The sequence below is a fragment of the Arsukibacterium sp. UBA3155 genome, assembly GCA_002364615.1.
GTDB lineage: Bacteria > Pseudomonadota > Gammaproteobacteria > Enterobacterales > Alteromonadaceae > Alishewanella.
In genome coordinates this window covers 57,672-115,342 of record DEYP01000026.1, presented here as the reverse complement: position 1 = coordinate 115,342, position 57,671 = coordinate 57,672, and the positions used below count along the sequence as shown (strand labels likewise).

At 49.2% G+C, this 57,671-nt stretch carries 40 protein-coding genes (2 of these 40 cut by a window edge); 18 read left to right on the top strand and 22 right to left on the bottom strand.

Annotated features, from left to right (window positions below; translation table 11 throughout):
* The 4 genes from lpdA to pdhR all read right to left on the bottom strand — a co-directional run.
* A protein-coding gene (gene lpdA / locus B2X65_RS14360) for a dihydrolipoyl dehydrogenase (RefSeq protein WP_290613703.1) crosses the window boundary here: on the bottom strand, positions 1-545 show its 5' end (the start). 868 nt of this gene lie to the left of the window's left edge; the window shows 545 of its 1,413 coding nt (coding positions 1-545); its start codon is at positions 543-545; its stop codon lies off the left edge, out of view.
* Positions 546-839: 294 nt separating this feature from the next.
* Positions 840-2,564, bottom strand: coding sequence for a dihydrolipoyllysine-residue acetyltransferase (gene aceF / locus B2X65_RS14355; RefSeq protein WP_290613701.1), 1,725 nt, complete (start codon positions 2,562-2,564; stop codon positions 840-842).
* 11 nt (positions 2,565-2,575) lie between these two features.
* Positions 2,576-5,242, bottom strand: a complete 2,667-nt coding sequence (gene aceE / locus B2X65_RS14350; RefSeq protein WP_290613699.1) for a pyruvate dehydrogenase (acetyl-transferring), homodimeric type — start codon at positions 5,240-5,242, stop codon at positions 2,576-2,578.
* 52 nt (positions 5,243-5,294) lie between these two features.
* Positions 5,295-6,053: a pyruvate dehydrogenase complex transcriptional repressor PdhR gene (pdhR, locus tag B2X65_RS14345; protein ID WP_290613697.1), complete on the bottom strand. Its 759-nt coding sequence runs from the start codon at positions 6,051-6,053 to the stop codon at positions 5,295-5,297.
* 305 nt (positions 6,054-6,358) lie between these two features.
* Here pdhR and recQ point away from each other — a divergent pair, with 305 nt between their 5' ends.
* The 3 genes from recQ to B2X65_RS14330 all read left to right on the top strand — a co-directional run bounded on the left by recQ (position 6,359) and on the right by B2X65_RS14330 (position 11,113).
* The gene (gene recQ / locus B2X65_RS14340; protein WP_290613695.1) at positions 6,359-8,155 is read left to right on the top strand and encodes a DNA helicase RecQ; all 1,797 of its coding nucleotides are present in this window, start codon (positions 6,359-6,361) and stop codon (positions 8,153-8,155) included.
* Between the two features lie 123 nt (positions 8,156-8,278).
* Complete coding sequence (locus B2X65_RS14335) at positions 8,279-10,378, top strand: sensor domain-containing diguanylate cyclase (RefSeq protein ID WP_290613693.1); 2,100 nt, start codon at positions 8,279-8,281, stop codon at positions 10,376-10,378.
* Between the two features lie 129 nt (positions 10,379-10,507).
* Positions 10,508-11,113 carry a YkgJ family cysteine cluster protein gene (locus tag B2X65_RS14330; protein WP_290613690.1) on the top strand — a complete coding sequence of 202 codons (606 nt, stop codon included), beginning with the start codon at positions 10,508-10,510 and terminating at the stop codon, positions 11,111-11,113.
* Positions 11,114-11,136: 23 nt separating this feature from the next.
* On the opposite strand, the gene B2X65_RS14325 is transcribed toward B2X65_RS14330, so the two are convergent.
* On the bottom strand, positions 11,137-12,156 hold the full coding sequence (locus B2X65_RS14325; protein ID WP_290613688.1) for a zinc-binding alcohol dehydrogenase family protein: 1,020 nt from the start codon (positions 12,154-12,156) through the stop codon (positions 11,137-11,139).
* 194 nt (positions 12,157-12,350) lie between these two features.
* Here B2X65_RS14325 and B2X65_RS14320 point away from each other — a divergent pair, with 194 nt between their 5' ends.
* From B2X65_RS14320 to B2X65_RS14310, 3 genes are all read left to right on the top strand, one after another.
* A complete protein-coding gene (locus B2X65_RS14320; RefSeq protein ID WP_290613686.1) occupies positions 12,351-12,884 on the top strand; it encodes a YgjV family protein in 534 nt (177 codons plus the stop codon).
* A gap of 164 nt (positions 12,885-13,048) precedes the next feature.
* On the top strand, positions 13,049-13,363 hold the full coding sequence (locus B2X65_RS14315; protein ID WP_290613684.1) for a hypothetical protein: 315 nt from the start codon (positions 13,049-13,051) through the stop codon (positions 13,361-13,363).
* Positions 13,364-13,458: 95 nt separating this feature from the next.
* Positions 13,459-14,019 carry a CBS domain-containing protein gene (locus B2X65_RS14310; RefSeq protein ID WP_290613682.1) on the top strand — a complete coding sequence of 187 codons (561 nt, stop codon included), beginning with the start codon at positions 13,459-13,461 and terminating at the stop codon, positions 14,017-14,019.
* A 20-nt stretch (positions 14,020-14,039) separates the two neighbouring features.
* Here B2X65_RS14310 and B2X65_RS14305 read toward each other — a convergent pair whose 3' ends face one another.
* Positions 14,040-16,157, bottom strand: coding sequence for a GGDEF/EAL domain-containing response regulator (locus B2X65_RS14305; RefSeq protein WP_290613680.1), 2,118 nt, complete (start codon positions 16,155-16,157; stop codon positions 14,040-14,042).
* A gap of 226 nt (positions 16,158-16,383) precedes the next feature.
* Between B2X65_RS14305 and B2X65_RS14300 the strand changes: the two genes are divergently transcribed.
* The 4 genes from B2X65_RS14300 (at position 16,384) to B2X65_RS14285 (ending at position 23,809) form a co-directional block, all read left to right on the top strand.
* Complete coding sequence (locus tag B2X65_RS14300; protein ID WP_290613678.1) at positions 16,384-16,887, top strand: Hpt domain-containing protein; 504 nt, start codon at positions 16,384-16,386, stop codon at positions 16,885-16,887.
* A complete protein-coding gene (locus B2X65_RS14295; RefSeq protein WP_290613676.1) occupies positions 16,888-20,685 on the top strand; it encodes a CHASE domain-containing protein in 3,798 nt (1,265 codons plus the stop codon). It begins immediately after the preceding gene.
* 3 nt (positions 20,686-20,688) lie between these two features.
* The gene (locus B2X65_RS14290; RefSeq protein WP_290613674.1) at positions 20,689-21,627 is read left to right on the top strand and encodes a diguanylate cyclase; all 939 of its coding nucleotides are present in this window, start codon (positions 20,689-20,691) and stop codon (positions 21,625-21,627) included.
* Between the two features lie 109 nt (positions 21,628-21,736).
* Positions 21,737-23,809, top strand: a complete 2,073-nt coding sequence (locus B2X65_RS14285) for a S9 family peptidase (RefSeq protein ID WP_290613672.1) — start codon at positions 21,737-21,739, stop codon at positions 23,807-23,809.
* Between the two features lie 53 nt (positions 23,810-23,862).
* Here B2X65_RS14285 and B2X65_RS14280 read toward each other — a convergent pair whose 3' ends face one another.
* Complete coding sequence (locus B2X65_RS14280; protein WP_290613670.1) at positions 23,863-24,837, bottom strand: DUF4862 family protein; 975 nt, start codon at positions 24,835-24,837, stop codon at positions 23,863-23,865.
* A 59-nt stretch (positions 24,838-24,896) separates the two neighbouring features.
* A complete protein-coding gene (locus tag B2X65_RS14275; RefSeq protein WP_290613668.1) occupies positions 24,897-25,205 on the bottom strand; it encodes a hypothetical protein in 309 nt (102 codons plus the stop codon).
* A gap of 250 nt (positions 25,206-25,455) precedes the next feature.
* On the opposite strand from B2X65_RS14275, the gene B2X65_RS14270 reads away from it, so the two are divergent.
* Positions 25,456-28,200: an AsmA family protein gene (locus B2X65_RS14270; protein ID WP_290613666.1), complete on the top strand. Its 2,745-nt coding sequence runs from the start codon at positions 25,456-25,458 to the stop codon at positions 28,198-28,200.
* Between the two features lie 186 nt (positions 28,201-28,386).
* Here B2X65_RS14270 and B2X65_RS14265 read toward each other — a convergent pair whose 3' ends face one another.
* On the bottom strand, positions 28,387-29,304 hold the full coding sequence (locus tag B2X65_RS14265; protein WP_290613664.1) for a hypothetical protein: 918 nt from the start codon (positions 29,302-29,304) through the stop codon (positions 28,387-28,389).
* 147 nt (positions 29,305-29,451) lie between these two features.
* On the bottom strand, positions 29,452-30,633 hold the full coding sequence (locus B2X65_RS14260) for an NAD(P)/FAD-dependent oxidoreductase (RefSeq protein ID WP_290613663.1): 1,182 nt from the start codon (positions 30,631-30,633) through the stop codon (positions 29,452-29,454).
* Positions 30,634-31,097: 464 nt separating this feature from the next.
* Here B2X65_RS14260 and B2X65_RS14255 point away from each other — a divergent pair, with 464 nt between their 5' ends.
* Positions 31,098-33,353: a S8 family serine peptidase gene (locus B2X65_RS14255; RefSeq protein WP_290613661.1), complete on the top strand. Its 2,256-nt coding sequence runs from the start codon at positions 31,098-31,100 to the stop codon at positions 33,351-33,353.
* A gap of 465 nt (positions 33,354-33,818) precedes the next feature.
* On the top strand, positions 33,819-35,444 hold the full coding sequence (locus B2X65_RS14250; protein WP_290613659.1) for a S8 family peptidase: 1,626 nt from the start codon (positions 33,819-33,821) through the stop codon (positions 35,442-35,444).
* 98 nt (positions 35,445-35,542) lie between these two features.
* Here B2X65_RS14250 and B2X65_RS14245 read toward each other — a convergent pair whose 3' ends face one another.
* Positions 35,543-37,780 (bottom strand): SEL1-like repeat protein, encoded by a 2,238-nt coding sequence (locus B2X65_RS14245; protein WP_290613657.1) that lies wholly within the window; start codon positions 37,778-37,780, stop codon positions 35,543-35,545.
* A 115-nt stretch (positions 37,781-37,895) separates the two neighbouring features.
* Positions 37,896-39,923 carry a lipid IV(A) 3-deoxy-D-manno-octulosonic acid transferase gene (waaA, locus tag B2X65_RS14240; RefSeq protein ID WP_290613655.1) on the bottom strand — a complete coding sequence of 676 codons (2,028 nt, stop codon included), beginning with the start codon at positions 39,921-39,923 and terminating at the stop codon, positions 37,896-37,898.
* A 167-nt stretch (positions 39,924-40,090) separates the two neighbouring features.
* Here waaA and B2X65_RS14235 point away from each other — a divergent pair, with 167 nt between their 5' ends.
* Both B2X65_RS14235 and B2X65_RS14230 read left to right on the top strand, forming a co-directional pair.
* Positions 40,091-41,017 (top strand): glycosyltransferase family 2 protein, encoded by a 927-nt coding sequence (locus B2X65_RS14235; RefSeq protein WP_290613653.1) that lies wholly within the window; start codon positions 40,091-40,093, stop codon positions 41,015-41,017.
* A 9-nt stretch (positions 41,018-41,026) separates the two neighbouring features.
* Positions 41,027-42,157, top strand: a complete 1,131-nt coding sequence (locus B2X65_RS14230; RefSeq protein ID WP_290613651.1) for a glycosyltransferase — start codon at positions 41,027-41,029, stop codon at positions 42,155-42,157.
* A gap of 67 nt (positions 42,158-42,224) precedes the next feature.
* Here the strand turns inward: B2X65_RS14230 and B2X65_RS17865 are convergent, their stop codons facing one another.
* The gene (locus tag B2X65_RS17865; protein WP_290613650.1) at positions 42,225-42,365 is read right to left on the bottom strand and encodes a hypothetical protein; all 141 of its coding nucleotides are present in this window, start codon (positions 42,363-42,365) and stop codon (positions 42,225-42,227) included.
* A 528-nt stretch (positions 42,366-42,893) separates the two neighbouring features.
* On the opposite strand from B2X65_RS17865, the gene B2X65_RS14220 reads away from it, so the two are divergent.
* A complete protein-coding gene (locus B2X65_RS14220) occupies positions 42,894-43,175 on the top strand; it encodes a hypothetical protein (protein ID WP_290613648.1) in 282 nt (93 codons plus the stop codon).
* A 61-nt stretch (positions 43,176-43,236) separates the two neighbouring features.
* Here B2X65_RS14220 and B2X65_RS14215 read toward each other — a convergent pair whose 3' ends face one another.
* The 5 genes from B2X65_RS14215 to prlC form a co-directional block, all read right to left on the bottom strand.
* Positions 43,237-43,710, bottom strand: a complete 474-nt coding sequence (locus B2X65_RS14215) for a peroxiredoxin (RefSeq protein WP_290613646.1) — start codon at positions 43,708-43,710, stop codon at positions 43,237-43,239.
* A gap of 45 nt (positions 43,711-43,755) precedes the next feature.
* A complete protein-coding gene (locus B2X65_RS14210) occupies positions 43,756-44,508 on the bottom strand; it encodes a class I SAM-dependent methyltransferase (protein ID WP_290613644.1) in 753 nt (250 codons plus the stop codon).
* On the bottom strand, positions 44,508-45,212 hold the full coding sequence (locus B2X65_RS14205) for a DNA-3-methyladenine glycosylase I (protein ID WP_290613642.1): 705 nt from the start codon (positions 45,210-45,212) through the stop codon (positions 44,508-44,510). The genes B2X65_RS14210 and B2X65_RS14205 overlap by 1 nt, the downstream gene beginning before the upstream one ends.
* Positions 45,213-45,236: 24 nt before the next feature.
* The gene (locus B2X65_RS14200) at positions 45,237-45,719 is read right to left on the bottom strand and encodes a hypothetical protein (protein ID WP_290613640.1); all 483 of its coding nucleotides are present in this window, start codon (positions 45,717-45,719) and stop codon (positions 45,237-45,239) included.
* 69 nt (positions 45,720-45,788) lie between these two features.
* Positions 45,789-47,879, bottom strand: a complete 2,091-nt coding sequence (gene prlC / locus B2X65_RS14195; protein WP_290613638.1) for an oligopeptidase A — start codon at positions 47,877-47,879, stop codon at positions 45,789-45,791.
* A gap of 177 nt (positions 47,880-48,056) precedes the next feature.
* Here prlC and gorA point away from each other — a divergent pair, with 177 nt between their 5' ends.
* Positions 48,057-49,412 carry a glutathione-disulfide reductase gene (gene gorA, locus B2X65_RS14190; protein ID WP_290613845.1) on the top strand — a complete coding sequence of 452 codons (1,356 nt, stop codon included), beginning with the start codon at positions 48,057-48,059 and terminating at the stop codon, positions 49,410-49,412.
* 196 nt (positions 49,413-49,608) lie between these two features.
* Entirely contained in the window at positions 49,609-51,834 is a 2,226-nt protein-coding gene (gene katG, locus B2X65_RS14185; RefSeq protein WP_290613636.1) for a catalase/peroxidase HPI, read from the top strand.
* Positions 51,835-51,938: 104 nt separating this feature from the next.
* Here the strand turns inward: katG and B2X65_RS14180 are convergent, their stop codons facing one another.
* The 4 genes from B2X65_RS14180 to B2X65_RS14165 all read right to left on the bottom strand — a co-directional run.
* Entirely contained in the window at positions 51,939-54,398 is a 2,460-nt protein-coding gene (locus tag B2X65_RS14180) for a TonB-dependent receptor (protein ID WP_290613634.1), read from the bottom strand.
* 237 nt (positions 54,399-54,635) lie between these two features.
* The gene (locus tag B2X65_RS14175; RefSeq protein ID WP_290613632.1) at positions 54,636-55,724 is read right to left on the bottom strand and encodes a hypothetical protein; all 1,089 of its coding nucleotides are present in this window, start codon (positions 55,722-55,724) and stop codon (positions 54,636-54,638) included.
* A gap of 17 nt (positions 55,725-55,741) precedes the next feature.
* Positions 55,742-56,809, bottom strand: coding sequence for a hypothetical protein (locus B2X65_RS14170; RefSeq protein WP_290613630.1), 1,068 nt, complete (start codon positions 56,807-56,809; stop codon positions 55,742-55,744).
* A gap of 345 nt (positions 56,810-57,154) precedes the next feature.
* Positions 57,155-57,671: the 3' end of an insulinase family protein gene (locus tag B2X65_RS14165; protein WP_290613628.1), read on the bottom strand. The gene runs 2,360 nt beyond the window's last position; only the last 517 of its 2,877 coding nucleotides appear in the window; its start codon lies off the right edge, out of view; the stop codon is at positions 57,155-57,157.

Here is a 57,671-nt window from a genome sequence, read left to right as displayed (position 1 = left end):
ATAATACCGCCACCTAACACCAGCATTTCACCCGGAATGTCTTTTAATTCCAGCGCGCCGGTAGAGTCGATAACCCGGTCGTCATCTTTTGGAATAAACGGTAGTGATACCGGCTCTGAACCTGCAGCAATAATGGCGTGTTCAAAGGTAATTTTGGTGTCGCCAACCTGTAAGGTGTTAGCACCGGTAAATTTACCGAAACCGTTAACTACCTTAACTTTGCGCATTTTCGCCATGCCGCCCAGGCCATTGGTTAACTGGCCGACAACTTTGTCTTTCCAGTCACGGATTTTGTCTAAATCAATTTTTGGCTCACCAAAGGTAACGCCGTGCGACGCCATATCATGGGCATCGTCAATAACCTTGGCAACGTGTAACAAGGCTTTAGATGGAATACAGCCAACGTTTAAGCATACGCCACCTAAGGTGCTGCGCGCTTCAACCAGGGTAACCTCTAAACCTAAATCTGCTGCACGAAAGGCTGCAGAATAACCGCCAGGGCCTGCGCCCACGACTACTAACTGAGTTTTAATATCGTTGCTCATCGTATTACCTTCATAATTGTCCGGTTTTCCCGGTGTTCTGACAGCATTATTATCCATCGTATTTCAAATTGCACGGGTGTTGGCTGCACCGCTCACCCCAATCACTTAGCTAACCTAAGCTCATGGGGACTCGCTTGCTTGCCGCCTACGTGCACTTCGAAATCCATAGAATAATGGATTGAGGCTATCAGGCGAAAAAAGTGGCGGAATTTTAACATCAGAGCCGCCGCTCTGTAACCATTGATTGTGCTATCAATCGAAAATTACGCCAGTTTTTGCTGGCGTAATCCGGTTTTACATAATAATTTGCCGGATATCGGCCAGATAGCTGGCTAACGTAGCAGTAAAGCGTGCTGCTAAGGCGCCATCTATTACCCGGTGATCATAAGATACCGACAACGGCACCATTAACTTCGGCTCAAACTCTTTACCGTTCCATTTTGGTTTAATCTCTGATTTAGAGACACCTAAAATGGCCACTTCCGGGGCATTAACGATGGGCGTAAACGCCGTACCGCCAATACCACCCAGGCTGGAGATGGTAAAACAGCCGCCCTGCATATCGGCAGAACTTAACTTGCCTTCCCGCGCCTTAGAGGATATTTCCATCAGTTCGCGCGACAGTTCAATAATGCCTTTTTTGTTGACGTCTTTTACCACCGGCACTACCAGGCCATTTGGTGTATCAACTGCGATACCTAAATGGATGTACTTTTTCATTATTAAGCTCTGGCCATCTTCAGACAGCGAACTGCAGAACGTCGGATAGTCTTCCAGTGCCTTGGCCACCGCTTTCATAATAAACACCAGCGGGGTGTATTTAACGCCCATTTTTTTCTTCTCGGCCAGGCTATTTTGCTCTTTGCGGAAGTCTTCCAGGCCGGTAATGTCGGCTTCATCAAACTGGGTAACATGCGGAATACGCACCCAGTTACGATGCAGGTTATTACCCGACAGCTTTTGAATACGCGATAACGGCTTGCTTTCCACTTCACCAAACTTAGCAAAGTCGACTTTTGGCCAGGCAATTAAATCAAAGCCAACACTATTTCCGGAGCCAGTGTTGCCTGCACCGGAAGACGATGCGCCGCTTTCAGCCTGTTTTACCAACTGCTTCACATAGTTTTGCACATCTTCTTTCACCACCCGGCCTTTACGGCCCGTGCCTTTAACTTTGGCTAAGTTAATGCCAAATTCACGGGCTAAGCGACGGATAACCGGCGATGCATGCGCATAAGCTTTGTTTTCAACAAAACCGTCGCCTTTGTCTGCCGTGTCTGCGTTGGCTTCTTTGCTGTCAGCTTTGGCCGTACTCTGCTCACTGGCTTTAGCATCGCTTTTGCTGTCGTCTTTCTTGTCGTCCTTGCTGGCGCTATTATCACTGTCGTCACTTTGCTCAGTATCAGCGTCGTCAGCAGCAGTTTCAAACACCATAATCAGGCTGCCGGTTTCCACTTTGTCGCCGACACTAACTTTAATTTCTTTTACCTTACCCTCGAACGGTGCCGGCACTTCCATACTGGCTTTGTCGCCTTCGACGCTAAGCAGTGACTGATCGGCTTTCACGCTGTCACCCACTTTTACCAGTATTTCGGTTACTTCAACCGGGTCGCCACCAATGTCTGGCACTTCAACGTCTTTGCTGGCGCTGCCACCAGACTTTTTCTCAGCGGGCTTGCTGTCTGCTGATTTTTGCTTATCTGACGTTTTATCATCTGACTTTTTATCGTCAGCTTGCTTAGCGTTTTGCTGGTCTTTGTCGTCGCTGTCTTTCGAAGCTTCGTCAGCGCCGCCTTCAAAAATCATAATAAGGCTACCGGTTGCGATTTTATCCCCGGTGCTCACTTTGATTTCTTTAACCACGCCGCCTTCGGGAGATGGAATATCCATCGCCGCTTTATCGCCTTCAACGCTGAGTAAAGACTGCTCGGGTTTAATTTTGTCGCCAACCTTAACCAGTATTTCGGTTACTTCAACCTCATCTGCGCCAATGTCGGGTACTTTAATTTCATTCGTCATCAGTTATCCCCTTACGCGTACAACGGGTTGGTTTTGGTTGCATCAATGCCAAACTTCTTAATGGCCTCGCTAATCACCGCTTTTTTCAGCTCGCCCTGTTTTACCAGTTCAGACAGCGCAGCAACCACAATATACCCAGCGTTTACTTCAAAATGACGACGCAGATTCTCGCGACTGTCTGAGCGGCCGTAGCCGTCAGTGCCCAGCACCTTGTAAGATACCGCCGGGATAAAGCCACGAATTTGCTCAGCGTAGTTTTTCATATAATCGGTAGCAGCAATCGCCGGTGCTGTACCTAATACCGTCGCCACAAACGGTGTTTTCTCTTTCGCGTCCGGGTTTAGCATATTGAAGCGTTCTGCGTCCTGGCCATCACGGGCCAGCTCGTTAAACGAGGTAACCGAGAACACGTCTGAGGCAACGCTGTAGTCTTTGCTCAGAATTTCAGCAGCCTTACGCACTTCGTTAAAGATGGTGCCTGAGCCTAACAGCTGTACCTTACCGCGATCGCCGTTATACGATTCCAGCTTGTAAATACCGCGACGTATACCTTCTTCGGCGCCTTTTGGCATAGCCGGGTGATGGTAGTTTTCATTCATTACCGTAATGTAGTAATAAATATTTTCCTGATCCGGGCCATACATGCGGCGGATGCCGTCTTGCATAATCACTGCCAGCTCGTAAACGTACGTGGGGTCGTACGAAATACAGTTAGGGACGGTGCTGGCCAGCACATGGCTATGGCCATCTTCATGCTGTAAGCCTTCACCATTTAACGTGGTGCGTCCGGCGGTAGCGCCTAACAGGAAGCCGCGCGCCTGCTGATCACCGGCCATCCAGGCCATATCACCTACCCGCTGGAAACCAAACATCGAGTAATAAATATAGAACGGGATCATCGGTAAATCGTTGGTGCTGTAAGAGGTGGCAGCTGCCACCCAGGACGACATCGCGCCTAGTTCGTTAATGCCTTCCTGTAATACCTGACCACCCACATCTTCTTTGTAGTACGACACTACTGAACGGTCTTCCGGGGTATAGGTCTGGCCGCCCGGGTTATAGATACCAATTTGCCGGAACAGGCCTTCCATACCGAAAGTACGGGCTTCATCGGCAATAATAGGCACGATTTGCTTACCAATATGTTCGTCTTTTAACAACACATTCAGAATACGGGTGTAACCCATGGTGGTGGAGATTTCACGTTTTTGCTCGGTTAATAACGAGTCAAATGCGTCCAGCTCGGGCAGGGTTAACGGCTTGGTAAAATTAGGCAACCTAACCGGGGTATAGCCATGCAGCGCGTTACGCCGATCGTGCAGATACTGTAATTCTGGTGAGTCTTTTGGCAGTTCGATATAGGGCAGATCGTCAACCGCTTCTTCACTGATATAGTCTTCCAGGCCCAGGCGCTTGCGCAATTGCAATACGTGGGTCATGTCCATTTTCTTCACCTGATGGGCAATGTTTTTGCCTTCGGCAGCATCACCCATGCCGTACCCTTTAACGGTTTTGGCTAGAATAACTGTCGGTTTGTCGGTGCAGTTTTGCGCGGCTTTAAAGGCAGCAAATAACTTAGAAGGCTCATGACCGCCGCGCTTTAAGGCGAAAATCTCTTCGTCTGTCATATCGGCAACCAGGGCGGCGGTTTCCGGATAACGGCCAAAGAAATGCTTACGAACAAAAGCACCGTCGTTGGCTTTATAGGTCTGGTAATCGCCATCAACGGTTTCATTCATTAACTGTAGCAATTTACCGGTGGTGTCCTTGGCCAGTAATTTATCCCAGCCGCGGCCCCAGACCACTTTAATTACGTTCCAACCGGCGCCACGGAACAAACCTTCCAGTTCCTGAATAATTTTACCGTTACCCATTACCGGGCCGTCTAAGCGCTGCAGGTTACAGTTAACCAGGAAACACAGGTTATTCAGTTTTTCGCGCGCAGCAAAGCTTATGGCACCACGTGATTCCGGCTCGTCCATCTCGCCGTCGCCCAAAAAGGCGTATACCCGTTGTTCGCTGGTATCTTTTAACTCGCGGCCATTTAAGTATTTTAAAAAGCGTGCCTGGTAAATAGCGGCTATCGGGCCTAAGCCCATTGATACCGTGGGGAACTGCCAGAACTCAGGCATTAATTTCGGGTGTGGGTAGCTCGATAAGCCGTTGCCATCCACTTCCTGGCGAAAGCCATCCAGCTGCGCTGCCGTTAAGCGGCCTTCCACAAAGGCGCGGGCATAAATACCCGGTGAAATATGGCCCTGGTAATAAACTAAATCACCGCCATCTTTTTCATTCGGCGCGCGGAAAAAGTGGTTAAAACAGGTTTCATAAAATGCTGCAGACGACTGGTAAGAGGCCATATGGCCACCTAGCTCCAACTCTTTTTTCGAGCCGCGCAGCACAATCATAATGGCGTTCCAGCGAATAACCGAGCGGATACGTCTTTCCAGATTCACATCGCCAGGGTAAGCGGGCTCTTGTTGTGGTGGAATGGTATTAATGTAGTTAGTGGTCACACCGGTTGGCATGGCCACGCCCTCTAGGCGGGCCTGTTCTAATACCTGCTCAAGCAGAAACTGCGCCCGCTCCACACCTTCGGTGCGAACCACTGACTCCAGTGCTTCCAGCCACTCTTTTGTTTCCAGAGCGTCGATGTCATTCTTACTGACTTCAGACATATCGAGGTTTCCTATGGTTATTCACGCCTACGCGTTTAAAATTATCAGGTTATCAGCCTTGCTGGGAACGACGCAACGAGCGCTCAATTCGCGAGCGCTCTTTGTTTACTTCCAACAACGCTTCTTCAATAAAAGCTAAGTGGCCATTACTGGCCTGGCGGGCTTTTTCCGGCTCGCCATTAATTACCGCCTGCATTAAATGCTGACGATGGGCATTAAGTTGTTCAGCACTACCCTCGCGCGCCGCCAGCGCCACCAGGTTTAAGCGCACGTTTTGTTCTACCAGCGGAGTCAAACCACGCACTAAATGCAGCAGCACCACATTATGCGACGCTTCCGCTACCGCCAGATAAAACTGGCCAACGGCTTTGGCCTCGGCATCAACGTCCTGTTGCTGCTGACTTAAACAAATGCTGTTGTATAAATCTTTAATTTGCTGATGATCGGCAGCCGTGCCGCGTAGTGCAGCGTAATAGGCGCAAATACCCTCTAACGCATGCCTAAATTCCAGCAAATCGAACTGTGACTCCGGGTGGCGACCAATTAACGCAAACAAAGGGTCGGTTAAGCCCACCGCCAAATTATCACAGACATAAGTACCGCCGCCCTGACGCCGGCTTAGCAAGCCTTTGGCTTCCAGCTTCTGAATAGCCTCACGCAAGGAGGGGCGTGACACATCGAACCGCTCAGCCAGTTCACGCTCTGCCGGCAAACGCTGGCCCGGGGCAAAGCTACCCTCCAGCAACATGTTTTCCAGCTGCTCTACGATACGGTCTGAGAGTTTAGCGGGTTTAATTTTATAATCTGCCATGCCGGGTTAGCTTCACTTGTGCTGGGTTGCCTTTCGACAAGTTGTAAATTGGTATTACCAATATTAAAAAGAGGCGCTACGGTATCAGTTTTTCTATAACAAGTAAATAAAGCAGACAATAGCCGCAAAGGCAAAACAGAAAATATTTAGAGTTAAAACTCCAATAACACCAGGCAATTCTAGCTATAATCAAATTGGTCTGACCAGCAACGTACTTCGATGGCAGATTCAATTGCGGCAAAGCTGTAAATCAGCGGGCGTAACGCATACAATAGCCGCTGATTTTTTCAGGGTAGCAACGGCGCGTGTCAGAACACTTATTAGCCACTTTAAAACAAGCCTTTGGCTACAGCGCCTTTCGCGATGGCCAGGCTGAAATTATTGATGCGGCATTACAAGGTCGCGACAGCTTTGTGCTGCTGCCAACCGGTGGCGGAAAATCGCTGTGCTATCAGCTGCCCGCCTTGCATTTGCCCCAGGTAACGATTGTGGTCTCGCCGTTAATGTCGCTGATGAAAGATCAGGTTGACGCCCTGCAGGCCAATGGTATTGCCGCTGAATTCGTTAACAGCAGTTTAAGCCGGGAAGCGGTACTCGAGGTGTTTGCAAGGCTGCGCCGTGGCGAATTAAAACTATTGTATGTCGCTCCCGAGCGGTTATTGCAACCGGCATTTTTAGATCGGTTAACTGATGTTGGCGTCAGTTTATTTGCCATTGACGAAGCCCATTGTATTTCGCAGTGGGGCCATGATTTTCGGCCCGACTATATGGCACTGGCGTTATTAAAGCAGCGCTTCCCTGCCGTTCCGGTAATGGCGCTGACGGCTACCGCCGATATTGCGACCCGCCAGGACATTGTGCAGCAGTTAACCTTGCAAAACCCCTGCATTTACACCGGCAGCTTCGATAGGCCCAATATCCGCTATACGGTACAGGAAAAATTCCGGCCACTGGAGCAAGTGGTCAGCTACTTAAAGCAGCAGGACAGCAGTGCCGGCATTATTTACTGCAGCTCACGGCGCAAAGTCGATGAGCTGAGTGGTCAGCTGGCTGAGCGTGGCTTTAAAGTGGCGGCCTACCATGCCGGCCATGACAGCGAGCAACGTGGCCAGGTGCAGGATGATTTTAAGCGCGATGACATTCAAATCATCGTCGCCACCGTGGCCTTTGGCATGGGCGTAAACAAATCTAATATCCGCTTTGTTATTCATTTTGAATTGCCGCGCACCATTGAAGCCTATTATCAGGAAACCGGCCGCGCCGGTCGTGATGGCGTGCCGGCAGAAGCGCTGATGCTGTTTGACCCGGCAGATATTACCCGGATGAAACGCTGGCTGGAAGCTGAAGAAAATCCGGCACGGGCTGAGGTAGCCTGGCAACGGTTTCAGGCGATGGCCGCTTTTGCTGAAGCACAAACCTGCCGCCGCCTGGTATTACTCAATTACTTTGGCGAAGCCCGGCAACAACGCTGCGGTAACTGTGATATTTGTTTAAACCCGCCGCAGCAGTTTGATGCCACTGAGCTGGCGCGCAAAGCGTTGTCATGTGTATACCGGGTAGAGCAAAGTTATGGTATGGCCCATGTCATTGAGGTGCTGCGCGGCAGCCAGAACCAGAAAATCCGCGAGCAGGCGCATGATAAGCTAAGTACCTGGGGCCTGGGCAAAGATCATAGCCATGACTACTGGTTAAGCGTATTGCGCCAGCTGGTGCACTTTGGATATTTGCAACAGGATATTACCCGTAACTCGGTGTTGCAGTTATTACCTGCAGCCCGGCCACTATTACGGGGTGAAACCAACCTGCAACTGGCGGTACCGCGCTTGCAAAGCAGCCAGAAAGTGCCCGCCAAGCTTGGCAACCAAAAGTACGACAGGGCGTTATTTGCCCGGCTTCGGACCTTGCGTAAACAATTGGCAGAGCGGGATGACGTACCGCCGTTTGTGGTATTCAGTGACGCAACCTTAATCGACATGTGTCAGCGCTTACCCACCGACAATAGCAGCATGCTGGCCGTGTCTGGCGTGGGCAATACTAAACTTAGCCGCTATGGCAGTGAATTTATTGCTGAAATAGGTGACTATCTGGCCGCTAGCGGCTAATGTTATTTTTGTATAGCTAAAACGTAAGTAATTAAGCTAAGCTACTGTTAAAATTGCAGCGGGGCAGCTGGCTTCTGTTAACCCCCTTATTGTACATATGTTGCCTGCCGACGGAGAGCGCTAGTGGTACCAGCAAAACCCTGGATATATGCCTTGCTGTTATGGCTTTGTAGCTGGCCTCTGGCCGCGCAAACCGACAGCAACCGGCTTGACCCCGATGCTACCGCCAAAACCGGTATTCAATATCTGTATTATCTAAGCTCACCCCGTGACATTACCCTTGATGATATTCTGGCTGATCCGGCCTACCTTCACAGTTTTCAGTCGGTCGCCGTTGATAAACGCATTCTGGTTAGTGATGACAAACCCATTTGGTTCAAAGCCCGGCTGCGCAGTACCAGCAAACAACCGGTAACCTGGTTGCTGGAATATAACTTTCCGATGGTAGATAAGCTTGAGGTGTATCGGGTTGATCGGGCCAGCAAAGACATCGAACTGCTTAACCGCACCGGCAACGATTACCCGTTCAATGTCCGGGCACTACCCTATCGCAGCTACGTAACCGCGCTGAACTTTGGTCCCGAGCAGGATTTTGACGTTTATCTGCGGGTAGTAGATGCGGCCATTATTCCCAGTGATATTACCCTGTGGCAACCGCAAGCCTTTATTAGTGTGCAGCAGGGCAATGCCATTTTCGACGGGGTGCTTAGTGGCATTTTGCTGATGCTGGCCTTGCACAGTTTTTTACTGTTCAACCAGCTGCGCCAGCGCCATCGTTTGTATCAGGGCGTGTTTTTTACCGGTTTTGCTATGGTTCTGGCAATATTAAACGGACTGGCGTTTCCGTTAATGTGGCCTGACAACCCGGCAATTAATCTGGCAATTCTGTACATTTTTTCCGGGATCTCATTGTTATGCCTAAACTTGTTTATCCGGGCCAGGCTGGAACAACCGTTATCGTTTATCTGGCACAAGGTACATGTCTTTAATAACCTGCTGGCGCTGTGTTTATTGTTCAGCCCGCTACTTGTCGCTGGCGAATGGCGCTTCTGGTTATTACTTGGCAGTATAACGGTGTTACTTAGCAGCAATATTTTGCTTACCCTGCATTATGCCGTTGCCGGCCAGAAAAGCGCCCGCTCGCTGGCCTTAGCCTGTTTCTTTTTGCTACTGAGTGCCGCCATTCTGACCATGGCGCAACTGGGCTACTTTAAACAGTTACTGGAATGGCATTATTTAACGCTGCTGCTTATTTTGTTGTGTATGTCGGTTATTCATTTCAGTCTTGACCATATTCATGCAGAACAAACCACCGATCATGCAGCGCTTAACGAATTGCGTAAATATAAAACGCTGTTTCATCAGGCCAGCGAAGGCCTTTTTGTCGGTAATGCTGAAGGACAGTTAGTCGATGCCAATCTGGCATTACTGCAGATCCTGGGTTATCAGCAAATCAGTGAGTTACGTCAGGACGTCGGCGTCAATGGCATGGCCCGGTTTTATGCGAACCCGAATGATCGACTGGATTTTACTAGTCAACTGCATAAGTTTGGTCAACAACAAGCTGAGATCCGTGGCTTACGGGCCGATCGCAGTCCATTCTGGGCACTGCTATCAGCCAGGCTGGTGCCAGCTACGGCCACCGAACCCGCCTTTATTCATGGTTCTGTTATCGATATCAGCAAACAGAAACTGGCCTATGAACAGCTAAGTTATCAGGCCAACCATGATGCGGTAACCGGCTTGTATAATCGTCATTATCTATTGCAGCAGCTAACCCGCACCTTGTATCAGACAGGCAGACGGAAAAGTAGTCTGTTATTTATCGATGTGGCCGAGTTTAATGATATAAACAGCCGGTTTGGCCATACTGCCGGTGATGATTTACTGAAGCAGCTGGGCCAGCAGCTGGCGCAAAATCTGGCCCCGGCTGATATGCTGGCCCGGCTGGAGAAAGATCAGTTTGCTCTGCTGTCGCCCGGTAAAAATGCCAATGAAGCGCTGGTGGTAGCATATCGTCTAATCGATTTGGTTAAAGCATTTAACTTTAGCTGGCAGCAGCAACAGTTTGCTATCAGCATTAATATTGGCATCCGGGTTATTGATAACAGCCGCCAGGACAGTGACAGCTTTTTAGTTCAGGCTGCCGCTGCGGCCATTAGCGCAAAAGATAAAGGTCAGAATCGGATCCATCTTTATACCGAGCCGATGGTAACCAGTTGATGTTTTAGCCACTGACTATATTTACAACGCCCTCTTGCTGAGTTTATCCGGCTAAGCGTAGAATGGCGGCGCGACAATCCGTCGTTTCTTTATTAAGCAAACCCTTTATGTATTTCGTTCGGAGTCTGTATGTTACGGCTGCGTGAATTATCGCGTCGTGTTGAGGCTGTGTATGGCGAAATAGCGGAAACTTTCAGTGATTATCAACAGCGCCAGGGCTTACAATGCCGTAGCGGTTGTGGTGAGTGCTGTCTGGCACCGACTATCGAGGCAACCGTGCTGGAAATGCTGCCACTGGCACTGCACTTGTTTGACCAAGGCAAAGCCGAACAAACCCTGAGTGATCTTGGGCAGTTAACACAGCAGCAAAGTTGTGTGTTTTATCAGAAACTGTCTTTTGATGGCAAACAGGGCCAGTGCAGTATTTATCAGCACCGCCCGAGTATTTGCCGGATGTTTGGTGCCGCGGGTTATCGCGACAAAACCGGGCAAACCTCATTATCGGTGTGTAAAACCATTAAGAGCGATCACCCGGCTAAGTATCAGCAAAGTGTCATTATGCTACAAAGCTCTCCGCCACCACTGATGATGCAAAGCAAAGAGCAGGTAAATGAACTGGATTACCAGCTTGGTAACCGCCACTACCCAATTAACACAGCGCTGCAACTGGCGCTGGAACAGGTCTTGTTTAAAGCCAGCTATAGCTTCGATCAACCGGATCAGCAAATAGCCTGATGTGTCACACCACTTGCTGCCGGTTAAAAACCGGCCAGCACTATCTTGCCCATGGCTTTACCACTTTCCAGTAACGCATGCGCCCGGCGCAGATTCGCCGCATTAATGCTGCCCATCGTTTGCTGTAAGGTGGTTTTTATCTGGCCTTGCTCTATTAAGCGACTTAAATCGGTTAATAACTGATGCTGCAAATGCATATCAGCGGTGGCAAATAAGGAGCGGGTAAACATAAACTCCCAGTGCAACGAAATACTTTTTTGTTTCAGCGGCATAATATCAATGCCACCTACAGGGTCATCAATCAGCGCCAGTTTACCTTGCGGTGCCAACAATTTTACCAGCTCAGGATAGTGCTGTTCGGTATGGGTTAAACTGGCAACATGGCTGACAGCATCAATACCCAGCTCAGCAAGTTGTGGTTGCAGCGGCTTACTGTGATCAATAACGTAATGTGCGCCGAGCGCTTTGACCCAGGCCTGAGTTTCAGGCCTGGAAGCCGTTGCGACAATACAAACACTGGTCAATTGCCGGGCCAGTTGCACCAGCACCGAGCCGACACCACCCGCGGCACCGGTAATTAACAGTATCGGCCGCGGATATTTCAGGCTGGATTGATCTAACTCAAGCCGGTCAAACAGCAACTCCCAGGCCGTTATTGCGGTCAATGGCAACGCAGCAGCCTGTTCATAGGTTAAATTAACTGGCATTAGCGCGACTAAGCGCTCATCGACCAGCTGATACTCCGCATTAGATCCGCTGCGATCAAGCGCCCCGGCATAGTAAACCTTATCGCCTGGTTTAAACATGCTTACCGCGTCGCCACAAGCAACCACTTCGCCGGCTGCATCCCAACCAAGCACTTTATACTCGCCTGCAGCTGGCGCCACCTTGCTACGAATTTTGGTATCAACCGGATTTACTGACAACGCCGCCACTTTTACCAGCACATCGCGGCCGCTGGCTTCTGGCTGAGGCAGTTCGATATCAATTAATGACTCGGGGTCATTAATTGCCAGAGTATGTTGGTAGCCCACAGCTTTCATGCTGATCCCTTAATGAATGTCGTTATAGCAAGCCTACCAGAAAATTATTCTCCAGCCAGCGCTCTGTCAAATAAAATGGCATTTTGCGGCACAGCATACATGCAGTTAGTTATAAGTTATGCCAGCACCGACAAGCAAGCCGCTTAGTTATTCAGTATTATGGTTGTCGCTATTCACCAGCAACTGAGAGTGTTTTGTCAGAATTCAGTCTGTTTTTTTTCGGGTCACAACTGCTAGTCGCCATTGCCTTTGGTAGCGGTATTTTTGCTTTCTGGCAGCAACAGCGCAGCGCGATGCTCAAATTCTGGTTTATTTCTGCGGTACTCAATGCCAGCCATTTCGGACTGCTAGGTCAATACGAGGCCGCATTGTTTGTCAGCTTAACCGCGATCCGCTTTCTGGTAGCCGCCCTGTACCCCCGGCAGTGCTGGATGCTGTTGTTCATGGCTGGCGCAACCCTCATTTTATTGACGACCTACAGCAGCCCGCTAAACCTGTTGCCCTATGCCGCAGCAATGTTGGGTACTTTTGGCAGTTTTCTAACCAGAGTAGGCCGGGTCCGGCTTTGTATGGCGCTGGGAGCCAGCATCTGGATCCTGCATAATATTCTGGTGGGTTCACCGGTAGCGGTGCTGATGGAAATTGCGTTTTTGCTAAGTAATCTGATGGGATTTCTACGTGCCCGCCGCCTTGCAACCAAAATGGTCGCACCGGGCTATTCTGACTAACCCAGCGTCTGACGACAAGTTCGGCCTTTAGCAAACCGCCATTGGTCGCAATAGTAAACTATTTTTGCATTACCCCCTTGCAGAGTGCATGCGGGCCCGTCATTATCAGTAGCAGCTTGTAATGCCGTTTTTTGCGGCTTAGCTTTGCAGAGAATACTTTTAAAATGATGCGTTGGTTAAGTGCGGTTGCCTTAATAGTTTACTTGAATCTGCTGATTACACCGCAGATTGCCAGTGCGCATGCTCCTCATGCAGCGCCGTTAGCTGACGGCCAGTTTCAGGCAATAAGTCCGTTAACCGGCCAGACGAGCCTTGCCAGTGAACAAGACAGCGGCGATGATAACGACAATAGCCTGATCTCATTCCAAAACCCGACAGCACGTTACCATAGTGCCGTGGTAGTGAGCCTGCCCAGCGCTATTGCCCTGGCGCAACCTAAAGCTGCACATCCGGTACGAGCCCCTCCAGTATATTCCTGATCTGAAATCGTTTACGGCACTATTTCTTATTAAATGCCTTATTAAAAATTTTTTATCGCCAGCGCGGCCTCTGCGTGTTGGTAGCGAGGAATATCATGAAAACATTATCTTTATTTGCAGTAGAAGCGATTGACCATTTGGTGCAACCAGATGAGTTTGACCATGCTAGTTTAACCTCACCCGCACTGCACCTGGTCAGCGACTTTAAGCAAAGTCAGCCTGAAATGATCAGTGAAACCACCCCTGCCAGCGATGCGCTGGCACTGATGCAGATTGAACGCAGCAAACTGAAGCTGGTGGTGGATGAACAAGGTGAGCTTAGTGGTTTGATCCATCTGGAACACTTATCTGATCAAGCTATTATGCGCCGGGTTGCTAACGGCGATGATCGACGGGAGATTAAAGTAGCCGATTTAATGCGACCACGGGAAAAGATTAAAGCCCTGGCCTGGCAGCAGTTGCAACACTGCACTATTGCCGATGTATTAAATACCCTGCAATCCAGTGGCGAGCAGCATTGCGTGGTGGTCGATCGCGAGTCGCATCTTATCCGTGGTGTGATAAGCGCACAGGATATTGCAAGGCGGCTGCATTTGCCGGTGCATATTCGCCAGGCACCGACCTTTTTGACCCTGTTCGATAGTGTCAATGCTTAACCATTATCAGGCTGGCAGGCTTATTTAAGCGCCTTGCCAGCTTTAAGGTACTGCATAAAGTCATCCTCGGCCAGCGGCTTACTATAATAGTAGCCCTGGCCATATCGGCAGCCTAACTCAAGTAACATCGCCTGCTGTTCAGCCGTTTCTACACCTTCTGCAACCAGTTCAATCTGCATTGACTGTCCCAGTAAGATAATGGTATTAACAATGGCATGGTCGTTTTTATCAGACAACATGTCTTTAACAAAAGACATATCAATTTTCAGCACATCCACTTTGTACTGCTTAAGGTACGCCAGACTGGAGTAGCCGGTACCAAAATCATCAATAGCGACAGTAATGCCAATCGCACGGAACTGGCTTAAGGTTTCTGCAGTTTGTTGCGGATTTTGTATCAGTGCCGTTTCGGTCACTTCCAGTTCCAGCATGGCGGGTGCCAACTGGTATTCTTGCAACAGATGCTCTATTAACCCTACCAAACCGGCTTCAGTAAACTGCGCTGCGGCGATATTGACCGACACTGGCAAAGTTATTCCCGCCTTTTTCCAACGCGCACTTTGTTGACATGCTTTTACCAGCACCATTTTCCCCAAAGGAATAATAAGACCGGTTTCTTCCGCCAGCGGGATAAATTCTGCAGGTGACATTAAACTGCCATTTTTATTGCGGAGCCGGACCAGCGCTTCTGCTCCGATAATATTACCGTCAATAAGCGTTACTTTTGGCTGGAAATGCACTTCAAGCCTGTCTTCTGCAATCGCCTCCCGCAAGCTTTGTTCTTGCTGATGGCGCTGCAACATGCGCTGCCCCAGTTCATCAGAAAAAAAGCAAAAATTGTTTCTGCCATCCTGCTTTGCCTTAAATAAGGCTACGTCGGCATGTCTTAACAGAGTTTCAGCATCGCTGGAGTCTGTCGGGTACAGGCTAATGCCCATACTGAGCGACATGTTATATTTGTTACCATTTAACTCATAAGGTTGCCTTGATAGCCGACTGATATTGTGCGCCAGATTACTAATTTGCTCTATATGCACAATGTCAGGAAAAATCAGCACAAACTCATCCCCCCCGGTGCGAGCCAGGGTATGATCGGGCTCCAGAATGGTTTGCAAGCGTTTAACCAGCAATTTTAATAACTTATCGCCAGACTGATACCCTAATGAATCATTCAGAAATTTAAATTGGTCGACATCAATAAGGATCAAACCGACTTTTCGCTCGATCATCGTTGCCAGAGAACATGCTTGCTCCAGCCGGTCATGCAACAGAATGCGATTAGGCAGGCCAGTTAACTGATCATGATTTGCTAAAAAGCTCATTTTGGTGGCCAGCGCCTTGGCCTCACCCACGTCATGAAACACGATAATGGCGCCTATGATCCTGTCTTGTTCATCAAAAATCGGCGCAGCAGAGTCCTCAACAGCAGAAGATTCCAGGCTATTTCGGTGTACTAATTCACAGTCCAGTGCCATAGCGACAATCCGTTGCTCTGTTAGGGCCAGACTAACGGGATTCGTCACCGTTTGTTTACTTTCAGTATCCCGCAGTAACATCACTTCAGTGATAGGTTTACCTACAGCATCAACCTGCAGCCAGCCTGTCATATGCTCAGCAATCGGGTTCATGTAAGTAACTTTTGCCTCAGTATCGGTCGCAATAACGGCGTCACCAATTGAATTCAAGGTGACTTGCAGCCGTTGTTTTTCAGCATATATATGCTGTTTGCTGTAGAGCAGCGCTTTAGCTTGTTGCTGCATAAACAAATGATTTTGTACTCGTAAACGGCAAATAGCCCGGTTAAATGGCCGCGCGATAAAATCTACTGCGCCATACGCTAAAGAACTATACTCAAACTCTGCTTCGGTATGCGCTGAAATAAAAATAACTGAAATATCAGCGGTCAGCGGATCATGCTTCAGCAATTTACAGACTTCGAAACCACTCATTTCCGGCATTTCAATGTCTAACAAAATAACGTCCGGCAGCAATTCTTGTGCTTTACTTAACGCTTCAGTGCTTTTACTGACAAAATATATTTCGGCCATGTCTTGCAGCATTTCACTTAGCAGTGCAATGTTAGCTGGCTGGTCGTCAATAATCAGAATTTTGGATGCACTACTAATCGTCAGCTCCATTAATGAGGTCCTGTTGTGCTTTTTGTCGAATTTACCTGTTTCAGTTATAGCGCATTTAATGTTTTATTTCTGCATCAATTAAACTAAAGTATGAAAAATAAGTATTTTAATTGTTTTTTTTGTTTAAATTTGTAAAACCATAAGGCTTGCAGTGACGTTAATTAACCGCAACCGGCTCGACAGCCTATTAATGCTCTCCAATAAGCGTTTGCCTCAGCTTTTGACGATGGTAAAAAATCTGATCGATAGCACTTCGGATAATATCTCGCAAATACAGCATTATATTGCGACTTCTGATCATCAGAGTTGCCAGCAGCTGTTGCATAAGCTGCGGGGTAGTTATGCCACTCTGGGAGCCGACGAACTGGTCAAGCATTCGTTGCAGCTTGAACATCAGCTGGATTCTGCGCAAATTGTCACTCAACAAAGCTGGCAACACTTTTTTAGTGTATATCGGCAAAGCTGTGTTGAATTACACGCCATTATTAGCGAGCACTCATTACCTGTTACGGAATCAGGCAGTGAGCTTGATCTCAGTCATTTGCATACTTTACTGAAGAATCAGGATATGGCAGCCTGCACTCTGGTCGCAAAAAACAGACTTCAATTAGAGCAATTACTGTCAGAAGTTGACGCTGACAAATTTTTACATCAGGTTGCCATTCTGGACTTTGCTAAAGCCGCCTTGTTACTCCAGAAATATTTGCCAACGGACGCTACGGGAAAATAAATGAGCGCTAATAAAGGTAATAAAAGTTTGAAACTCAGGCAATTTTTATTTTCTTTATGGTTACCGTTAAGTTTGTTGATCTTTGGATACATTTTGGCAGAACGGGCCGTTGATAAAGAGCAAATTCAACAACAGCAACGAATAAGTCAGGCCGTGCAGTCGCGGCTGAGTCAAATTAGTGAAGGGGTCAGAGAGAAGGTTACACTTTACCAGTATGGCTTGCGCGGCACCCGTGGCGCAGTGATGGCATCGTCACCGGAAAAATTTAATTATCAACTTATGCAGGAATATACCAATACCCGCGATTACCCACTGGAATTTCCGGGGGCACGAGGTTTTGGTTTTGTCCGCTATGTGGCGCAACGTAATCTGGCTGAGTTTATTGAGAGTGCAAAACAAGAACGCCCGGATAAACAATTTGCGCTTCGGCAACTTACCCCCCATAACGATAGTTTACTGGTAATCCAGTATATTGAACCGGAAATACACAATAACGAGGCTATCGGCCTGGATATCGGTTCAGAAGCTATGCGCCGCTATGCCGCCATGAGTGCCGCGCAGAATAACGCCGTAAGATTAACTGCGCCGATTACCCTGGTGCAGGCGGAGCAAAAAAGTCAGCAAGGCTTTCTAATCTTAATACCTGTTTATAACATTACCCCGGCGCCAACAACCGGGCAGGAAAGGATTCAGCATTTGTTTGGCTGGAGTTATGCAGCGTTATTAATTGATGAAGTACTTAGCACAATAGCCGGCCTTGGACCGAACGTGGTACTGAATATTAGTGATATTACTGATAGCCAGAATATCAATTTTTTTCAGCGCGGTAACGAGACAGCTGCCCTGCGTGAATATCAGCAACAGTCGCAACTGAGCCTGTTTGGCCGGCAATGGCAGCTTGAGCTGGCACCGACTGAGCAATTTGTAACAGAGTTGGCGTTACCTTCTTACAATAGCTTGTATCGTGAGATCATGAGCTTAACGATTTTAATCTCCCTTATTGTATTCACGTTACAACTGTTACTGTTGCGCCGTAAACAAATGGCACTGCACAAAGCCGAATTAAGGGAAATAAATGAAGCCGCTTTAACCAAAGCAAACGCAGAGCTTGAAGTTCAGGTTGCCCGCCGAACAGCTGAAATAAGCCAGGTGAGTGCGTTACAGCGCACTATTTTAGAAAGTGCCGGCTATGCCATTATTGCCACCGACGTTGATGGCCTGATTACGGTGTTTAACCCGGCCGCTGAAATGCTATTGGGGTATAAGGCGGAGGAGATGATAGCGAAAAACACACCCGCGATATTCCACCTCGAAGAAGAAGTGACTCAGCGGGCAGCAAAGCTGAGTCGGGAACTGGGTACTGAAGTTGCTGTGGGTTTTGACACCTTTGTCGCTAAAGCCCGGCTAGGTAAAAATGATGCAAATCGCTGGACCTATGTCACAAAAACCGGCGACCATATCGCCGTGCGCTTAAACGTCAGCAGCCTGGTCAACGCTGAAGGTAATATTGTTGGCTACTTGGGTATAGCTTATGATTTAACCGAGCAAATTCGCCGGGAAAATGAGCTTGCCGCCGCGAAAGAAGTGGCCGATACCGCCAACAATGCTAAATCAGATTTTCTGGCCAATATGAGCCATGAAATACGCACCCCAATGAACGCTATCCTCGGTCTGCTGCAATTAACTCAGAAAACAGCACTTGATCAACGCCAGACAGATTACATCAGTAAAACCTACCGGGCAGCCCAATCGTTGCTGTCACTGCTAAATGATATTCTGGACTTTTCTAAAGTAGAGTCGGGTAAGCTTGAGCTGGATAACCATCCCTTTAGCATGGCGATGCTGATGCAGGACGTCGGTATTATTTTATCGTCAGCTACTGAGGATAAAGATGTAGAGGTACTGTATAGGATAGCCGCAGACGTTCCGGATCAATTAAGCGGTGATAGCTTACGCATTAAGCAAGTTTTATTAAATATTGTTGGTAATGCTATTAAGTTTACCGAGCAGGGTGAAGTCATTGTCTCGGTTGGGGTAACGCTGAGTATTTCAGACAAGATTATTCTGAATGTTCAGGTTCGTGACACCGGTATTGGCATGACCAAAAAACAACAAGAAGTCATTTTTAGTGGTTTTCATCAGGCGGAGTCGTCAATAACACGCCGTTTTGGTGGTACCGGTCTGGGCCTTGCCATCAGTAAACGGCTGGTTAATTTGATGGGCGGTACGATTAAAGTACAAAGTACGCCTGATGTTGGCAGTGAGTTCTCGTTTAGCATGGCGCTGCACAAAATCAGCGAGGAGTTGGTCTTTCCGATACCGCAACATAGCACCCCCCTTTTTCATGCGCTTATTGTTGATGACAATGCCAGTGCCAGGCTGATACTGCAGGAAATGTGCCTTACCCTCGGCTGGCAGGCAGATTGCGCCCAAAGTGCGGAAGAGGCGCTCCAGCTGTTAAGTACACCTCAGGTACAGGACAACCCTTACACCTTATTATTGGTGGACTGGAAAATGCCAGGCATGGATGGCCTGGCGTTTGCCGAGCAGGTTCGTAAAAACAAACAACTTTCCCTTGCCCCCATTATTGTCATGGTAACGGCCCACGGCAGAGAGGTCTTAACAAAAAACACTGATAGTAATAAAACCTTGCTGGACGGTTTTCTGATTAAACCGGTTACCCCTGATGTGATGTTAAAAACTGTACAAACCATTGTGCACGGTGAGCCGGTCTCGTCGAACAATACAAGCCCGGACCTGCGCCTGCAACCGCTGGCAGGGCTACATATTCTGTTAGTCGAGGATAATTTAACGAACCAGCTGGTCGCGATTGAACTGTTACAGGCTGAGGGAGCCACCGTCACTCCGGCCGATAGCGGCGAACGGGCGCTGGAAATACTGGCAGATACCGACTATGTTTTTGATGCCATTCTGATGGATATTCAGATGCCAAAAATAGATGGCTATGAAACAACAAGACGTATCCGCAGTGATCTGTCACTGAAACAAGTTCCTATTATTGCTATGACCGCAAATGCGTTGCCTACAGATAAAGCCGCCTGTCTTAAGGCAGGAATGAACGACCATATTGCCAAGCCGTTTTCGTTGCAGGAAGTTATCGATAAAGTTTGCCATTACTGTCAGCATCAACCACTTTCAGGGCAACAAGCTACACCGGAAAAATCGCACTTAGACGACTCACTACACGATTTTTGTGCAGAACATCATATCGATATTAAAACTGCATTAAAGCGACTGGCTGGTAATGTGCCGCTTTATTTTAAACTTGCTGCGCAATTACAAAAAGATATAAACGCTGCCCTTATTGTATTAGAAGCGCATGATTCAACGCGGGATTTGCATTTGCTATCCCATAGCCTGAAAAGCGCCGCCGCAACCGTCGGGTTCAGTGAACTGGCTGATATTTCTGGCCGGTTTGAGCAGCAATCCGCACAGGCTGAAGCCACTGACATGCTTTCAGAACACCTGCTAATTGACGCCTGCCGGTCGAGTCTGGAGCATCTTGCCGAATTGTTAAAATACCAAGCGGCCATTGAACCTTCCGTCGCTAAGCCGGAGCCCATGGATAAAGAGGTACTGCTAAGTAATATGCAGATATTATTGCGCCATCTTAATAATGCAAATATGTCAGCAACAATGTTGTTTAAAGACCTTCAAAGCGAGTTAATAAAACAAGATGCTGTCTTGGCGAAGGCGCTAGCCGAACGTATTTCGGTATTGGCTTTTCAGGATGCAGCTGCAATACTTCAGCAACTACTTGATCAACAACAAGAGTGATGTATGGCTGATATAAAAATGGATCGTTTTTTAGCGTCGCTTGGTAAAGCTACTGTTTTAGTGGTAGATGACCAACCGACCAATATACAAATTATCTATCATATTCTTGGCGATAATTATCAGGTACTCATGGCAACATCCGGAGTGCAGGCTCTGCAGGTTTGCCGCGACAGTGCGCCAGATTTAATTTTGCTGGATGTTATGATGCCTGATATGGATGGACTGCAGACATGTAAGGCCATGAAGGCAGATGAAACTATTGCGGCCATCCCCGTTATTTTTGTTACCGGATTGCATGAGCAGGAAGAAGAAGATGCCTGCTGGCAAGCTGGCGCGGTAGACTTTATCCAGAAACCCGTTAATGCCAATACACTCCTGCATAGAATTAAAGCGCATTTAACCTTAAAGCGTCAAACTGACTTTTTACATTCGCTTGCTTATGTAGATGGCCTTACCGGCATCTTTAACCGACGTTTTTTAGACAGTAACCTTGAGAAACAAATTGCTATCGGTAAAAGGCAAAAGCAGCGCGAAATATCGATGTTAATGATAGATATTGATCATTTTAAATTATTTAACGATCAATTTGGCCATTTGGCTGGTGACGAAGCACTGCGCAGGGTGGCTGAGACATTAGAAGACGTTTGCTTACGACCAAACGACATTGTGGCCCGCTATGGTGGCGAAGAATTTGTGGTCATACTGCCGAATACCGACCGGCAGGGAGCTGATAAAGTGGCCGGCAAGTTACTGACGGCCATTGCTGAATTAGCGATACCGCACCCAACTACTGAGCATGGTATTGTTACCATTAGTATTGGTGGCGCTACCAGCCCCTACGATGAAGCGTCAAAAGAAGCCATTACAGCATTAGCTGATAAACAATTATATGCCGCTAAACAAAGTGGCCGAAATTGTTTTCGTCAAGCAGTACTGCAATAACAATTGCGCTATCAGGCGCTTAAAACGGCTGGTTGGTCGTGGTCCGTTTGAACCCAAAACACAAAGCAGGTAGTTTAATCTTTACTGCGAGAACAACGAGAACCTACCCGTGAAACTTACTCCGTTAGCCATTAAGTTTTTAGCCAGTGCACTGCTGGGCAGCGCGCTGTTTAATGCTATGCCAGTTGCTGCCAGCACTACCAGCAGCCCGTATTTTGAAGCTGAAGATATTTTTGCTTTGGAATATGCCAGCGACGTGCAAATATCGCCCGATGGCAGCAAAATTGTTTATGTGCGGGCCAGCAACGATATTATGACCGACAGCACCCGCACCAGCTTGTGGCTGCTGGATGTAAAAACCGGCCAGCAACTGCCACTATTTGCAGATAATTTTAACTACAGTCAGCCGCGCTGGTCACCCGATGGCAAAAAACTGGCCTTTATCAGCAATGTCAGCGGTAGCCGACAAATTCATTTGCATTATCTGGCCGGGAATAAAACTGCTCAGTTATCACGCTTAGCGCAAAGCCCGGCTAACCTGAGCTGGTCACCGGATGGCACTCAGCTGGCACTTACCATGAATGTGGCAGCCAGCGAAGCCGATGTGAAACAGCGGGTGAAAAAGGTTAAAAAGCCTGAAGGCGCTAAGTGGTCAGAGTCTGCAGTCGTGCTGGACAGGGCCCGTTACCAGGCCGATGGTCAGGGGTTTTTAAAGCCACAGTTCCGTCAGATTTTTGTGCTGCCAGTAACGGGTGGTAGCGCTCGTCAGCTCACCTCTGGTGACTTCCACTATGGTAGTGATCTTAGCTTTACCCCCGATAGCAAAGCACTGGTGTTCTCAGCTAACCTGGACGCCGAGTGGGAGTTTCAGCCCCGCGACAGCAATCTGTACCGGCTGGACTTAGCCAGTAATGAGCTGACTGCCCTGACCACTATTGCTGGTGATGAGTCTGCACCGGTGTTTTCGCCCGACGGCAAACAGCTGGCCTTTTTATGGCAAAGCAATGCATTGGTGCCCTACAGCAACAGTAAGTTAAAAATACTGAACCTTAGCAATAATAGCATCAGCGATGTTGCCGCAGATTTTGACCGCAGTATTGCTGCGGCTGACTGGCAAAGCAATAGCAGCTTTGTGGTGCAATACGATGACCATGGCCAGCGCAAACTGGCAACGTTAACGACCAAGGATAAACTCACTGAGCTGACTGGCAGTTTAGGTGGGGTGTCACAACCGCAGCCTTATTTAAGCGGCAGTTTCAGCCTTTCTGACAATGGCGTTATCGCCTATACCCATGGTACCAGCCAGCGGCCGAGCGATGTTGCTGTGCTGCAAAAAGGTAAAAGCACGGTATTGACGGCGCTGAACGAAGACCTACTGGGCCATAAAAAATTGGCGCAGGTGCATGAAATTAACTATAAATCGTCGTTCGATGGTGAGGATATTCAGGGCTGGTATATGACACCGCCGGATTTTGACCCGGCCAAAAAGTACCCCTTGTTGCTGGAAATTCATGGCGGGCCACACTTAGCTTATGGCGCGCAGTGGAGCGCAGAAATGCAGCGCTATGCCAAAGAGGGCTATGTGGTGTTATACGATAACCACCGTGGCAGCTCATCCTATGGCGAACGCTTTGCGCTGTTGTTGCAAAATAAATACAGCTCGCCGGAAGACTATGCCGACCACGACAGCGGTGTGAATGCCATGCTTGCGCTTGGCTTTATTGATGAAAACAACCTGTTTATCGGTGGCGGTTCGGCTGGTGGTATTGCTGCAGCCTATGCTATTGGTTTAACTAATCGCTATAAAGCTGCAGCAGTAATAAAGCCGGTGATTAACTGGCTGAGCAAGGTACTTACCGGTGACAGCTACCTGTACCAGACCTTTTATCAGTTTCCCGGCGTACCCTGGGAGCATGTTGATCATTACTGGCAGCGCTCGCCACTGAGCCTGGTAGGTAATGTGCAAACGCCCACTATTCTTATCACCGGCGAGCAGGACCGGCGCACGCCAATTTCAGAGTCAGAGCAGTTTTATCAGGCGCTACAAATTCGCCGGGTAGATACAGCGCTGGTAAGGATCCCCGGCTCGCCACATGGTATTTCGAACACACCAAGCCGGATGATTGAAAAAGTAGAATATATGCTGGCCTGGTTTGAGAAATACCGCACGCCAAGTAAATAGGAAACTAAGCCAAAGCCAAAAAGGTCAAACAGGTTTGGCCTAGTCCGCTAGACTTAAGTAGCCTCAAAATAGCGATCCAGTATCGCCAATGTCTCGTGGATAACTGCAAATCGTTGCTCAATTGAGGCATTTAACGGCCTGATGCCGATTTTTGCCCCTAATATCTGCAAGGTTTCGAGCTTATCGCAGGCTGCCAGACACTGATGAATTGCCGTTTCACTCATCCAGCTACCCGGCTCACCGTGCTTAATCAACTCACTTTGCTGCGCTGGCTGATGAGAGTCACGCCAGGCACCGTATTCACTATCCTTATCTGATACGCCGGAGAACATTACACCGCGTAATAACCCGGCCGCCTTTGCTGCTTCAATATGCTGCACCGCGCCTGCTACCGTGCGGGTCTCAAATACCGAGCGGCCCCAGTTAATTACCATGCCCAGCTGCTGCTGTTCAGGGATAGTTGCATTAACAGCGGTTAATACTTCCAGCTCGTCAGATAACGCTAAAAAGCCTTTTGAAGGTAGATGGCTGTCGACATAAGCGTCACAGTGTTCAATAACGATTTGGGCGCCCTGCCAGTCCCAGCCGAGCATCGTTTTTAGCGATGCGCGCAGTGAAGCCTTAGATGACGCTGCTTTATGGCGGGCCGGCGCGGTTTGAATTTGAATAGCAGTAACAACCTTTCGGCCAGCATGGGCATTTAATTTGCTAATTGCCGCGCATGCCTGTTGCATAAAATTCAGCGCTGCCTGGCGCCCGGCATCGTCATCTGAGGCAATGCCAAATTTGGGGTTCTGGCCCAACGCATTCATAATACCGGGGATGCAGGTAAACACATAATCCCACTTTGGGTCGATATTGGTTAAAAACCAGGCGTCGTCATGCTGATGCAACTGACCTAAAAAAGGATGCTCCAGCCCTTTAATATTTGGTAACGCTTTTAATGCATTATAAAAAGCCGTTTCCAGCTCAGGGTTCCAGCCACTATGATTGGGTGATGCAGCATAAGCGCCTAAGGTGTATTTCATGGTTCAACGTATCCGTTTAATTGGCTGGTTGGGAAAGCGGCTGCGCGGGTCAACGCTGGCTAGTCATCAGGGCTGTTGCAGGTAAATACCAGATGCTTGCGCATATCTTTGAGCACAAACCCTTTTTTAAGCAATAAACCGCTAAGTCGTTTTTGCCAGATTAGCAGGTGCGGCTGCGCGGCCTCAAGCCCGGCCTCGTCTGCAAACTGTAGCCGCACCAGCAAAGAACCAGGAAGCGCTTCATACTCAAGGCTAAACCAGCATTGCACCACAGCCTGCAATTCTGCCTGCGCCTGTTGCTCTAATGCTGTCACCGCGCTAAGCACTGCCGCTTGTTGTTTAAGTTGCACCTTGGATAATTTTTTCATTACTAATCAGTTTTTTAATGGAAAATAAGCGTGTTGCACCGCTAGCAGAGTTTAGCCGGAATTGGTCTGAGCGACAATCGGCAGCCGGCTTGCCATTGACACGTAGTACACCAAAGGGGCGGCAGGAATAGTTATTGCATACATTTCAGATAAACCGGTTTGCCCGGATCATAACACTTTGCGTTACCGCAGTGCGGTTAAATGAAGTACCGCTTATGGAGAAAACTTAAGTTAAGCATGGGGTACCCTTATGCGTACACTAAAAATTACTGGCTGGATTATCCTCGGCCTGGCAGCGACAATCGCTATCGCCCTTACGGTATTGCTGGTCGCGCCCAAATCTTACCTTGGTTTGCTGCAAGCACAGCTAACCGCTGCCACAGGTTATCAGCTGAACGTGGACACGCTGCAGGTAGACCTTTTTCCGCCACGACTAGCTGCCACCAATCTTAATCTTAGCAATCCTGAAACACCCATCGGCAAAAATTTGCTAAAAGTAGCACAAGCAGAACTGGTTATAGATGTGGGCAATTATTTTACTTCTGCGCCGAGCTGGTGGCGGGCGGCTGCAAGCGGCATTGAGCTGCAGCTTATTGACCGGGATGACGGCTTAACTAACTGGAGTACTGCGCTGCCACGCTCTGAAAATCAACACTCTGACAGCAACAAGACTAACCCCGGAAAAACACCGGCCAAGCCTTCTGATAACGCCAGCAGAAACACTCGCCCGGCGCTGTTTAGTTTTTCTGAAGTTGATATTGCAGACCTGACTTACAGCCGCACCATAGCAAGCCCTGAAAAAGACGATCAGTCAAACCAGTTGACGGTATCGCAATTAACGCTGACAAAAGAGTCAGATGAACGGTTGCTGGTCAAGCTTCAGGCAAGCCATGAGGACCAGCCACTTACCGGATCGGGCAGACTGGCATTGCCCCGCTCTGACCAGGCCAGGGATGTAGATTTTTACGCTGCTGGCTTTGGCGCTGAAATACGGCTTAACGGCACTGTAGGCAGCGATGGCATTACACCGGGTGAAGCAACAGTCAGCGTGCGGTTAACTGAGCACGACACGCTTGGGAGTTTAATTAACAGAGACCTTGGCCCGATAGCGCCAATAAACCTGGATGGCAGCCTTAAAGCACCGCAGCAGGGACACTGGGGACTCAAACTTAGCGGCGCAGTGGGTGGTCAACCGCTTCAGCTCAGTGCTAAGGCTGTTGCCGGGCAGCCAGCCTTCACTTTACAGAACCTGTCACTGGATTTTGCGGATAGCTCGCTGCAGGCAAACGGCATCTTAAATACCACTAGCCACAGCCTGACAGGCAAAATAACAGCCAGTAATCTTGCACTGGACCAATTTCCTGTCGTTGCCGGCAAAAACGATGGGCAAAAGCAATCGGCAACCGATTTAACGGCAATTTTGCAACGGCTGGCACAGTGGTCAATCGACCTTGATCTGCAGGCAGCACAGCTGCATTATCAGCAGCACCGGGCGCAAAATCTTAACGTCAATATCAGCAGCCGCAACGACGCCATGGACGTAACGGCCGAACTGGCGGGCGCAACAATCTATCAGCATCCCGTTAGCGAGGGAGAGGACAGCAATTCACCGACACCTGCCTGGCAACTGGAAAGCCCGCTGAATGCGACAATGAAGCTGGATTTTCAGCAAGCAGAACAGCCAGCCGGTTGGCCATTGGTTATTACGCTGAAAACAGTGGGCGTCGACGCTGAGCTTACTACCACTTTTACTCAGCTTAGCGCAGAACAGCCCCGTGCCACGCTGGTAGCAAACATTGAAAATTTTTCTGCGTTTAGCAAGATTGATACTGCGCGCTGGGATAGCTTCCTGCCGTTAACACTAAAAATACAGCTTGCCGGCAACAATACGCTGTACCAAATTGATCCTTTTAATATCAGCCTTGGTGATAGCCAGCTGGAGGGTAGTTTAACCGTGAATAACACTCAAAGGCTTGTGGCAATAAATGGCCATTTTCATGCACCAGAAATTGATTTAAATCGCTTTGCCACCACCACTGCTGAAACACTGGAGGGTAAGGGCGAAAGCGTGGATGAAGATAGTGGCGATTTGATTTCAGATAGCCCGCTTAACTGGGGTTGGTTAAGTGCTGCCACTGCTAATGTCGCGATGACAATTGGCAGCCTGCAATTTAACCAGACCACATTTAGTAATATTAAAACCCAGCTGGTAATACGGGACTCCAAGCTTCAGGCTGAGCCGTTTGACGCTGAGTTGGCGCAGGGCAAAGTACGCGGCCATTTAAATATTGAACAGCTTGATAAGGGCGCCAGCTTAGACGGCCGGTTAATGGTGTCGGGATTGGTACCGGCAGATCTGGGGCAGCAGAATAAGGGGCTTATTGATGGGGGCGAAACAGACTTATTGCTGAACTTACAGGCCAATGGTAATACGCCGCAGCAACTGGCTTCCAGTTTAACCGGCGAAATCGCGCTGGAAATCCAGGGCGCGACTATCACTAATAATCTGTTTGAAGTTCTCGGCTCGGATATCTTACTGCAAACTATTAATCTGCTTAACCCCTTTGCTAAACGCGACAGCACGACTGAACTGGAATGCGCCGCAGTATACTTTAAGGCTAAGCAGGGCGTGCTGACCAGTCCGGAACAGTTAGTTATTGAAACCAGTAAAATGAAAATTCGCGGTGGTGGTACCATCAACCTTAATGATGAGAGCCTGCGTATCGATTTTGTGCCGACACCCCGCGATGGCCTTGGCATCAGCCTGAGCAATCTGGCATCAGTCGTCAGATTGGGCGGCACCCTGGGCAAGCCGCAGCCGGTAGCTGACCCGTCCGGTATATTAAAAGCCGGTGCTACCATTGGTGCAGCCATTGCCACCGGCGGTTTATCGTTGCTGGGCCAGGGTTTGTTTGATCGGGTTCGCAGCGCCGGTACGGCCTGTGGCAAAATATTCGATACCGTGCCAGAGACGATGAACGAGCAGCAAAATTAGCGTTAATAAACAGTTTGTGGCAGAGAAAAACCCGGCAGAATTGTCTGTAATATCTACCCGGTTTTGTAAAATTAACAATACCGCCCGGCTACCTCACTCAGTGGTAAGTAACTCCCGGTACCATTAGGTGTAAGGCGTTATGTGGTTGGATAGCAGGATGACCTATCCAACCACTTGGTTGGTTGCTTATTTACCTATTACAAAACCAACAAAATTTTGATCTTCAGTAATAAATTGACCAACAATGTTTTTACCGTTATCTGAAATATACTGTGGATAAGTGCCGATTGCATCCGGAATATTTACCCGCTCTCCTTCTTCCAACGTAATAGTAGCGCACTGTGTCTTTGGCGTTGCAATCTTAAATCCTTTAGGCCCTTCATTGTCAAAATAAAAGCCGACGATAGTGCCATTGCTGGCAATACCTCTGGCTGCGGATTGAAAGCCCTCAATGTTAAAATACATCACATCACCGGAAGGATTGCGGACCCAAGCGTAGCGGGCAAAAGGCGATGCAGGATCACAGGGGTTGTTCTCTAAAAATATTGCACTTCCTACTGTCTGTCCTGAGGCATTTATGCCCTGTGAAATAGTAAAAGCGCTCTCAACAATCGTGGTAAAGGCGGTATTTTTCCGGTCATAAAGAAATCCGTAGCTTTCACCGGAATTCTGATCAAAATAGAAACCCGAAATCATACCCTTACTGTTCATTGCCCTTGCTTGGGTAAAACCATTAGAGTCGGGATGTTCAAAGGTATCGACATTACCTTTTTTATCAATAAAAACACCGACCGTGCGGCCGGTATTTACGTCAATTGCTGAGCCAACTTTATCACCAGACTCCGAAGTAGCAAAAACAGCTAAATTCTCGTATCCAACAGGGGTGTCAATCTCTGTGACACCGCCGGACTTGCGATCATAAATAAAGCTTACCGCTGATGATGCAACGACTTCACCTTTGCTATTGATGCTCCACGCCTGGGTATTTTCCGCTCCAGGATATTCAATAAGTTCAATAGTGGTTGAGGGGTTTGCTATGGCTTGTGACGATAACAGCATTGATACAGCTACAACTAAAGTCGACCTTTTTAAGATGTTTTTCATAATGATTCCTTTTTATGAATTTAACTAACAACAACTGAATTAAGAGACTTCATATGTAAACGGCGAAGGCACACTGCAGCGACTATTATAGTCAACTATTGTAGAAGTGCTTTTTTCAGGCATGGTGTGACACGATATTATGTAACTTCAACAGTACTGCCCGGCAACCCAGCCACTGGCCCAGGCCCATTGAAAGTTATAGCCGCCCAACCAGCCGGTGACGTCGACCACTTCGCCGATAAAATACAAACCAGGTTGCTGTTTTGCTTCCATGGTTTTCGAGGATAAATAATCGGTATCAACGCCACCAATGGTCACTTCTGCCGTGCGGTAACCTTCGGTGCCATTGGGTTTAAACAGATAACCATGCAGGCTGTCGGCGATTTGTTTAATGCTTTTATTATTAAGTGCTTTTAACGGCTGATTAGTAAAAACCTGCAGCTCCAGCAGTTTTTCAACTAAGCGTTTCGGTAATAGTTTAGCCAGCGCGGTTTTGACCTCCTGCTCCGGATGCGCTTGCTGCTGCGCCGCCAGAAATTCGCCAATGTCGGTTTGGGGCGACATATTCACAATGACCGGATCGCCGGGTTGCCAGTAGCTGGAAATTTGTAATATCGCCGGCCCGCTTAAGCCGCGGTGGGTAAATAACATATCCTCGGGGAACAAGGTGCCATTCGCTTCGGCTGTTACTGGCAGCGATACACCACTGATTTCCTCAAATATTGCTTTGTCACTCGGTTGCCAGGTTAGCGGCACCAGCGCAGCGCGCAGGGGCAGGACTTTTAAACCAAACTGCTCGGCCAGCTGAAAACCAAAAGCAGTAGCGCCTAAATTGGGCAGGCTTAAACCACCACTGGCAACAACTAAACTGTGACACTGCCGGCTTAGCTCTGCGGTGGTAACAGTGTATTGACCATCGCCAAAGCCGACGCCGGTGATGCTTTGCTGCAGCGCAATGTGCACATTGACCGCTTTCGCCTCTTTCAGCAGCATTTCAACAATATCTTTGGCAGAATCATCACAAAATAGCTGGCCCAGGGTTTTCTCGTGATAGGGAATGGCATGCTTTTGCACCAGGGCAATAAAGTCCCACTGGGTGTAACGGCTAAGCGCTGACTTACAAAAATGCTTATTTTGCGACAGAAAGTTTTCCGGGCTGCTATACATATTGGTGAAATTGCAACGACCGCCGCCCGACATCAGGATCTTCCGGCCTACCCGTTTACCGTTATCCAGCACCAGGACACTGCGACCGCGCTTGCCAGCTTCAATAGCACACATCAGGCCTGCCGCACCGGCACCTATTACAATTACATCCCACTGCTGCATGCTAAAAAGCTCTTTTACAAAAAAACGCTATTGTCGGTGACAGGCGCGTCATATGCAATTGGCAAACGTGAACTTAATTGTAGGGCTATCACACCACCGCTTATGAATTTTACTGCTAACTAATAACTTTAAATTATAAAGCAACACCTTAATTGTCATCTATCGCACGGCGAGCTGGCCCGCTGTAGTTGGCTTGTTGCTTATTTCGCCAAAAATAAAATAGCCCTTTTTTAGAAACGCTCTACTTTACCAAGCTCAGCTGTTAACAGTTGTCACTAATTCACGCATTTACACTTAGTTACATTTTGGATAATAGTAACTTTGATGTTATTGCTGATTTGCAATATGCGGTCATCCCAATCCAGGAAATGATAATTACTATAAACAATAAGAGTGTATTCATGTATAAACCCAAATTTAAACTTAGCCAGCTTGCCCTGCTATGTATACCAGCCAGTATACTTATGACGCCCACTTTAATGGCTGATGACAACCAGCCGCGTCTGTTTGCCAACGCCCATCCCAAAAATGCCAAAGCTAACGCAGCTGACAATTCACAAAATGCCAAACGCTATATCGTCAGGTATAAGCAACAGAGCATGGAGCAGACGGGCCCTGGGCTATACTCCACTAACGCCAACGCGCGCCGGTTATATAATCTGGAACGTAAATCTGAAAAGCTGGCACAGCGCGGCGGCAAAGTTAAAATGATGCTGGCAGCGCAGTCAGCTATCGCCGTTGAGCTGGACGATGCCGCCCTGATTGAATTGCAGGCCGACAGCAGTGTTGAACTGGTTGAGGAAGATTATAAACGCCACCTGTTAGCACAGCAAATTCCTTATGGCTACACTATGGTTCAGGCAAACCAGGTCAGTGACCAGTTCGCCTCTAATCAGAAAGTCTGTATTATCGATTCAGGTTTAGACTTACCACACGAAGATTTCTTAACCGGTAATATTACCGGTACCAACGATGCAGGTACCGGCAACTGGTTTGATAACGGCGGTCCGCATGGTACTCATGTTGCAGGCACTATTGCCGCACTAAATAACAGCACCGGTATGGTCGGTGTAATGCCAAACGGCAACGTAAAGTTGCATATTGTTAAAGTATTTAACGAAGAAGGTTGGGGCTACAGCTCTACGCTGGCTAATGCAGTAAATACCTGTGTTTCTAATGGCTCTACCGTTATCAACATGAGTTTAGGTGGTGGTGGTGCTAACACTACTGAAAGCAACGCGATGCAAGCGGCTTTTGATCAAGGCGTACTGCTGATTGCTGCGGCGGGTAACGACGGTAATACGGTGATGTCGTATCCGGCGTCATACAATTCGGTTATTTCAGTTGCCGCTATCGATAAAAACAAAGTATTAGCTGATTTCTCACAGCGCAATACTCAGGTGGAACTGGCAGCGCCGGGTGTGGATATCCGCTCTACCTACCCTGAAGGTACCGGCCTTGAAGCCATTCTGAGTGTTGGCACTACGAACTATGAAAGCTCGCCAATGACCAACTCCAGCGACGGCAGTGCTAATGCTGCTCTAGCTAATTGTGGCCTGGGTGACACCACGTGTGCCAGTGTCGCCAATAAAATCTGTCTGATTGAACGTGGCAGCGTCAGTTTTGTACAAAAAGTACAATCTTGCGAAAATGGCGGCGGTTTAGCAGCGATCATTTATAACAACACCACGGGCGATTTTGGTGGCACTCTGGGTGATAACCCTGGTACAACCATTCCAGCCCTTGCCGTAACCCAAGCTGTCGGTCAGGCATTACAAGGTCGGTTGGGGCAAACAACCTTCGTCAGCTCTGGCGCCAGCAACTACGGCCTGATGAGCGGTACGTCTATGGCATCGCCACATGTTGCCGGTATGGCCGCACTGGTATGGAGCCACTTCCCGCAATGTACCAATGCTCAAATCCGTAATGTATTAGCCGTTACCGCTGAGGATCTTGGTGCAGCGGGTCGTGATAATTCTTATGGTTTCGGCTTGGTGCGCGCGAAAGCCGCATATGACTATATCAACCAGCAAGGCTGTGATGGTTCTGGTACTGGCGGCGGCACCACCCCACCACCACCGTCTGGCAACGAGCTGGAAAAAGCGGTTGCTAAAACCAACCTGACTGGTGCTACCGGCTCTGCAACTTATTTCACTATTACCGTGCCGGCTGGTGCTAGCAACCTGAGCTTTAATATGTCAGGTGGCAGCGGCGATGCTGATTTATACGTGCGCTTTGGCAGCCAGCCAACCACGTCAAGCTACGATTGCCGTCCTTATAAAGGCGGTAATGCAGAAAACTGTAGCTTTGCCACGCCTCAGGCTGGTGTTTACCATGTCATGATCAGCGGTTACAGTGCTTACGCAGGTATGTCGCTGGTGGCCGATTATACTGCACCTGCTGGCGGCGGCAGTACTGGCGGTGGCGGTACTTTAGAAAATCTGAGCGCGACTAAAGGTAACTGGTTACACTACACTATTACGGTTCCTGCTGGCATGAGCTCATTAACAGCAACCAGCTCTGGCGGTACCGGCGATGCCGATTTATATGTGCGTCGAGGCAGCCAGCCTACAACAACCACTTATGACTGCCGGCCATATAAAAACGGTAGCAACGAAAGTTGCAGCTTCAGTAATCCGCAAGCGGCTGTTTATCATGTCAGTTTGCGCGCATACAGCAGTTTTAGCGGTTTAAAACTGGTTGTAGAATATAAGCCTTAAGAAACGCTTATTCATTAAATAATGGCGCCGCGTGGCGCCATTACTTTTACTGAAATTAAATCTTAAATATATATGTTATAACTAAAAGCTATAACTCATTCTGGAATTAAATTGCTACACCCTATATTTATCGTGCCCTGCCTGAACATAGAAAACACCGTTAAACCATCAAACATACCTTTTTTTGAAACGACAGCCAAACTGGATGACGCAGCCAAAATTTATCTTTGTTTTGCCTATATACAAATTCTTACAATTTTATTAAAACAGTTACGATGTTGCTGTGGTGTAACAGCATGTTTTCATCAAACCCAGGGATGCCATTAAAAACAATAATTAAGAGTTCATTATGAAATTCCGTACATTTAAATTAAGTCGCCTTGCTTTATTGTGTTTACCGGTTGCGTTTTGCAGTAACTTGCAAGCTGAAGAAACCATCGACTATGCCGATGGCCCGGTGACCCGGTGACCCGCTTTATTGTTAAATATGTTGAAACCGACAGTGATACCGGTCAATTACCACTAAAAATCCGTGAGCAACGTCGGGCAGAAAAATTAAAAAGAAAAGCTGAACGCTTCAGTGATCGGGCCGGCGAACGAGTCAGCTTTGTCAAAGAGACCGCGCTAAAACGTCACGCCGTTTATGGCGCCAGCAGAAAGCTTTCTAAAAGCGAAACTACAGCGATGCTCGAGCAACTGGCCGCTGATGACGAAGTAGAATTTGTCGAAGAAGACGTCTTAATGCAAACGGCGTTTACACCTAACGACACCAGTTACACCAGCCAGTGGCATTACTCTGAAACCACCGGCGGCCTGCGGGCACCAGCCGCATGGGATAAAGCAACGGGCCAGGGGGTCGTTGTTGCCGTACTGGATACTGGCTACCGGCCGCATATTGATTTAAACGCAAATCTGCTACCTGGCTATGACATGATTTCAGACGCTTTTATTGGTAACGATAGCAACGGTCGTGATAGTGATGCCCGTGATAACGGCGACTGGACCAATGCAGGTGAGTGTGGCAATGGTCAACCCACTTCTTTCCGCGCCTCTAGCTGGCATGGTACCCATGTAGCTGGCACCATAGCGGCAGTAACTAATAATAACCGCGGCGTGGCTGGCGTTGCCTACAACGCAAAAATTGTGCCGGTAAGAGTATTAGGTAAATGTGGTGGCTATACCTCTGATATTGCCGACGGTATTATCTGGGCTGCGGGAGGAAGCGTATCTGGTGTACCTGCTAATGCGAACCCGGCAAAAGTAATTAATATGAGCCTGGGCGGCAGCGGTGCCTGTAGTGCGACCACACAAAATGCCATTAACCAGGCGCGTGGCCTTGGCGCGGTAGTAGTAATAGCTGCCGGCAATAGTAATGACAATTCAACTAATTATAACCCCGGTAATTGTAGCGGCGTCGTAAATGTTGCCGCCACTAATAGGCAAGGTGGCCGCGCCAGTTACTCAAACTTTGGCACCAACATAGATGTAGCAGCGCCTGGCGGTCAAATGACCTCGGCGAATGATCCAAATGGTGTACTATCAACTTACAATACGGGCAGCACAACGCCCGGCTCTGATAGCTATGGATATAGTCAGGGAACCTCCATGGCCGCGCCGCATGTCGCGGGCGTTGCGGCACTGATTAAGCAGGTTAAGCCCTCTGCCACACCAGACGAAATTGAAACTATCCTGAAAACTTCCAGTCGCAGCTTCCCAGCAAGTTGCAGCGGCTGTGGCACGGGTATTGTTGATGCTAATGCTGCCGTTACGGCAGCCATGCCGGCGGCCGGTGGCGGCGGTACCGTTACTAACCTATCGGCTACAACAAACAATTGGTTACATTACACCATAACAGTACCAACAGGCATGAAGACGTTGTCAGCAACGATCTCCGGGGGTACTGGTGATGCTGATTTATTTGTGCGCCGCGGTGCCAGGCCAACTACAACTACCTTTGACTGCCGCCCCTACTTAGAGGGCAATAATGAAAACTGCAGCTTTAGTAATCCGGTAGCGGATACCTGGCATGTCAGTATTCGTGCATACAGTAGCTTCACAGGTGTTAACCTGGTGGTCGCTTACAATCCTTAATCGTTTTCGTGATTGAGCTTGCGTAAACAGGGCGCCGATCGGCGCCCTGTTTTTATTGTTGCTGGTGTCGTAATAAGCCCGTTGTGGGCGGCGATTATTTAGGGGTTTAACAAGCGATGCAGTTGTGCTTTTGCCAAAGGTTCATTCTGTGCGGCTGCCAACTGGTAAAAATCGCGGGCTTTAATTAAATCCCGGCCAACACCACGGCCATTTTCATACATCCAGCCCAGATTATATTGGGCCGTAGCATAACCTTGTTCCGCAGCCTGGCTGAACAACTCTACTGCTTTTTTATCGTCTGCTTTTACCAGCCGGCCATTTTTATAAAACATACCAAGTGCCGTTAGCGCCCGAGGTACTTTAGCATCCAGCGAGCTTTGATACAGCGCCAGCGCCCGTGCCTCATCTTGCGGCACACCGTAGCCTTTTTCATACAGCCAGCCCAAATGGGCTAACGCCCGGCCATGCTGCTTGTCAGCGGCCTGCTGATACCAGTAAACAGCTTGCTGATCATTTTGTTTAACACCCCGGCCGGTTTCAAACCTTAGCCCCATATTAAACTGCGCATCGGCATCGCCACTTTCTGCAACTTTCTGATACCAGTATACTGCCTGCTGCTCATTTTGAGCCACACCGCGGCCACTCGCGTACATAAAACCCAGATTATACATAGCGAACACTTCGCCCTGTGCAGCCGCCTGCTCATACCAACTCACCGCTGCAGCATCATCCTGCGCTGTGCCGGTACCATTGGCAAGGCGCAGCGCTGCAGTATATTGGGCTACGGCTAACCCTTGCTGCGCAGCCGCCTCAAACCATTTAAAGGCTTGCTGTTCATCTACCGCTACCCCGGTTCCGTTGGCGTAGCTTAAGCCTAACTGGTACTGCGCATTGGCGGAGCCCTGGCTTGCTGCCAGTTCAAATAATTCAACTGCCCGGCGTAAATCATCCTGGCGGCCACCGCTTTGTTGCAGCAACAAGCCAAGGTAATAACTGGCATCACCGTCTTGCTGGGCTGCTGCCAGCTCCAGCCATTCTTTGGCACGACCGGTGTTAGCACGCACCCCACGCCCCTGCAGGTAACTGGCACCTACTTCGCGCTGGGCTGCCGCTAAACCTTGTTCCGCCGCTTTTGAAAATAATTTGAAGGCCGTATCATCGTTCTTACTGACGCCATTGCCATCGCGATACAATAACCCAAGCTGATAAGCAGCGCGGGTATGATTTTGCGCCGACGCCAGCTGCAGCCACCGCGCCGCCTGACTCATATCAACCGTGGTTCCACGACCATCACTGTAGCGGTTAGCCACAATAAACTGGGCATCAACATCGCCCTGAGCCGCTGCCTTTTCAAACCAGTTTAGCGCAGCACTTTCGTCCTGCTTAACACCACGGCCATTGGCATACATGTACCCCAGATTATACTGGGCCAGCAAATAGTCCTGCTGCGCAGCCTGGCGATACCAGTACACTGCCTGCACATCGTCTTTACCCACACCGCGACCATTGGCAAACAAGGTCGCCAGGTGATATTGCGCGACAGCCATGCCTTGCTCGGCGGCAGCAACAAACCAGTTAGCCGCTTCGGTATAATCTACCGCAACACCCAGGCCGTTGGCATAGAGTGCGGCGAGGTTAAATTGAGCATCAAGGTTGCCAGCCTGCGCCAGTGGCAACCACTGCGCCAGGGCTTCACTGTAATTTTCGCGATTAAAGGCGCGCATGCCGGTGTCAAAATTGGCTGAACCAACATCGACCGAGCTGACATTGGTGGTGGCCACCGGCGTATTAGTAGTGGTTTTATCCGCGCTGCGCTCAGCCACAACATTGTCGTTGCTTTGTTGCTGAGTATTCACTTGAGCGCCTGCCAGCGCTGCGGCCGGATTACTGGTACCAAGCGGGAGTTCAGCGGCATTGCTGACGACTACCCGCTGGGGTGCAGGGGAAGATACTGCTGATTGCGTCTGCTCAGATATAACAGCCGTTTGTGTTTCTGCCGCTGATTGCTCAGCCCTCAACCGCTGAGCACCGCGCTCAATATCACGCTTTGCAGCAGTTATTTCAGCAAAGTCAGTGCTGTTAGACGCAGCCTGTTCCAGCCAGTACGAGGCCTGCAGCGGGTCTTGCTGTACACCCTGCCCCAATGAGTAGGCTTTGGCTAACTCAAATTGCGCTGCCGTTACCCCTTCCATAGCCAGATTTTGCCAAAGCTCGACTGCTCTGGCATACCTACCATCATCAAACGCTGTTTTCGCTTCCGTCATTATTTCGGAATTATCTGCTGCTGCCACCAAACTGACTGCGAGCAATGCTGTTGTTATTATATTTAGCCGCATAGATGCCCCTCCGCTGCCATAGTTATACCAAAGTTCAACTAAGACACCAACAGCTTAATCCATTATATAAGCGTTAAATAATGGTAAAACCACAGGCAAAAACTGCGACAAAGCGCTATTTATGCGGGTTTAACGGCTTTTTCTGTTGCTGGTAAGCATTAATAACATTTTTCCAGGCAAGCTCCTGCCAGTGAAAAGGCGTCAGGTTTGCGCGCTCTTTATGCAAGGATCGCAATAACCGTTGCAGATTTTGTTGCTGCCAATTGCCCGGCTGCCGACGCCGGCATTTATCAAAATCAATTAGCCATACCTTACCGTCGTTATCAAGCAAAATATTACGGCAGTTGAGATCGGTATGGTCTACCCCCGCTTGATGCAGACGGGCGATGGTGGTGCCAACCGCCTGCCATTCACTATCAGTAAGGGCACGGTCACGATGTAATATAGTCGCCAGATCGCGGGCGTCACTTATCCGCTCTATCAGTAAGTCTGCCTGGTAGCTTACGCCGGTACGCAGATAGCGGGCCGCAACCGGTTTTGGTACGGCTAACCCTTGCTGACGCATCCATTGCAGCAAGCTGAATTCCTGCATAGCACGACTATACAAGGCACTTTGGTAGAAGAACCGGTCTTTGTTAATTTTGCCTGCCAGGCCACCGCGATAATAATGGCGCAATACCAGCTGATGCTGGCGCTCCTGGTGAGTATGTCTGATAAACCACGCCGTGTTGCGGCCGGTCGAGCTGCCGGTTACCGCCTGCTGTTGCTGCCACCAGGTAGGGTCAAACTGCGCAGCGCTTATGTTGTCGAACAGATCGGTGCGAAACCAATATAATTCGTTGCCGGCAGTCTGGCGCTGCACGTTGCTAAGGCTATCCCCACACAGGTCGGCGATGGCCATACTGCTGCGCTTTACTGCGCCTTGCTGTGACTGGAAAAACTGGTAAGCCCGCTCGCCTTGCTGCTGGCGCATAACGGTATCAGCCAGCAGCGCAGCGGCATTGGCAGCTAACTGTTCAGCATTTTGGATGATGCTAACGGCGTGTCGTTGAGCCAGCTGGTTATAAGCATCGGCAAAATTAAAATAATGCGGCCCGGTTTGTACCGCTTTAGCAAAACATATTGCCTCTAACGGGTTGTGGCCGCCCCGTTTAATTAAACTGCCGCCAATAAATACCAGGCTGGCTTGCTGGTACCAGGCTAGTAACTCACCCATGCTGTCAATCAGTGCCACATCAGTGTAAGCCGTTGGCGCACCGCCGGCGCTTCGCCGCCATAACTGCAGCCCGGCCTGAGTAGCCAGAGTGGCCACCTTATTAAAACGCTCCGGGTGGCGCGGTACCAGTACCAGCAATAAATTACTAAATTGTTTTTTAAGCTGAGGGTATAAGGCTATTAGCTGCTCATCTTCGCCTTCGTGGGTGCTGCCCGCTACCCAAACCAGCCGGTCGGTTAATGCGGGTGATAGCTGGCTACTGGTGGCTGCCAGGTTATCCGGCAAGCGCATCTCAAATTTTAAATTGCCCGTTACCTGTACGTTACTATGGCCTAATGCCCGGAACCGACCGGCACTGGCGCTATCCTGTGCCAGTAATAAGCTTATCTGCTGCAATGCAGGGAGGGTAAGCCAGGCAAAGCGCCGATAGCCCCTGGCGGAACGCGCTGATAAACGGGCATTAACCAGTACGGTAGGGATCAGCGCTTTGTAGCATTGCCTAAGTAAATTGGGCCAAAGCTCCGTTTCCAGAATAACAACAAGCTGCGGCTGCAAGTGTTTAATAAACCGGGCTATGGCGCCGGGGTAATCGAAGGGTAAATAACAGTGTTGAACAGAATCACCCAGCCGGCTTTTGATAATTGCGCTAGCGGTAGGGGTGGTGCAAGTAACCGTAAGCTGCTGGTTCGGATATTGCTGTTGCAACTGCTTAATTAACGGTAGCGCAGCGATAACCTCGCCAACCGATACCGCATGCACCACAATACCGCCGGCCTGAATTTGGGCAGAAAGCCAGCCAAAGCGCTCGGCCAGTCGCTGGCGATAGCGCACATCGCGCACTGAACGCCAGAGCAGATAGCCCAGCAATGGCAGCAAACCCAGATACAATAACAGCTGGTAAGCACAGCGGCTTAACGCCTTGGCCATAATAACTTCCTGTGTAAACGCAAATGTCGCCCCTACAGGCTAAAGCCGCTATGATGCCAAATATAAGCCTGCTACACCAAAAGAATCTGTTTTGACCCAACCTTTAATGCTAAACTTTTTGCCTTTATAGCCGGTTTAACCCGCTAACCGTAACGCCGGAGTTATGCATGACCGCAGCCAAACCAGAAAATAACCTGCCAGCAAAAGCCAGCGCACTGGATAACGTCAAAGAACTGTTATTGCGCTTCGCCGCCTCTGGCTACTTTCCGGCCACAGCCTTTATTAAAAACCAACCCGTTAAAACCGATTTGCCAGTTGTGCACGACAATATAAAGCTGGAAATTGTTACCCATTGCTGGAACTACGCCCGCTTTTTTGTCTATCAGTTAAGCTCCTTGGTGAAGTATCCACCAACGACAATGCAGGTGCGCTTTACCGTGTTCTATTCTGAAGAAGACCAGGCAACTGCAAAACTACTGGAGCATTTTCAAACGCTGTCAGTACCTAATATCGAGTGGAATTTTCAGCCTTTAGCAACACCCTTGTTGCTGCGACGGGCCATTGGCCGCAACCGCGCGGCAAAAGAGACTAAAGCTGACTGGGTGTGGTTTGCCGATTGCGATATGGTATTTCATGAAAACTGTCTGGACACCCTGGAGCAGCTACTTAAAGGTCGGCAGGAAATTCTGTTATTTCCCGATACCCTGCTGGTCACCCCACTGCTGACGGAAGCCGACCCGATGATCTCTGCCGGCAAAGACAAAACCGAATTGCTGGAAGTGGATAAAACCAAGTTCAAACCGCGTAAATTTGACCGGGCCACCGGCGCTATTCAGATTATTCACGGCGAAGTGGCGCGCAACTGCGGTTATTGTGACGATTTAGCGGTATACCAGAAACCAAAGTACCACTGGACCAAAACCTATGAAGATCGGGCAGTACGCTGGTTATTGGGTACCCAGGGTGTGCCGATAGCGCTGCCAAACTTACTGCTTATCCGCCATGCTGAAAAAGGCCGTTACAAGGAAGATAGTAAGGTGTCCGTTATTCGTAAAACCATTCGCCGGATTAAATCGGCACTTATTAATAAGTAATTACGTAATATGCCATCAAAAGTACTTATTTTTACCAAACGCGTGCTGCCAAGGTCAAACACCTTTGTTGCAGCACAGGGCAACAACCTGCCCAGTTTCTCACCAACTTACATTGGTCTTCGAAACGATAGCGGGGGGATTAATTTAATTGAGGGTAAAGCGACTTGCGTGCAAGCGGATGTAGAACCCATGGCCGTGCTATCCAGACTGTTACTTGATAGTTGTCAGATACTGACACCCAGATGGCAAAAGGCATTGGCTGCCAATCACGCCGATGTGATTCACGCGCATTTTGGTAAAGGCGGCTATTATTGCGCGCCCATTGCAAAAAAGCTCGAGCTGCCTCTGGTTACCACTTTTCATGGCTCAGATGTTACTCAAAAAGACAAATTTTCGTTCAACAGTAAACATCGTCATATTACCTTCGCACAATCCGCAAAAATAATAGCAGTATCACAATTTATAAAAAGAAAATTACTTAGCCGAGGCTGTCCGGAAGATAAAATTATTCAGCATTATATTGGCATTGATAACCAGTTTTTTGCTCCGGCAGCACAGAGATTTGAACAACCAACAATATTATTTGTTGGCAGACTAATAGAGCAAAAAGGTTGTCAGTATTTGTTACAAGCGATGAAAACTATTAATCAGCGGCTACCCGACGCCCAATTGATTATCGCAGGATATGGCTCCTATCAGGACAAGCTGCAACTACTCGCGAATGAAGTCACCAATGTTACTTTTGCTGGCGCGCAAAACAGAGTGCAGGTAAAAGAGCTGATGTCAAAAGCATGGGTAACCTGTCTGCCCAGTATTGTGATGGACAGAGGAAACGAAGAAGGCATGCCCACGGTATGTGTAGAATCTCAGGCTGTTGGCACACCGGTGGTCGCATTCGATACCGGCGGCGTTGGTGAAGGGGTAGTTCAGGAAAAAACCGGATTACTGTCTGAGCAAAAAAATGTCGCGCAACTGGCAGAGAATTTATTGACAGTATTGCAATCAACAGCGCTGCGCACCCAGCTGTCGCAAGCAGGTATTACCCACGTAAATCAAAACTTTAATATCCGGCGGCAATGTCAAAAACTGGAAGATATATACCAAAACGTTATCTCCGGTCACCATGGTAAACATTGTTAAGCCAATCGGGTGACCGACACCTTAACTGGCCAGATGACCTCGATACGGAGGTCAACTAGCCGGGTTGTTACAATCCTTCCAGCATCACTTCGGCTTTACTGACTTCAAAGGTTTTCGGCGCTTCTACGTTCAGTTGGGTTACCACACCATTTTCAACCAGCATGGCGTACCGCTGCGAGCGCACACCGCCAAAATCGCCGGTTTCCATGCTCAGGCCAACAGCTGTAAGTAAGATGTCGCTTTTATCTGAGTAAGCATGCAATAAGATGCGTATCGACGTCCGCGTTAGATCACCGAACTCATTTCGTACTTGGGGCAGAAACCCTAAGCGAGTCTCAATATTTAATAAGACAGTCACTATGTGATACTGTTAAGCATCTAAAAATTCTAAGAAAAAACTTTTAAATAAACCAATAAAATCAATTTCCAATCACAGAATTTACATGTAATATACAAAACCAGATCAAAATTTAAATAAGGCGAATTTAGGTGAAATATATTTACAGGATAATCCTAACATGTGTATTTTTTGCTTCCATTAATATAGATGCACAGGGTATAACCAGTTCAATGGATACCTTATCAAGGAACTGCCCACCCGAAAGTTTATACCTGGGGCCGAACAAAGCGCATGAGCATGGCGGATCATGTATTAATCCCACGCAGTTTTTAATGCCTATCTTAGATGCTATTTATACGTTGGATAAGCAATCTTGTGCCGCGATGGATATGATCTATGTTGGTCCTTGGGATGCACGCCGACATGGCGGGTTTTGTGTCTCCAGAGGTCGAGCGTACCCCACCATGTCGCGTGATTGCTCGTGGGCAAATTTACAATATGGCACAGGACATTATTCTTACAGTAGAAAACAAAATTATTATCCTCAATTTGACTCTGAAACTCAAAGTGGTGAATTTGTTTATGTTGGCCCTAAAAAAGCTCATGAACATGGAGGATATTGCTACAGTGTTTATAATTAGCAAAACTACTGGTTTAGTTTTGCAGACTAATTTATAAGGCTGACAGATACAAACATTCTCAGCCTTATAAATTAAAGTTCAACTATGATTAGCTACGTTCAAAGCCCCGCTAACATCACTTCAGCTTTGCTGACTTCAAAGGTTTTCGGCGCTTCTACGTTCAGTTGGGTTACCACACCATTTTCCACCAGCATGGCGTAGCGCTGCGAGCGCACACCACCGAAATCGCCGGTTTCCATGGTCAGGCCAACAGCAGTATGAAACGCCGCGCCGCCATCGGCTAAAAACACAATTTCCTCAGCATTCTGGCTTTTACCCCAGGCACTCATCACAAAGGCATCGTTTACCGCGGTACAAATAATGGTATCCACGCCTTTGGCTTTAATTTGATCGGCCAGGGCAATATAACCAGGCAAATGGGCAGCAGAGCAGGTAGGCGTAAACGCTCCTGGTACGGCAAACATCAGTACCTTTTTATTCGCGAATATCTGGCTGGTGGTCGGGTTCATTACGCCTTCTTTGGTCAGTTGTGAAAAACTGACTTCTGGTAATTTGTCGCCGGTTTTAATCATTGGTATTTCCCCTGTGTTTTTGCAGTTATTGATTCTTTTACGCTGCTATATGGCAGCATTTACATACACATCGAAACGGTTGTTTTTGCCGGTAACGGCCATAGTGGGCGCTTTATCTGCCAGCCAGCCTGCGTACCCCGGCCGCTTTACCACCACCCGTTTTTGTGCCAGCTGCAAGGCCGGCGCCAGTAAATTATCGGCATCGTCATCACTACCAACCACATCGTGAAAGGCGCGCATTTCTTTTTTAACCTGAGCCGATTTCTCTCTTGCCGGAAACATCGGGTCCAGAAACACGACATCTACCGCAGCGCTATTTTTAAGCGCCTGCATTGCCGGACAATGACACAGCTGCATGCGGCCGGCTACGCTGCTTAACATGGGATCAGCCACTGCGCGGCGCAAGCCATCTGCCAACAGCGCGGCAACAGCAGGATTACGCTCCACCAGGGTAACTGATGCGCCAAGACTGGCCAGCACAAAGGCATCCCGGCCCAGGCCCGCGGTTGCATCCAGCACGCTTAACTGCGTTTTTTTATTCAGCCCCACCGCTTTGGCAATGGCTTCGCTTTTACCGCCACCGTGCTGGCGCCGGTAACTGCTGGCGCCACTGGCAAAATCGACCAGGATCGCGCCTTGCTTTGGTAAGTGGCTGTTTTGCAACACCAGAGCACCTTGTTGCATACTCAGGTACCAGCCATCTGGCTCTGTCGTTATACACAAGCCGAATTGCTGTTGAAGTTGCTGGCGGTAATCGGTGCTTAACTCAGCACTTTGCAATAGCGAAATGGCGGACATCAGCGCTGCATCCCGGCATGGTTCTCACCACAGCTAAATGCCACTATCTGGCTGATTTCCTGCAAACTTAATCCTGATTGTTGCTGCCACAGGTTAAATTGCTGCTGAATTTGTTTTAAGCTGCGCTGACTGTTTATTCCACCGTCAAATACGCCATAAGCGCGCAGGTAGCCTTCAATATCCTGAGTCAGTAAAAAGGTATCTTTGCCCATGGCACGCAACGCGTAAGGCCCGGTATTACCGCCAAGCCGGGCTCCGTGTTTTTTTAAATAGGCCCAAAGCCCAACAATGTTGTCGCTGGGCCAGTCGGCGATAAAACTGGCAAAGCTGGGGTGGTGCTGCTGAACATCGTAGATCATCAGTGCATTATCACGAATGGTGAAAACCTTATTTAAATTACGGATAATGCGCGGATCAGCCGCTTTTAGTTCCAACATTTCATCACTGAGTAGCAGGATCTTTTCAACATTAAAATCGAAAAATATGTCACAAAAACCCGGCCATTTCTGCCGGACTACCCGCCAGACAAAACCGGATTGAAATACTTTTTTAGACAGCTCAGCCAGCCACAGGTCATCGGTTACCGTCGCCAGTTTAGCCGGTGCCAGCGGCTTACTAACTAATGCCTGTAGTGCCGCTTTACCGCCTTTGCGCTCACAAGCACGGCGATAAATTGCTGCAAAATCTTCTACTGTGCCTGCCATACTGCCCTTGTTGATTGCTACTGCTTAATAACTGTTGTTTTTTACCAGTTTGCACTGGCCGTCAGATAACTCTACTGCCGGCTTCGGTACTACGGCGCAGTCAGACATCCGGCCCAGTCGCATATTTTCAGCTTGAGCTGCCGCGTTATAGGCGGCAATTTTTTTCAGTATTTCGGCTTCATTGCCGCCTTTGGTTGAGTACGCAACATATTGGGCTGGTCCACCGCAAGGTTTATGGCCAAAGCCGGCAATCCGGCACTGGTTGTTATCATCGGCACTGGCATCGCCAATAGCACTTAAGGCCTGGCGCCGCAGGACATCGACGTCCTGATCTGCTGTTAATGTCATTTGTTTTTCCTTCGCTTTTACCGCAGCAATCGGATCTTGCTGCGGATCGATGGCTTCCACTAATGGCTCAGGTGCCAGTTGTTCGGTATTTGCCGCCTGACCTTGCTGACAGCCGCTGACACCCAGCAGTAACACCATTAGCGCTAGTTGATATTTCATAATTACCTCCCTTTTCGATTCATCCTGACAGAGCAAAACTGAATAAGCAATTAATTACCTGTTAACAACTTAGCCTGCTATACCCATATGTCGCAGGAAAGCTTCGTTAGAAGGTTCACGGCCACGGAAACCTTTAAATAGCTCCATCGGTTCGGCACTGCCGCCGCGCTCTAACACCCATTTTAAAAAATCCTGACCGGTTTGGGGATTAAATACGCCTTCTGCTTCAAACCGGCTGAACGCATCTGATGACAGTACTTCAGCCCATAAATAGCTGTAATATCCAGCGCCATAACCGCCAGCGAAAATATGGCCAAAACCATGCTGAAAACGGTTAAAACGGGGGGGTACAATTACCGACACCTGGCTGCGTACCTCATCCAGTAATTGCTGCACACCGTTGCCGTCTTTACTATTGGCCGTGCCGCTGTATTCACTGTGTAAGCGCATGTCAAATAACGCGAACTCCAGTTGCCGCACTATAAACAGGGCCGATTGAAAGTTCTTCGCCGCCAGCATTTTCCTTAACATTTCATCAGGTAATGCTTCGCCGGTTTGATAATGGCCGGCGATAATTGCCAGGGCCTCTGGTGCCCAGCACCAGTTCTCCAGAAATTGACTGGGTAATTCTACCGCATCCCAGGCAACGCCATTAATGCCAGCAACAGCGGCCGCATCAACTTTGGTCAGCATATGGTGTAAACCATGGCCGAACTCATGGAACAAGGTCACCACTTCATCGTGGGTAAACAACGCCGGCTTGCCACCGACCGGCTTATTAAAATTACAGGTTAAATAGGCTACCGGGCGTTGGATGCTGCCATCTGGCAAAATACGCCGGCCCTGACAATCGTCCATCCAGGCACCACCACGCTTTTGGCTGCGGGCATATAAATCCAGGTAAAAACTGCCGCGCAGCTCGCCCTGACTATCGGTAATATCATAAAACCGGACATCAGGGTGCCAGACATCAACGTCAGTGCGCTGGGTCACGGTTAAACCAAACAGTCGGTTAAGTACCTTAAATAGCCCTGGCACCACTTTGGTTTCCGGGAAATAGGGCCGCAATTGCTCATCCGAAACCGCATATTTTGCTTGTTTCAGCTTTTCGCTGTAATAGGTAACATCCCAGGCTTCAAGCGCAGGTGCGTTAAATTGCTGCTGGGCAAACTTACTGAGTTCAGCCAGATCCTGCTCTGCCTGTGGTTTGGCACGGTGGGCTAAATCGGTCAGAAAATCCAGTACCTGAGCCGGACTGTCTGCCATTTTAGTCACCAGCGACTCCTGCGCCGCATTGCTAAAATCAAGTAACTGCGCCAATTCGTGTTTTAAGGCCAGAATTTCTTCAATGACCTCACTGTTATCAAACTGGCCAGCATGCGGTCCCTGATCAGATGCCCGGGTGCAATAGGCGCTGTAAAGCTCTTGTCGCAGGTCACGATTATCGGAATAGGTCATTACTGCAATGTAGCTGGGAAACTCCAGCGTAAACACCCAACCGCTTAACTCGCGGCTTTGCGCTTCTTCTGCCGCAGCAAGCCGGGCGTCTTCTGGCAGGCCGCTGAGCAGGCCCTCGTCGGTAATATGTTTAAACCAGGCCTGGGTAGCATCCAGGGTGTTATTGGAAAATTGCGAGCTTAAATCAGACAAGCGACTCTGAATGTCGCCATACCGTTGTTTCTTGTCATCAGACAGGCCAATGCCTGACAGCTTAAAATCGCGCAATGCATTGGTAATAACTTTCTGCTGCGCCTGAGTTAACTCGGCAAACTCGTCACTTAAACTTAAGGTCTGATACGCCTGATACAAACCCTCGTGCTGGCCCAGCCAGGTGCTGTACTCCGATAACAGCGGCAGGCAGCTTTCATAGGCCTCACGTAACTCGGGGCTGTTAAGTACTGAGTTTAAATGCGATACCGGTGACCACAATTTACCCAGCCGTTCGCTGTCATGCTCGAGTTGGGTAATCAGGGTTTGCCAGCTGATGTCACCCGCAGCAAGTAGCTGCTCCACCGCCTGACGCGCCTGACCAATGGCGGCTTCTACTGCCGGTTTTACCTGCTCAGGTTTAATCTGTGAAAATGGCGGTAAATCCGTGAAGGTAAGTAACGGGTTGTTGCTTGCTGCTGCGGTTTGCTGCTGCGACATAGATTCTGACATAAAAAGTCCTGCGGATGGCTTTGGTTAATGTTGTTTATGTTGGGCTGTAACGGCCATTTGTCAAGGTAGCCTGCAAAGGCTTATCGTGCTTTACCGCATAACCAAGCTTGTTTTTAACCCCCGGCAGTCTTATATCTGGCATAGTGATTAAATATGACAATGAATAAGGGCAAGGTTATGGCACGGCATTTTAATTATCTGGCAATTGGTGCCGGCAGTGGTGGTATTGCCTCAGCAAACCGGGCCGCCATGCGGGGCGCCAGTGCTGCAGTTATTGAAGCTAAAGCGGTAGGTGGTACCTGTGTCAACGTTGGCTGCGTACCTAAAAAAGTGATGTGGTACGGTGCCCATATTGCTGAAGCGATTAAATATAGCGCCGACTACGGCTTTAACCTGACTGAAAACGGTTTTGACTGGGCTACCTTAGTGAAAAATCGTGAAGCCTATATTGAGCGCATTCATGCCGGTTACCAGCGTGGCTTTGCTAGTAATGGCGTCGAGTATATTGAGGGTTTCGCCCGCTTTGTTAATGCCAACACGGTGGAAGTCAACGGTGAGCAGATAACTGCCGATCATATTACCATTGCTACCGGCGGCCAGCCGTTATTCCCCAATGTGCCGGGCGCGGAACATGGTATCGACTCGGACGGCTTTTTTGCCTTAACCACCCAGCCGAAAAAAGCGTTAGTGGTGGGTGCCGGTTATATCGCAGTAGAAATTGCCGGGGTATTGCACGCTCTTGGCAGCGACAGCCATTTGCTGATCCGCCATGACCGGCCACTGCGCGATTTTGACCCTGATATTACCGATATGCTGCTGGAACGGATGTCGCAAGACAAACTGCAACTGCACAAACACACCAATGTGCTGAATGTCGAAAAAGACAGCGATGGCACGTTAACGGTTTACTGCGATAATGATATTAAGTTTACCAAGGTCGACTGCCTGATCTGGGCCATTGGCCGCGCCCCAGCCACCGCGAATTTGAATCTGCAGGCAGCAGGCGTAACCACCGACAAGCAGGGCTTTATCCGCACAGATAAGTACCAGAATACCAATATTAAAGGCATTTATGCGGTTGGTGATATTACCGGTGAAGCCCAGCTTACCCCGGTGGCCATTAAAGCCGGCCGGCAACTGGCAGAACGTTTATTTAACCCGGCACTGCCCGATGCCCATATGGATTACTCACTTATTCCAACCATTGTGTTCAGTCACCCGCCCATCGGTACCATAGGGCTAACCGAAGCCCAGGCTCGCGAACAATATGGCGATGCCAATATCACAGTCTATCGCTCCGGCTTTGCCGCTATGTACAACGCCATTACCAGCCACCGGGCGCTTAGCCGCTTTAAGCTGATTTGCGCAGGCGAAAATGAAAAAGTAGTCGGCTTACATGGCATTGGTGAAGGCATGGATGAAATACTGCAGGGCTTTGCGGTAGCCATGAAAATGGGTGCCACCAAAGCAGACTTTGATGCAACAGTGGCGCTGCACCCGACCAGCGCCGAAGAGTTTGTGACGCTTAGATAGTCAGCTGTGACGCTTATCATGCTTTATGCTGTTGTTCTCCAGCCTTGAATGCGGTCCAGGCCAATTTAATCAATAAAACCGATTGAGCTGGCCGTAAAAACTAGCTTTAACTGTTTAAAAATCAGGTCTATAGTCATTGGTAACGTTTTAGGGCTCACAGTAAGCCCATCTATAAACCCAGGACAAGGAGCAAGACATGAGCAGTGATAAAGCAAGCGGCGGCGGTAAATGCCCGGTAATGCACGGCGGCAATACCCGCTCTGGCGGGGGCGGCACCCAGAATAAAGACTGGTGGCCAAATCAGCTTAATATCAAAATTCTGCATCAAAACGATAAAAAGTCGAACCCGTTAGGCGCAGACTTTGACTACGCGACTGAATTTAAAAAACTCGACTTAGCGGCGGTAAAACAAGATTTAACCGCTCTAATGACCGACTCACAGGATTGGTGGCCGGCAGATTATGGCCACTATGGCCCCTTTATGATCCGCATGGCCTGGCATGCCGCAGGCACCTATCGCACCGCCGATGGCCGTGGCGGTGCCAGCACCGGTAACCAGCGTTTTGCGCCACTAAACAGCTGGCCCGATAATGGCAACCTGGATAAAGCCCGCCGTCTGCTGTGGCCGGTAAAACAGAAATACGGCAACAAACTTTCATGGGCTGATTTATTTATTCTGGCCGGTAATGTGGCGCTGGAATCAATGGGCTTTAAAACCTTTGGTTTTGGTGGTGGCCGCGTTGATATCTGGGAACCGGAAGAAGATATTTATTGGGGTGCAGAAAAAGAATGGCTGGCAACCAGTGATAAACCCGACAGCCGCTATTCAGGCGATCGTGAATTAGCCAACCCGTTGGCCGCCGTGCAAATGGGCCTGATTTACGTTAACCCGGAAGGCCCGGACGGTAAACCTGACCCGTTAGCGTCAGGCCGCGACATTCGCGACACCTTTGAGCGGATGGCAATGAACGACTATGAAACGGTGGCGCTGACGGCCGGAGGCCACACCTTTGGTAAAGCCCATGGTGCCGGTGATGCCGCGCTGGTGGGTGTAGAACCCGAGGGTGGCGCGCTGGAAGATATGGGCTTTGGCTGGAAGAGCACCTTTAAAAGTGGCATGGGCCGCTACACCATTACCAGCGGCATTGAAGGTGCCTGGACACCCACTCCGACCCAGTGGGATAACAGCTACTTTGACGTGCTGTTTGGCTATGACTGGGAACTAACCAAGAGCCCGGCCGGTGCCCATCAGTGGCAAGCGGTAAATCTGGCGGACAAAGACCATGCGCCAGATGCGGAAGATGCCAGTGATAAAGCAAAACTAATGATGACCACAGCTGATATTGCGATGAAAGAAGACCCGGCTTATCGCAAAATATCCGAGCACTTTCATAAAAACCCTGATGAGTTTGCCGATGCCTTTGCCCGCGCCTGGTTTAAATTAACCCACCGCGACATGGGACCAAAATCACGCTATCTGGGCCCGGAAGTGCCGGCTGACGATTTAATCTGGCAAGATCCGGTACCGGCAGTCGACCATGATTTGATAAACGATGCCGATATTCAGCAGCTAAAAACCAAAATACTGGCATCCGGTTTGTCGACTGAGGAACTGGTGTATACGGCCTGGTCATCAGCCTCGACCTATCGGAATTCTGACTGTCGTGGTGGCGCCAACGGTGCTCGCATTCGTCTGGCACCGCAGAATAACTGGCAGGCAAATCAGCCCGAGCAGCTGAAAAAGGTGCTGACAGCTCTGCAGCAAGTTCAGCAAGCGTTTAACGATGGCCAAAGTGGTAATAAAAAAGTATCACTGGCGGACTTAATAGTACTCGGTGGTGCGGCAGCCATTGAACAGGCAGCAGAGGCGGCTGGCAATAACATTACTGTACCGTTTAGTGCAGGCCGCACTGACACCAGCAGCGAGCAAACCGATGCCGACTCTTTTGATGTGCTGGAGCCGGTAGCCGATGGCTTCAGGAACTATCTATCGCAGGAGTTTAAGGTTACTGCCGAAGAGTTGTTGCTGGATAAAGCCCAGTTACTGAACCTGAGTGCACCGGAGATGACCGCACTGATCGGTGGCATGCGGGCCTTAAATGCTAACTACGATAACAGCAAACTGGGTATTCTAACCGACAGACCGGGCCAGCTGACTAACGATTTCTTTGTTAACCTGCTGGATATGCAGACCCGCTGGGAGCCGGCTAACAGTAATTCAGACAGCTTCAATGGCATTGACCGCAAAACCGGTAAGCAGAAATGGACCGCCAGCCGGGTTGATCTGGTATTTGGCTCTAACTCACAGTTGCGCGCGTTATCAGAAGTGTATGCGCAGGCAGATGCGACACCGAAGTTTTTAACAGATTTTGTTAATGCCTGGGTAAAAGTGATGAACGCCGATAGGTTTGATTTACGCTAACTGCATCTGAAAAAGTAACTTTAAAGCTGTAAGTAAAAACCGCTGCGGGCTTAACCCGCAGCGGTTTTTTTATTGGTTAAGATACCTTATTTATATCGCCAGGATCAGAAGCGGCCCCTTACACCCAGCGCCAGAGATCGGCCGGGTAAGGGTGCTTTGTCTTTTAAAAATGAGCTATGAACCCGTGCTTGCTCATCGGTCAGGTTCTGCCCTTTCAGATAAAGGGTCAGCTCCTGCATACCGACATCGACGCGATAACTGACACTGGCATCCAGCAGGGTATGGCCATCGGTTGGCTGTTCCAGCTCAGCTACCCTGTCCTGTTTAAAGTAGCGGGTGGCCCGGATATCAGCACTGATTGCATCCTGCTCATAGGCGATTTCAGCGGCCAGACGCAGCGGCGGTGTGCGGGGTAAGTCACCGCCGTTCTGCAGGCGGGCGCGCACATAGTCACCCTGCAGAGTCAGTTTAAATGGATCATTAACCTGCCAGATATACTGTGCTTCCAAGCCATGCAGGATGACGTCAGCAGCGGTGAACAGATAAACCGGCATTTCGTCGGTATGTTGCTCACCATGCTCATCAACGGGTTCTGCCGGCATACCGGGTTGCTCTGCATGCTCTTCTTCATGATGTTCTTCGGCGAACAGACCAGTATTTTGCTGGTAATAGTAGTTATTAATCCGGTTATAAAACGCATTTAACACGAAGCCAGTATTGCCGCTGAACTTGCGCAGGGTAATATCCAGATTATTTGACTGTTCCAGTTCAAGCGGTTGAGTATTGAGGGCAAAACCTTCATCGTCCTGCACAAACAGCGCACCAATTTCATAAGAAGATGTACTGATATGCGGCCCGAATGACAGCAATTCTGCCGCTGACGGTGCCCGTTGCGAGTGCGAGACTGACAGGCCAAGGTTATAACCGTCAGTAAAATCCCATACGGTACCGGCTGATAAGCTATAAGGTGTAAAACGTTGTTTTACTTCGAAAACCCGGGCGTGTTCTATGCCCTCGTCATGTTCAAGCTCATGTTCATGTTCGTCACTGTGATCATCATGGCCGTGTGCTTCCAGCTCAGCTAACAACACATTTGGTGCGTCCAGGGTTACCCGCTCAATGCGGGCGCCCAGTTGCAGCAACCAGTTGCCAATATGCCGTTCTTCCACCCAACCCACTGCCAGCATTTCAGTTTCTGATGGCGGGGTAAAGGCTTCTTCACCCTGTGCCTCAAAGTCACTGAATTTATAATGCAGGCTTAAACCACCGCGCCATTCCAGAAACGTTCGGTGTAAAATTTCAAGCCGCGCTTCATGGCTACGGTTTTTAAAAGTGGTACCAATCTCGCCAGCTTCAATTTCAGCGTGCTGATAATCAGTGAAAGCCAGTTTGGTGTTAACCGAGCGGATAAAACCTGTTGCAGAATTAAGCTCGCTTAGCAGCTGCAACCGGTTTTGAGTTAAATCGGCGTATACCTCTTCCTCTGCGCCATGTTCCTCATGATCGAGGTCTTCATGTTCATCATGGCCTGCTTCTTCATGACCACCGTGCGAATGCCCAGGAATACCGTACTCACGGTCTAACCGGCCATAAGAGACACCAATAAAACCATCGTCCAGCAGCAAGCTGCCGCCAAGGGTAAAACCTTTCGCCGTTGCGGCGGTATTATCGACCCGGCCTTTTACCGCGTCTTCATCCGGCTGTGCTTCAGCAAAACCCGGAATGTTGTAGCTGTCGTTATCGCGCCAGAAACCATCAACATAGACCGCAACATTATCAACCCCGGTTACCAGAGAACCTGATGCCAGTTTCTCGTCGTTGACAGAATTTCCCTGTAGCATCCACTCGGCGCGGGTGGTGTTATTGGTAGGAATACGCTCATCCACCACATTTACCACGCCACCAATAGCGCCACTGCCATAAAACAAGGTTGCCGGGCCGCGCAATACTTCTATCTGGGTAGCGGTGCTGGTCTCGCTCGCTACGCTGTGATCGGGACCAATTCGGGACGCATCGCCGGCGTCCAGGCCATTCTGGGTAATTAATACCCTTGGGCCGTCCAGGCCACGAATAATCGGGCTGCTGGCAACGTTGCCATAAAAGTTAGAATGCACCCCTACTTCATTTTTCAAGGTATCGCCCAGGGTTGACGCCTGGTTCATTTTCAAAGCATCACCGGCCAGCACGCTCACCGGCAACGAAGACTCAGTAGCCGAGGCATGAAACGGGCTGGCAGTAACATCAATGACTTCTATGGTGCTACTAAGCAAAGTCAGACTAACGTCAGTTAAGCCCTCTGCTGGCACCGTAAAGTGGAAATTCCGGTGACCGAAACGGCGTGCTTCAATATGCAATTCGGCTTCGCCGGGACGTAAGTTGGAGACGGTAAAACGCCCCTCTGCATCGGTGACTACCTGTTGGTTTTCGCCTACCACAGTCACTTCGGCACGGGCCACCGGTTTGCCGTTTTCATCTGTGACCACGCCAGAGACAGAATCCGCCATGGCCTGGCTGGCCAGTAAGCTGGCCGCAACAACAATGGCTACATTGGTTTTTCTAAACATGTTGATCCCCAAAAAAATACCGGTTTTTATTCCAGTCGCTGGCAACACTTGCGGTTGTCTGAATTATTCTCAGCGAGCAATTGCTATGTTATAACATTTTTGCTTGTTTTGTTATACTATAACATAGTTTTTTTGACAGCAATCTGTCGTGGCATTAAACCGGTAGAAAATTCAGGCAGGGACGGTATCAAGATTAAATTGGCAACGCCCGGCTGGGCGTTGCAGAAATGACGTTATTTATTGTTCAGCCATCTGCTGTAAAAACTGCAGGCGCTGCCGATCTTCAGCGCTGGCCTGAAAAGGCTCATCGCTGAGCTGGCTGAGTGAAAAAAACTCCAGCGGATATTCGCTTTGTTCACTGTCGCCATAGCGGGTTAGCTCACCGGGCACGGCGGGCCGGCGCTCCAGTACAAAACTGCTGAGGATATAAGGGCCTTCTTGCTGACGCAGCACCGGTTTGTAAGCTCGCAGTATCAACTCAGTTTCACCTTCACTTAGTTTTGCAGTTGTCGTCAGTAGCGCCAGCGGTTGACGTTTTTCAGTAAATAAATTGGCGCGCAATCGGTAATAGCCTGCCTGCTCCACATCAAGCTTTACCGGAATAAGCATATCGCTGCCCACGCCACGACTGGAACCGACGCCGGTAATGGTAGCGACAGGATGACTGTAGACAAAACCGGTTTTCAGGGTTTGCTCACGGCCATTAGCACTAAAGGTAATGCTGACTTCCAGCGGTCCATCCCAGTTATCTTCCGGCTCCAGCTCGACCTGCCAGTTTTGTTCAGCACTCCCTAGTTCAGCGCCCCCTTGTCCAGCACTAGCGGTGTTCTGCATCGCCTCAGTGGCCAGCAATTTATCAGTTTGCTCACTATGCAGCTGCACGCTAACGCTATGGATGGTTAAGCCACTTACCTGCAGAGCTACCGGTATCGGCTCAGGATAGCTGAAGCGATACTTTGGCAAGACGATGGCTGCACTAGCGCCACCCTCAAGTGGTACCTGTTGAGGCACATAGTTATTAGGATTTAATAAATGACTGTCATCCGGACTTAATGGCCTTGAATAACCAGGGTACTCAAGCTCACTGGCATAAGCGCTGGCCATCAGCTTAAAGCTTTCTGCTATAGGTTCCGGTACCCGCTCGGTAACCGTAATGGTGGGGGCATTGTCTGGCGCTATGTCGCGCGCTGCAGCAGGCTGCATTGGCTTAGCCTCTTCTGCCGGAGCAACAGCCGGCGCTATTGTTGCCACCGGCGCTGGCCAGAAAAACCACAGGCCTGACAGCAATGCTGTCAGGCCCAGTACTAAAACGATGATTTTTTTCACTGCTTAAACCATACCTGTTAGTTTGCCGCCTGATATACCAGCGCTGACATGCTGGTATTGTTCGAGTTACGTACTACCCGGTAACGTGAACTGAAAATCCACCAGCCCCGCGTTTCATCGTAGGTATTAAACTGCAAGCGGTCGTTATTGGTATAAGTGGCGCTGCTGCCCGCCGCAGTGACTTCATCCTGTACCCGGTTTTCAATTAAGCCACCATGACTATAGCCTTCGCTCATTAGCAATGGATAATGGTATGGCATAAAGTTACGCACGCCGCTGCTCTGACTTGCCAGCTTGCCGTCAAAGGCGACACTGCGCGAGCAACTGTTAAAGCTACCGGCGGTTGAGGCACCACAAGCAGAGTGGCTGGCAACGACACCGTCATCCTCACCCGGTAAAAATACGCCGGTAGCCCCCAGGAAATCTGAGCCGGCACCAACAAAGCGTAAACGGGGTACCCGGCTGTCAGGAAAGGCGGCCAACTGGCGGGCACTGTTCACCCGTAAGTCGTTCAGCACACCTACTGTACTGGCATTGGGTATTTCGCCCAGCCAGGCAGCCAACGCCAGGCGTAAGGTAAAGTCGATTAAACCTGAACCGCTGGCGACATTAACCGCTAAATCAGCAAGCTCGGAGCCACCGCCGGCACCGGCAAAGTCAAAGGTAGCGACAATATTCAGCGGTTGCAGGCCGGCATTTTGCAGCCACAGTGCCTGGTTATCAATCAGGTAACGGGTTACTAAGTCACCGGTGGAATGAGAAACAAAAATACAACCATTAGCGCAGGTACCGTTACGTGACATTTGCTGCAGTTTCGGCCAGACATAATCACTGGCTATTTTACCGGCAACCCGCTCATGGGCCGGCCAGTCAATCCGCACATCGGCGCGATCGCGCCAGTAGGCCTGCCAATACGCCGCACCGTCGCTGCTCACTTCAGTGGCATTGGGCCGGCTGGCCAGCTGGTCAGGTTGTAAACCATGCACCAGTACTACCGGATAGCCACCTACAGCGGCAGCAAGATTAAAACTGACAGCTAAGCCGCCCAGTAAAGCTGCACTGAGCAGCCCGCTTAATTTTTTCATCACAGATCCTCGTCTTTATCTTATTTTTATTAACGAAGGCGTTAATTGCCCCCGTCAGACTGGTAATGCTGTCCAGACTCAGTGAACAAAAATAGAACAGCTGTCGCTGAGCGCAAGAGCTGGTTTTAGGAACATCGGGAGCAGGCCGGGCGCTTTAACTGGCTGGCTGTTTTAATAAACTGTTGCCCGAAAACTTGGCAGCTCAGTGGCGCAGCATTAACAGGCACTGAACTAACAGGATATGGCTAGTGAGTGCTAACAGGCGTTTAAAGTGATTACTCAAACTATTTTTGCAAAACCAATAAAAAACGCAGCCGAAGCTGCGTTTTGCTGATAAATCTTTACTTACTGGGTTTTCATCTGCCGATGAAACTCAGCCAGATCAGTAATCACCTGCTGGCCCTCGAGTGTTGCAAAAGGTTGCTGACTAAAACCGGTACCACGCATTTGCACTGAAATACGGGCAGCATCGTTACTTAGCAACGTCTGCTGATAGAAGGCCTTTATGTCTTGCAGGCTTAGCTTTTCTACTTCAGCAATTAACTTTTGCTTACTGTCGAAGGCAAACTTCTCCTGATACCAATCGCTGATCAGCGGTGCCATTTCTTCCTGCAGATTTTTTGGCGGCTCTTTTAAACTGACCAGCAGGCTTTGCTTTAACTGCTCGAAACCCTCGTTATCCAGTTGTTGCAGGCTCTGCCAATATTGTTGTTTAAACTCGTCAAACCGCTGCTGCATATCCACCACCGACTTAACCGGGGTTTGGATATATAAGCCAAAGCCGGTGTAGTCTTCAATGCTGACTGCGGCGCCGCCTACCGCATAGGCTAACTGCTCTTCGGTACGCAGGGTGTCAAACGCT

Coding starts and splice junctions, on each gene's coding strand:
- aceF (WP_290613701.1), bottom strand. CDS start 2,564: ATGACGAATGAAATTAAAGTACCCGACATTGGCGCAGATGAGGTTGAA.
- aceE (WP_290613699.1), bottom strand. CDS start 5,242: ATGTCTGAAGTCAGTAAGAATGACATCGACGCTCTGGAAACAAAAGAG.
- pdhR (WP_290613697.1), bottom strand. CDS start 6,053: ATGGCAGATTATAAAATTAAACCCGCTAAACTCTCAGACCGTATCGTA.
- B2X65_RS14330 (WP_290613690.1), top strand. CDS start 10,508: ATGTTACGGCTGCGTGAATTATCGCGTCGTGTTGAGGCTGTGTATGGC.
- B2X65_RS14325 (WP_290613688.1), bottom strand. CDS start 12,156: ATGAAAGCTGTGGGCTACCAACATACTCTGGCAATTAATGACCCCGAG.
- B2X65_RS14315 (WP_290613684.1), top strand. CDS start 13,049: ATGATGCGTTGGTTAAGTGCGGTTGCCTTAATAGTTTACTTGAATCTG.
- B2X65_RS14310 (WP_290613682.1), top strand. CDS start 13,459: ATGAAAACATTATCTTTATTTGCAGTAGAAGCGATTGACCATTTGGTG.
- B2X65_RS14305 (WP_290613680.1), bottom strand. CDS start 16,157: ATGGAGCTGACGATTAGTAGTGCATCCAAAATTCTGATTATTGACGAC.
- B2X65_RS14300 (WP_290613678.1), top strand. CDS start 16,384: ATGGTAAAAAATCTGATCGATAGCACTTCGGATAATATCTCGCAAATA.
- B2X65_RS14295 (WP_290613676.1), top strand. CDS start 16,888: ATGAGCGCTAATAAAGGTAATAAAAGTTTGAAACTCAGGCAATTTTTA.
- B2X65_RS14290 (WP_290613674.1), top strand. CDS start 20,689: ATGGCTGATATAAAAATGGATCGTTTTTTAGCGTCGCTTGGTAAAGCT.
- B2X65_RS14280 (WP_290613670.1), bottom strand. CDS start 24,837: ATGAAATACACCTTAGGCGCTTATGCTGCATCACCCAATCATAGTGGC.
- B2X65_RS14275 (WP_290613668.1), bottom strand. CDS start 25,205: ATGAAAAAATTATCCAAGGTGCAACTTAAACAACAAGCGGCAGTGCTT.
- B2X65_RS14270 (WP_290613666.1), top strand. CDS start 25,456: ATGCGTACACTAAAAATTACTGGCTGGATTATCCTCGGCCTGGCAGCG.
- B2X65_RS14265 (WP_290613664.1), bottom strand. CDS start 29,304: ATGAAAAACATCTTAAAAAGGTCGACTTTAGTTGTAGCTGTATCAATG.
- B2X65_RS14260 (WP_290613663.1), bottom strand. CDS start 30,633: ATGCAGCAGTGGGATGTAATTGTAATAGGTGCCGGTGCGGCAGGCCTG.
- B2X65_RS14255 (WP_290613661.1), top strand. CDS start 31,098: ATGACGCCCACTTTAATGGCTGATGACAACCAGCCGCGTCTGTTTGCC.
- B2X65_RS14245 (WP_290613657.1), bottom strand. CDS start 37,780: ATGCGGCTAAATATAATAACAACAGCATTGCTCGCAGTCAGTTTGGTG.
- waaA (WP_290613655.1), bottom strand. CDS start 39,923: ATGGCCAAGGCGTTAAGCCGCTGTGCTTACCAGCTGTTATTGTATCTG.
- B2X65_RS14235 (WP_290613653.1), top strand. CDS start 40,091: ATGACCGCAGCCAAACCAGAAAATAACCTGCCAGCAAAAGCCAGCGCA.
- B2X65_RS14230 (WP_290613651.1), top strand. CDS start 41,027: ATGCCATCAAAAGTACTTATTTTTACCAAACGCGTGCTGCCAAGGTCA.
- B2X65_RS17865 (WP_290613650.1), bottom strand. CDS start 42,365: ATGGAAACCGGCGATTTTGGCGGTGTGCGCTCGCAGCGGTACGCCATG.
- B2X65_RS14220 (WP_290613648.1), top strand. CDS start 42,894: ATGTTGGTCCTTGGGATGCACGCCGACATGGCGGGTTTTGTGTCTCCA.
- B2X65_RS14215 (WP_290613646.1), bottom strand. CDS start 43,710: ATGATTAAAACCGGCGACAAATTACCAGAAGTCAGTTTTTCACAACTG.
- B2X65_RS14210 (WP_290613644.1), bottom strand. CDS start 44,508: ATGTCCGCCATTTCGCTATTGCAAAGTGCTGAGTTAAGCACCGATTAC.
- B2X65_RS14205 (WP_290613642.1), bottom strand. CDS start 45,212: ATGGCAGGCACAGTAGAAGATTTTGCAGCAATTTATCGCCGTGCTTGT.
- B2X65_RS14200 (WP_290613640.1), bottom strand. CDS start 45,719: ATGAAATATCAACTAGCGCTAATGGTGTTACTGCTGGGTGTCAGCGGC.
- prlC (WP_290613638.1), bottom strand. CDS start 47,879: ATGTCAGAATCTATGTCGCAGCAGCAAACCGCAGCAGCAAGCAACAAC.
- gorA (WP_290613845.1), top strand. CDS start 48,057: ATGGCACGGCATTTTAATTATCTGGCAATTGGTGCCGGCAGTGGTGGT.
- katG (WP_290613636.1), top strand. CDS start 49,609: ATGAGCAGTGATAAAGCAAGCGGCGGCGGTAAATGCCCGGTAATGCAC.
- B2X65_RS14180 (WP_290613634.1), bottom strand. CDS start 54,398: ATGTTTAGAAAAACCAATGTAGCCATTGTTGTTGCGGCCAGCTTACTG.
- B2X65_RS14170 (WP_290613630.1), bottom strand. CDS start 56,809: ATGAAAAAATTAAGCGGGCTGCTCAGTGCAGCTTTACTGGGCGGCTTA.